The sequence below is a fragment of the Corynebacterium sp. H113 genome (assembly GCF_037572315.1).
In the GTDB taxonomy this organism is placed as follows: domain Bacteria; phylum Actinomycetota; class Actinomycetes; order Mycobacteriales; family Mycobacteriaceae; genus Corynebacterium.
Genome location: NZ_JBBHKZ010000004.1, coordinates 173,015 through 230,685, shown reverse-complemented (window position 1 = coordinate 230,685; position 57,671 = coordinate 173,015). Strand labels below are relative to the sequence as shown.

The window sequence follows — 57,671 nt, the reverse complement described above, 5'->3', positions numbered from 1 at the left end:
ATTCGGCACCAATGACTTCACACCGTTCAGAACTAGCTCGTCGCCATCGCGACGTGCGTTGGTCTCGGGCTTGAGCGCGTCAAACAGTGGTCGAGGCTCCGCAATACATACGGCAGCGGCCGGAACGTCCTCACCAGCAAACGCTGGTAGGTACGTTTCCTGTTGCGCAGCAGAACCATGCGCAGTCAGAGTCGCTGCAACACCAGCAGGTGCAAGCGCTGCGACTGCCAGCCCCATGTCACCGTATGCCAATGCCTCTGCGACCAACGCGTTCGTCGTCGTGTCCTCGCCGGTGGCAATACCTTCAAATGCTTCGGGCACATTGATCATAGTGACGCCCAGCTGCGAGGCTTCGTCGACAAGCCCTTCCGGAGGAAGCGCATCTTTGTCTGCTTGAGCAGCGGCGGCACGAAGGCGCGACTCCGCGAACTCCTTGACCGTCTCGACGATCATTTGCTGATCATCGGTCGGAGTGAGATCGAAAAGCTTCTTTGGCTTAGTCGACGCCGAGTCCTTTTCTGTGGCGCTGTCGGCGACCTGATCGTCAGCAGCTGCAGCAGCTTGGGCATCCTTTGCTGGACGCTGTGGTGCACCAGCTCCGGTCGCCTTCTTGAACTGACGATTCGCAGCGCCGAGCGTCTTAAACCCAGACTTTGTGGACTGGTAGACAACCCGATCAATTTTCGGCTGCAGGTCATACTTCTGTGCAAATTGAGAGCCGGTAATGGAGGTAATAAACCTCATCGCAGCACCAACGGCATCACGGCTCGGACGGTTACGTCCTACGGTCGAATCCTCACGATTCGAGGGGTCACGGCGATTCTTCTTCTCGCTCATGCGACACGGCCTTTCGAGTCGAAACTGTTACACGGATAACAATATATCAATCGAGTGATTGTCATCACTAGTTTTGCGAAAAGCGTTTAATGTTCTTGTGTCGAGCCGGCTGTGTCGTTTCCTCGGCCTAAGAAATGCGTCGCTGAACTGAGAAGTTCCTATCTTGTACCGTCCCCAACAATGGCTCCGGTTCAAGGCCCCATACTGCCCATCTCGCCCTGGATGCCCATTCCAATGCTTGCTCATTCATGATTCGGTGGAAATTCACCTGGTATCCACCGCTATACACGTGAACCAATGTGTATCCACCTGGATAAGCCTTGGCTGCGGGCGTTTCCACGAAGGTGACATCTGACGCCACCCGCCCGGAAGTTCTTTTCGCACGGTGTGTATGCCCAGCTGCTACCAGAAATACGCCAGGTGCTTGCGCAATAGCACGCTGAAGACGAGCGGAATCGTGCAAGTTCAGAGTGAATGACGGACCCGCAACATTACTAAATGCAGCTTCTTCCGAAACTGGATGATGAGCCATGATGAAGGTTGGGCGAAGCGGATCTGCCATTAGCTCAGCTTCAACTGCATCCAACTGCTCTGCACTGATTTCACCGCCTGATTCGTCCAGTTTCGTGGAATCAATGCCGATAACACGAATCTCTCCTACCTGAGTTACCCAATGTTCCTGCCGCTTCACAAGAAGACTGCCAAAAGGATCCCTGTGGTTTTCTGTTCCCTCCAGCACTGGGAATTCCTCATACCCAGCCTGTGGATCAGCTTCAGGAGTATGCGGCCTGTCATGGTTACCACGAGTGACAAACCAGTCGTGCCCCCACTCTCCCACCGAGTTCATAATTTCGATGAACTTCCGAACTTCGTGAGGTCGAGCTTCAGACGTCGCATCTCCGTTGACGAACACAGGCCCTAATCCCCGTGACTTAATCTCTTGAAGAGCACTGGCCAGCATCAACTCGGGATACGGCGCTCGACCAGCTTCTTGCTCAATGGGCGGGGGGAAATTGTTCACAATGATGCCGTGTCGGCCTTCGCCGATGTGCGTGTCATTCAACAGAACAACTGTGCCCAAATGCTGCCCTACTGGAGCTGGCAGAGTCGTTACCGTTCCAGTCTGTTCGGGCGATTGCGGCGCATTCGTAGTTATTAAACCTGGTCGAGCGACCACACCACCCGAACGGCATTCGAACCGATATGTCGTCTCTGGCTCCAGGCCGTCAACTGTGACGATGTGGAAATTCCGTGGCTCGTTATCCTTATGCACCACTGGCAAATCAGAGGCGGGAAGTCCCACGGGACCAAAAGCCACTTCGGTATCCGCAGGTGCGAGCGGAGCTACTGTGCCCCACGCTGGATGCGGCCCATCGTAGGTAGCCCAGCACAAAACGACGGACGTTGCAGTCACCGTCACCACTTCGAGGTCAGTAACCACAAGACCATGCTTCAAGCCAGTAAAAGGAAAAGGGACTTGCTGGCCAACCGACGGGTCAGAGGGAATGCTCGACGGCGCTGCATGAGCCCTCATCGACGACATCCCACCAAGCCCCACATAGCCTAGGAGCCCCAGCCCGCCAAGGAGTGCCGTTCGGCGTCCTACCCGTCGCTGACCGAAAACTTGTAGTTGGTTCTGGTGAGAAGTGTCATCTGTTGCCGTCATAAGCACTCAGGGTAGGACCCTCACCAGCACGAAGTGTTAACTCTATTCAGACAACTGATGAACCGAGGGCTAACCCTCGACGACCTGGAATTAGGCCTCTGGTTTCACGATTGGGAACAGCACGGTTTCTCGGATACCGAGACCAGTCAATGCCATCAATAGACGGTCAATGCCCATGCCGACACCAGTCGTTGGTGGCATACCCTGCTCCATTGCGCGCAAGAAGTCCTCGTCCAAAACCATGGCCTCATCATCGCCACCAGCTGCCAGGCGAGCCTGGTCAACGAAACGCTCACGCTGAATGACAGGGTCAACCAACTCGGAGTAGCCGGTCGCCAGCTCGAAGCCACGCACGTAGAGGTCCCACTTCTCGGTGACACCTGGCTTGGCACGGTGCTGGCGGGTAAGTGGTGACGTTTCGACTGGGAAGTCACGCACGAAGATTGGGCCATCCAGCTGATCCTCGCATAGGACCTCCCAGATTTCCTCCACCAGCTTGCCGTGGCCCCAACCACCCTTGGCTGGCACATCCAGACCAATAACATCGGCAAGAGCCTTCAGCTCGTCCACCGTGGAATCGATTGTGACCTCAGGCTGGCCGGGGAACTTGCGCTGCAGAGCTTCGTTCAGAGACGGGTACATCTCGATCTGCTTCCAATCACCGCCGAAGTCGTACTCCGACCCGTCGGCAAGCGTGATCTTCGTGTCGCCGAATACAGCAACGCAGATCTCCTGGATAACCTCGCGGACCGTACGCGCGGAGTCATCGTAGGTGCCATATGCCTGGTAGTACTCGAGCATCGCGAATTCTGGGCTATGCGACGAGTCGATGCCCTCGTTACGGAAGTTGCGGTTAATTTCGAAGACTCGCTCCATGCCACCGACAACGCAACGCTTCAGGTAGAGCTCAGGCGCGATACGCAGGTACAAATCCAAGTCGAGCGCGTTCGAATGCGTCACGAATGGGCGGGCTGCGGCACCACCATGAAGCGTCTGCAGCATTGGGGTCTCGACCTCAAGGAAGCCACGACGTTCGAGTGCATGGCGCAGCTCGCGAATCACCTTGATGCGGGTGACAGCATTGTTACGAGCTTCTTCGCGAAGAATCAGATCGGTGTAGCGGTGACGAACACGCATATCTTCGCTGAGATCAGCGAATGCAACCGGCAATGGGCGCAGTGCCTTGGCTGCCATAGTCCACTCGGTAGCCATGACCGACAGCTCACCTCGGCGGGAGCAAATGACGCGACCAGTGATGATGACAAAGTCGCCCAAGTCCACGTCGGACTTCCATGCAGCCAGGCGCTCTTCGCCGACCTCAGCCAGCGACAACATAGCCTGCAGCTGCGTGCCGTCACCTTCCTGCAGAGCAGCGAAGCACAGCTTGCCGGTGTTACGAACAAACATGACGCGGCCAACAATTGTGACGACATCCTGGGTTTCCTCGCCAGCTTCGAGGTGACCCCACTCTTCACGAACATCCTTCAAAGAATGCGTGCGAGGGACCTCTACTGGGTACGCCTGCGTACCTTCCGCCAACAGGCGCTCGCGCTTCTCTCGGCGGATGCGCAGCTGCTCTGGCAAGTCATCGGAATTCGAGTTCGTTGGATTCTTCGCGTCAGTCACGCACATTAGGTTAGCCGATAGCGCGGACTTGTCCTGAACTACTCTCCCGCTTGCCGCCACCCTCGCCGAATATCGTCCACGATTACGGGATGTTCCAGCGTCGATGGCTCCATTTCTCGGCGCGCAACATCACCACCAAACGCAGTCGCAGCCTCCGCTGTTTCAGCGTTGAAATACTTCAATTCCGGTGCGCCCTCAAATAGCTCCACCGTCGGTTGCTTTTCGACGGCTCCCACCCCAAAGCCCCAGTCCCCGAACGTGGGCACATGGACGTGATAAGGCGTTGTCTGCCATCCCGCTGATTCCATGGTGTTGATGGTCCGCCAATATGCATCTGGCGTGGAAAACGGCGATCCCGACTGCACCACGAGTCGCGCTTCTGGCGCTGCCACCCGACGAATCAGCCCGTAGAATTCCTCCGAATATAAACGTCCCAGAACTGCAGTATCTGGGTCTGGAAGATCCGCATAAATGGCATCGAACCCACCCTGCGGAATATCTGCGTCCGTGGCATCACGCAACCAGGCGAAAGCATCTGTCGTGATCACATCGACGCGGGGGTTATCCAAACTGCCGGCGTTGTCGTCGTGAAGTGTGGTTCGAGCAAGTTCAATGACGACGGGATCGAGTTCGATTTGCACGATCTTTTCAATATTCGGCATCCGCAACAGCTCACGCGCGGCCAGCCCATCACCGCCGCCCAGGATCAGTGCGGTACGAGTGTGTTCGGTGACCGCGGGATAGACGAGCGACTCGGTGTAGCGATATTCGTCGCGCGTGGAATACTGCAGGCCACCATCGAGGAAGAGTCGGCGATCTTTGCCAAGCTGCGTGACGACGATGTCCTGATACTCAGAATGCTCTGCATGGATAATGGGATGTGCGTACAACGCTTGTCGGGCTGTGGTTTCGATTCCTCGTGCACCGATGAGAAGCGCGATCAGTGCGAGAGCAGAGGCCACAAGTCCGGTCAGAGCGATGATGAGCGCACGCTTGCTCAGTAACGTGCGCAACACTAGAAGTGCAATGATCGTCGCCGCTGTGATGTTGATGAGCCCCGCGGCTGCCGTTGCCTTCAGCATGCCGAAGTTGGGCAGCAGAATGAACGGCCATGCTAATCCGCCAACGAGTGCGCCCAGGTAGTCAGCGGCATTCAGGTTAGCGATGACTTTGCCTGAGTCCTCCGCCGTGGCTCTTTTACCGTGTTGCAACAAGGTCAGCAACAAGGGCACTTCGGCACCGACGAGACCGCCAATCAACAAGGTTGCGACGACGAGCGCAGCCAACGAGTCTCCAGTGACAGCGAAAGCCAAGTACAAAGCTGTCGCGGAGAAACCACCAATGAGGCCGAGAGCAGTTTCGATTCCGAGAAACGACGTGGCAGCGCGGGCAACCAGTGGCTTTGCAGCAATAGCGCCAAGGCCGAGAGCTGCCACGTAACCGGCGACGATCAGCGAAGTTGCGACGACGTCGCCCCGCCCAAGAGAAGCAGACAGCGCCAGAAGTGCCAGTTCATACACCAAACCGCAGGCTGCACACGCAGCAACTGAGGCCAGCAGAAGTGCTCGCCACCAGGTGCTATTGACGGTAAAGCGTGCGATCACGACAGTGCGACGGCGTTAATCAGACCAATAACCACAAACGTGACACCAGCGAGTACTGCGCGAGGCTTCACCTTGGCGTCCATGACCACGTCACGGAACCGTCCAGGAATGGACACCTCTAAACCGACCAGAGCGAGCGCCTGGAATACGACGCCGAGGAGGCCATACAACAGCGTCTCGACGATACCGAGACGTAGATTATCGTCCGAGGAAAGAATCACTGACACGATAATCGCGGCCAAGGCAATCTGTTGGGCAGCAGCAAGAATGGCTGCACCACCACGGTTCTCAATAAACACGAGGTCGCGTAGTTTGCCCGGAGTCAGAAGATCTAACACAACAAAGCCGATGAAAAGCACGACAACGCCAGCGACGAAATAGGCGATTGACGAGATAATTCCGTTGTAAATTACGTCCATTACGCTTAGCTCCAAAGTGTCTGTTCGTTGTTGGCTGACTGAGAATCTAGAGAATGAATCGTCTGCACGGTGCGTACACAGCGCATTTCGGTCGGGCATCGGTGCGCGGTCACTTCGTACCTCCCGACGACCCTGCGCTGCCGCCTGAACCACCCGATGGTGACGACGGCGAGAAGCCCGGTCCGAGATAAACGAAGCCACCGCTGGAGTAGCGACCGGATTTCTTCTCCAACTCAATCCGACATGGCGGACCTGTCACGACGTACATCGAGTCGCCCTTACGCAAGTACGCATTTCCGCTGTCTTCCGCATAAGCATTCGGGTTCAGCTGATCCCGCAGCTTGCGACCAACTTCAATTGGGTCTTGGTCACCGCATGTCCAGGTACGCTCTGCATACGTCGAGCTCGACGATGTCTGTTGGTACTGCTTATCAATCTGGTCCACCGACGAAGTCCTGCCCAAAAATCCCACGATGATAATCAGAACGCCCACGAACATCAGGCCGAAGCCCCATCTATCACTGTTTCTCATCGCTTTTCCTCATCGTGGTCATGGTTCTGCACACAATTGCGCTGCCGGACGGGTGCAATCCACTCGGTTTCAGTCTCCACTACTTCCCCACCACCTGAACCATCCGGGTACAAGTGCCAGGTTCGCCAGCGGAATCCACTCTCCTCGGTCCAGCCGTGCACCGCTGTCAGCGCGTCAGCAGCACCCGGAAACTCAGCGATCAAACTTCCGTTGCTGCCCTCAAGTTCGCGCACCTGCTTTACGACGGCACCAAACCCATCGGAGCTTAACTGTCGCACCGAAATGTTGTTTCCAGGAACGCGTGCCTCGGCCAGGGGGACTCCATCGACGGCAGTGCACGATAGCTCTTCGACAAATTCCGGGCGGTCTCGTTCGCCGATGAAGGCGACGTGTGACGATCCCAAAATGCCCAAGGTCAAAGCCTGGCCAGCGCCCGTGGACGCTGATTCCACTGTTATCGATTCCAGCATTTCTGGCACCTCGCCATTCATGGCGAGGCTTAGCTGAGCAGCTGATACGTCGGCAAATGCGACGTCGAGAAGCACCGTTGCCTCTTTACGTTCAGACATCGACTTACTGCGGACCACCGGCAGGAGGGGTGCCGTTGTTCTTAGGTGCAGGGAAGATATTCAACTCACCCGGAAGGACGCGTTCACCGAGTGAAGCCTCCCACTGTCCGGAGCCGTTAGTCCACCGCTCCAAACCGAGTAGGCGACCATCGCGAGATTCGTAGTCGATGTACTCCATCGTTCCCTCGGGAGGCAGGCCAGTTGTTCCCGTAGCGGTATACTTCGCACGACCACGATCGTCCTCGTAGTACTCCACGCCATCAATAACGATCGGATTCACTGGATCAAATGCACCTGGCAGTCGACACCACCACGTCAATTCCACCGCACCTTCATCCTCTTCAACTCCGAACCAGGCGCCGTCACGGCCACCGTCGAGAAGGTGCTCCCACCAACGGAAAGGGCCTTCGGTGTAAGCAAGCGTGCCGCGAACCACGTGATCGGTACCCGCGCGACCAATAATTGCACCTGCACCTAGCGACGTAGGACCGTAGATGCGGTACTCATCTGTCATCAGTGGATCAACGAAATGATGCGCGTTACCTGCAGCGTCACGCTCCTTCTTCTCCTGCAACCGCGGAAGAACGACAAGCATAATGCCGGCGATAACGACCAAGACACCAATTACGACAACGAAAGCCATACGGAAAACTCTTCCATGAAAAATGAAAATTAACTAGTTGAAAAAGAAAACTCGTTGGCCACCTTTTGCAGGGGCCAACGAGTTCACATCACGTGCGTGACACTATGTGCCAGCGTGTCGTATCAGGAGTGAGCTAAACGCCGATCTTCTCGCCACCGCTGCGGACAACCTGCACCACAGATGGGCGAGGCTGAGCGTCGCCGCCATCTGGCCAGTTCGAGGAAGGATCCTTCGTGGTCGCTTCGTCCGACTCACCTGGGTGCTGGACATTGACCATCACGCGCTTGCCTTCGACGATTGGACCACAGGTTTCAGCGCCAGCTGGAACGGTGAGGAAGCACTTCACTTCACCGCGACGCTCGCCCTCAACAGCAACTGCGTACAGGCCGTCATTGGAATCCAGCGCATTGCCGTCCGTGGAGATCCACAGGTTGCCGTACTCGTCGAACGCCAGGTTGTCTGGGCACGAGATTGGCGAGACGCTCTCCTTGTCGAAGCCGCCAAAGTAGGAGTACGCCTCCTTCGGATCGCCACACACGAGCAGCAGGTTCCACTTGCCCTTGGTACCAGCGTGGTCGTCTTCCATTTCCAGAACAAGACCGTTCTTGTTCTCGGTCACTGGCGCAACCTCGGTTGGGCCCTCGTATGGGCGACCTGCTCCGTCAGTTTCCTTGTCAACCTTGTTGTCCTGGACCTTGCCGTCGCCGGCGCCAGCCTTGCCACGGTACTTGTTGTTGGTCAGCGCAGCGTAGACCTTGCCGGTCTTTGGCGATGCCTCGACATCCTCTGGGCGGTCCATGCGGGTTGCTTCGACCTTGTCCGCTGCCAGGCGGGTGTAGACACACACCTCAGCTGCGTCCATGCCGTCCACGTGCGACTCATGCTTACCGTCAGCCTTTGCGGTCATCAGAGGAATCCACTCGATGGTGCCGTCGAATGCACCGTCTTCTGGCAGTTCACCGGAACCGTCGATCTTGTCCTTCGGGGAGTTACCCTCGAACTTCGCGACGTACAGGGTGCCCTCAGAGAGAATGCCCATGTTGTGCTTCTTGTCGCCCTCCTTCATCTTGCGGGAGGAGACGAACTTGTAGATGTACTCGAAGCGCTCGTCATCGCCGGAGTAGCACACGACCGTGCCATCGTCGGTGATGTAGATCTGGCCCGCTTCGTGCTTGTAGCGACCAACTGCGGAGTGCTTCACAGGAACAGATGCTGGATCATCTGGGTCGATCTCGACGAGCCAGTAGAAGCGGTTTGGCTCGTTGACTTCCTTCGATACGTCGAAACGATCGTGGAACTTCTCCCAGCCACGGTCCGAGGTTTCATTCTTCAGCGAGTAGCGAGCAAGCTTCTTCTTCGCTTCCTCGTCCTTGAGCTTGTCGACGCCGCCGAAGTACTGGTCAACGTTTTCTTCACCGGACAAGAACGTGCCCCATGGGGTGACGCCACCGGAGCAGTTGTTGAAGGTGCCCTCGATCTTGGTGCCTTCTGGGTCAGCCGTGGTCTTCAGCAGGTCGTGGCCAGCAGCCGGGCCGTCGATGGTGAACTCGGTGAAACCGGTGATGCGACGGTTGTGCTTGTCCGACAGGATTGGCTTCAGGAAGCCCTTGTCGTCTTCCTCAACAGCTAGCACCGTGTGGCCGTGAGCAGCGATACCAATGTTGACCTGCTCTTCGGTGGTCTTTTCGACGTCCCAGTCGTGGAACATCATTGGCTCGGTGGTGTACTCATGCGAGCAGACGTACAGGAGCGTGCCGTCCTCGCCTTCCATGACACCAGCGAAGTCGTTGTTGAAACCGAACTGGACCTTCTGGTCCTCTGCGGTCTGCTTGTCGAAGTTGAACTCCGGGCCACCCTCGTGGATTGGGTCGCCCCAACGGATCATGATGTTCTGCTCGTAGCCATCTGGAATGACCACTGCATCATCGGTGTTTGGCTCGACCGGGGTGAAACGCATGCCCTCCAGTGCCTCACCCTCGGCCTTCTTCGCCTCGGTCTCGCCACCTGCAGCCTTCGTGGAGGATTCAGTTGCACCCGCGGTGTCGTCCTTCGAGCAAGCAGCCAGAAGCGAAGCGCCACCGAAAGCAACGGTTGCAGCACCAGTTACCTTCAGTGCAGAACGACGGCTGAATGTGCGGTTGTCCAGCGCCTGCTTGGCAACGTCGCCAAAGTAGGCGTGGTTCGAATGCTCATTCGGAGCATCGTCATTACATGCGTTACCGCATTTGTAGGTACAGGTCAGGGAGCTACGGGACGTTGCAAAAGGGTTCTTCAGCAAATTCTTGCCGTTAAGTGCCACGGGGTCACCTCTATGAGAGTAAGGATGTACCCGCGCTACTCATCAAAAGTCAGGCGAGCGCGGGCACGGGGGCTGTTTTATTCCTTAAAAACTTTAAAGAACATAAGTAACCCCGACCTTGCGGTCTCATGGCCGATGAGTGACCCCTGACTGATGACTCAGTAACCCCTCACTTAACAGCAGGTTAATATCGCTGAGTTGATGCGCTATTTCCGCCAATTAGCTTAACGACGAACTCGTAGTTAAGCGTTGTCTGTGGTGCGCGGATCCCACAGCCCGGAGCCTTCAGGAACCTCGGCTGGGTCTTCGCCTTCTTCAAGAATCTTGTTGTTCTCGTCGACGAAGATCACGTGTGGCTTGCGGGTACGAGCCTCTTCCTCATCCATCATGCCGTAGCCAATGATGATGACCAGGTCACCTGGGGAAATCAACCGTGCTGCAGCACCGTTGATAGAAATAATTCCGGAGCCACGCTCCCCTGTGATGCAGTAAGTGGTGAGGCGATTGCCGTTGTTGATATCGACGATATCGACGGCTTCGCCCTCCAACAGATCTGCAGCTTCCATCAAATCTGCATCAATGGTGCAAGAACCGACATAGTGCAGGTCGGCCTGCGTCACCGTTGCCCGGTGGATCTTGGACTTTAACATAGTGCGAAACATTGGCGAACCTCCCTGGTTAGTCGTTGTTGGTGGTGCCGAAGCCGGCATCACCGAGTTGTGTACGTGCAGCTTCATCAGCTTCACGCTTCGCGCGGACTTCGCGAACACGTTCTTGCAGAGCACGTAGCTCAGCCATTTCAGCGTCCGTCAGTGGCGCATCGTTCACGCCTGCTGCATGCAGTGCAGCTTGAGCAATTTCACGTTCTTCACGATCGCGCATGGATTCTTCATCGTCAATGCCGAGGATCACACCGACGTTGTCAATCAAGCGAGTAGTGCCCACACGAGCTGCCACCAGCAGACGAGCCTCCATTGGCTCATCCTTGCCTGCAGTGTCCATGTTGAGCTTGCCAAGAGAGCCGTCGCGAAGTTCCAGGTAGTCGACATCAACTTCTGGACGTTCCGCCAACACCAGCTTCGCCGTCTCAAGTACAGCGCGTGGGCCACGTGAGCCCATATGTGCGCCGGCGATGAGCGCAGCGGACAACGTCACTGCCAATTCGCGTTCATCGTTGCTGAGGTAGCGATTACGAGAGCTCATTGCCAGACCGTCCGCTTCACGAATAACCGGTACACCATGCAGCTGCACCGGCATGTTCAAATCCGTGACCATCTGCTGCATAAGCGCGAGCTGCTGGTAATCCTTTTCGCCGAACACAGCATCCGTGCAATTGGTGATGTTGAACAGCTTGTTCACCACCGTCAGCGCACCCGCGAAATGACCTGGGCGAGTCGCACCTTCCAGCTCGTTGGCAAGTGGTCCCGGAACAACCGTGGTGCGGAAACCATTCGGGTACATTTCCGATGCGTTCGGAGCAAAAACAAGCTCAGCTCCGACGGTCTTCAGCTTCTCGACGTCCGCGTCAAGGGTACGAGGGTACGCATCGAAATCTTCGCCCTCGCCAAACTGCAGCGGGTTGACGAAGATCGACACGACTACCACTGCACGTGGCAGCGACTTGGCGGCACGCACCAATTCCAGGTGCCCTTCATGCAATGCACCCATGGTTGGGACAAGCACAACCGGGCGCCCGGTCTTACGCAGCGCACGGGTTACCTGCGCAATGTCTGAGATCTTAGTGTGGACAGTCGTTTCGCCGGCAGTGTAACCGCTCACGATTCCTCCGAGAGGTTTTCCAAAAGAATGGGTCACATAGACCCTAGTCGGACAGGCGTTTCAGAACCTCAGTCGCCCCACGCAACTCGGCAATCCTACGAGCCATCGTGCGATACGGCGCAACTGCCCCAGGCAGTTCGGCACTGATTACTCCCAGATGCTTATCGACGGTCCCTACGTCGTCACGCACCACCGGACCCGTTAGGCCTCGGGATCCCCAGCGGAGCGTGTTCTGCAAGGATGCATTCAGCAAAGTCTCTAGCAAAGCTGCGGCTTGTTGTCTGTGAGTGTCGCTAGTGTAGTCGCCAGCACCGCCAGTCTCCAAAGCGGTCGCCAGGAGCTCTACCGCATCAGTCACAATTGCGCCCAGGTGATTCGACCCGTGCGCCATGGCTGCGTGATACAACGTCCGGTTCTTTTCCGGCACGACGACGACCCGGCCATGGATTTCCCCGATAAGAAGCTCAGCAACAGTCTTCGACAGCTCGTCGCCGACGGTCACTCCCCATGGGCAACCATTCAGGCGGTGGGCGTCGTCGGAAAGCCCCGCAAATGTCATTGCCGGATGAGCCGCAATGGTGAGTGCTCCTGTCAGCGCGATGGGATCCAGGACTGCCCTACCCAACGAACCCGCCGTGTGCAGAACGATTCGACCGGGTCCAACAACTGGTGCGATGTCAGCAACCACCTCAGGGATCGCAGGATCTGGTACCGCGATAATGATGAGTTCAGATGCTCTCGCGACTTCACGGGCTGACATTGCCTGAGCATTCGGTAGTCGAGCTGCGAGGCGTGCCTGCGAACCAGCCGATCGGGCAACAGCCGCCACCACGGTATGGCCAGCAAGTTCAAATGCCTCACCGAGAGCAGTACCAACGGCACCCGCAGAGATAACTCCGACGGTCAAACGCGGGGAACGCTGGGTAGCGGTGGGGGCTGGCGCGGACTCCGCAGGCGTGGACGGAGTTGATTCTTGTGGAGACGTGGTCACAATGTTTCATCTTCATGGAAGAGTCGCGCTCGGACAAGTAGCTATCTACAGACATGAAGAAAGTCCCCGGCACGTTACCGGGGACTTCATCAACGCATTCGCTTAGCGAAAGTAGGTAGTTTTAGCTGCTCTACTTTTCGTTTCCTTCACGCATTTGGGCGAGCAACTCTGCAACAGTCAGGCCACCCTGACGGTCTTCCGCACGACGACGGCCGTGACGCGAACGGGAAGCAACCTCCGGCGCGTCCTCATCGGTGGTGTCTGCATCGGCTGCGTCCGATGCATCGTCAGCGACGTCAGCACCTGCAGCATCTTCCGAGGTTGCATCGTCTTCTGCGATGTCGTCGATTTCATCTGCAGCAGCCTCGGTGCTGGCTGCCTCAGACTTCTCTGCCTCGGAGCTATCAAAAGCATCGTCGCTCATGGAAGCCTCGTCTGCAGCAGCATCATCCGCTGGCTTTGCCCAGTGCGAGTGCACATTCTGAGCAGGAACAGCCTCGTCTGGAACAACACCAAGGACCCGAGTTGCATCCTCTGCGTCACCAGCAGCACCGTTATCAACAACAGGTACCTCAACTGGCTCCTGTGCGGGCTCATCATCGTAGCCAGCGTCAATTCCGGTATCGACAGCCTCAGCATCGTAATCGGTGTCGTCGGCACTATCGATACCATCGGCCGACAGCGGACCACCATGGTTGGTGTGCGTGCCCACAACGCCACTTGCCGTCATCTCAGCACGATGAGTCAATGCGCGTGGTGCTGGGCGATCGTGCGCCAACGGATCCTTGAGCGGCGATGCCGACTGCGGACCATCCAACTCGCGGAGTCGCTCCGCGCGGGCACGGAGGGCCACTCGTTCGTCGTCAAAGCCGTCGCCCAAAAGCTCAGACAGCTGCTCGCGCAGTGCCACAATCTCGGCGCGCAGCTCCGAAATGGTGTTGTCGTTCTGAGTCTCCAGCGAATCGAGGTAATTCTGCTCCAGGATCAGTTCCTGCTCGCGGTGGGTAGCCAGTTCACGGTCGAGCTCCAGCTGGTGACGCTCTTCGATGTCCTTCATACGGGTGCGCTGTTCCTGCACCTGACGACGGTAACGAGTAACCAACACTGCGCCAATGACTGCGGCCCAGAGCGCTGCCAAGACGCCAATTTTCATCCACGCCGTCGAGGATGAGAACAACATAATCACGCTTGCCAGTACTGCGAGACCGATAAACACCAGCATCAAGATCATGGCGATCTTGTCTGGGGTGTCTTCGTCGTTGTCAGCAGAAGAAGTGTCACCGTTGGTGCCTTCTCCCACGGCGACCTCGCCTGCTGATGCGTGGTCTGGCATTGCGCCATTAGCTGCGTCAGCCTGTGCACCTGGCATATCTGCAGAGCCTGGCTGGCCCGTTATGCCGAGATCTTCTGGCTGCGCCGCCCATTCGTCGCGCGCAGGAGTATCGCCCGTCGGCGCTCCATACGCGTTCTGATTCTCATCCGGATGCGTCATGTCCCCCACCCTACCGATGGTGGCAGTGTTTCCCCTCCTGGCGGGGCGGTGTTTTCGTCATCTGGTGGAAGTTGACACTCCTTTTCCAACCAAATACCCGCGGCAGCAAGCAAAATCCCCGAAATTGCGCCCACCACGCACACAGGTGCGTCCTCAGATGCTGCTACGAGTTCACCCATTCGTGGCAGCGCCCACAGAGCAGCCCCCGCATACAATCCGGTCAAGACTGCACCAAGCCATGCCGATGCTGTGCCTACCACAAGCCAGCGAGCCAACACGATCGGTTGGACTTGGCTTCGGTCTTGTCCCACTTTGGACTCGTCCTTCAAAACGCCACGCACCCAGATCGCGGCGCTGGCGCACACGCCCGTGAGCAACCATGGGAACAACAGATCCCACCACGATCGCGGGCCAAGAGAGCCGAAGAATCTGTACATCACGAGGTACGCAGCCACCACGCATACCGCCGCGACTACACCTAGTGAAGTCAGCGATGTTGGTTTCATTGTTCATCACCGCCCGCATTTAACTTTCGCACCGCAGCAACCTCAGCTGGGTCTAGCTTTGCGACGAGATCCCGGACCGCAACACCGCGCAAAGTTGCCTTTTCGTCAGCGTCCAACCACGGCACGAGCACAAATGCGCGTTCATGGGCCCACGGGTGTGGGAGGGTCAGCGTCGGATCGTCGGAAAGTAATTCTTCACCGGAATCATCGACTACTTGGACGATGTCTACATCAAGAGTGCGTGGTCCCCAGCGCACCTCACGCACTCGACCAGCTTCATTTTCGAGAGCTTGACCGGCGCGGAGAAGCTCCATTGGGCTGCGATCAGTGCGAAGGATGATGGCGGCATTGAGGAAGTCACCTTGTTCAACGCCACCCCACGGTGGTGTGGCATAGACAGCCGAGGTGGCGACGATGTCATCCGAGAATGCGTCGACTACTGAGGCGAGCGCGGCTTGCGCATCGCCGAGGTTCGCTCCAATGGATAAAACAGCGCGAATCATGCGCGCCCCCGTCGTGATCGTCGAGCTGTTACGGCAGCGTCTGAGAAGGTCAACGGGATCGGTGCGTTTGGCTTATGAATGGTCACTTCAACCGCATGAATCAGCGGCGTTCGCTTCTGCTCCGATGCAGCGGCATCATCAGCAGCAAGCAAGGCTTCAGCGATCTCGGATGCCACGGTCTCGATTAGATCGCGTGGCTCACCAGTAATGATATCGTGCGCTGTCTGCGCTACAGCTCCGTAGTCGACGGTATGCGCGAGATCATCGGTTTCGGCAGCGAGTGTGAAGTCAGTCCAGATGGTGACATCGCAGATGAATTGCTGGCCGTCGCGCTTCTCATGGTCGAAAACGCCGTGGTAGCCAGTAGCTGCCAAGCCTTCCAATCGAATCCGATCAGCCATGCGTTGGCTCCTCGCCATCCGGTGCTGCTTGGTTGCCATCTTCCGGCTGTGCCTGCTGCATCGCTTGGTTGCCGCCACCTGTTGGATAATCGCCGTCGGCGGTAGCGCCTGACAACGCACGACCAGCGGTCCACGCTGCTGCCACATCGACCGCTGCCCGGCTCGGCGCTACATCGTGCACACGTACCGCCCACGCCCCCGCTGCTGCTGACAGTGCGGAAATGGCCGCCGTCGCATTGTCTGCCTCCTGTGGGGCAACTGCCTCCCCACCTCTGACCGTTGCCACAAAACGCTTCCGACTCGCCCCAACCAAAACTGGATACCCCAGTTCCACGAACTCAGGCAAGGCTTTTAACAATGCCCAATTGTCATCTGCATTCTTGGCGAAACCCAAACCCACATCGAGGATGATGTTTCGTTCGTCGATACCTGCGTCAACTGCGTCGTCGACAAGCGAGAGCAAGTGGTCGCGGACATCCACGACGATATCGTCGCTGACTTCAGCTCGACCTGATGCAGAACCAAAGCGGTCAGTCTTCCAATGCATGAGCGAAACAGGGATATCACCGGCTGCACACACTCGAAGCATGTCTGGGTCAGCTAGCCCACCCGAAACATCATTGATAAGCGCTGCACCCGCCTCAATCGATGCCTCTGCCACTGACGCGCGCATGGTGTCGACGCTGACGAGAATTCCAGCTGCCGCCAATTCCTTGACGACGGGCACCACCCGAGCAAGCTCCTGCTCCGCAGGTACGCGGATTGCTCCCGGACGGGTAGATTCGCCACCGATATCGATAATGTCGGCGCCAGCAGCAATGAGATCGTGAGCATGCGCCACCGCGGCATCAGGGTTAACCCAACGACCACCGTCGGAGAAACTATCTTCGGTGACGTTGACGATGCCCATGACTTTGCATCGATGATTGCTCGCTGGCTCAGCCATACTCTCGACCTGTCTACTTTCCGGTAATTAGTGACATTGCTTCAGCGCGGGATCGCGCGTCGCTCTTGAAGCCACCGCGCACAGCCGAGGTGACGGTCGTGGCACCTGGTTTACGGATTCCGCGCATCGCCATGCACAGGTGCTCACATTCGATCACCACAATCGCGGACTGTGGTTGTAGCTTATCGACGAGCGCATCAGCGACCTGCGACGTCAAACGCTCCTGTACCTGTGGACGCTTCGCATACAGGTCAACTAGGCGTGCCAACTTGGAGAGTCCAGTGACTCGCCCTTCATCGCCGGGAATGTACCCGATATGTGCCTTGCCGAAGAACGGCACGAGGTGATGCTCGCAGGTCGAGTAGATCGGAATGTCCTTGACCAGAACTAGTTCCTGGTGATCTTCAGCGAACGTCTTCGCGAGCACGTCTGTGGGATCAGTAAACAGGCCCGCGAAGATCTCTTGGTAAGCGCGGGCAACTCGAGCTGGAGTTTCAACCAAGCCTTCGCGGTCTGGGTCTTCACCGACAGCAATGAGCAACTCGCGCACTGCGGCTTCAGCGCGAGCTTGATCAAAATTGCTGTCCATTTAGTTCTCCTGCTCAGGATTTTCAGTTGGATTAGCCGATGGCTTCTCCGCTTGCTTGTTCTCAGGCTGTTCGTGATCTGGCAAACGGAAGCCTCGAGGCTGGAACGTCGTTGGCTGCTCGTCGTGAGACTGCCCACGTTGAGGAGCCTGTTGCGCAGGCGGGGTACCCCACGACTGTGCCGGGTAGTTTGCAGTACCTGGATGGCTAGAACCTTCTGGACGAGCGTGACGTCCACGGAAGCGTCGCTTTGGCGTTTCCTTCGGTTCTGGCTGACTGGTGTCGCCTGGCTGCGGCGCATAAGGGTGTTGCTGCTGAGGCTGCGGTTGTGGATCCCGCTGAGGCAGTGGAGCCCCTTGTGGCTGTGGCTGCTTCTGTCCACCTTGCGCTGGTGGCCAACCTGGAACAGTCCAACCCTGAGGGGGTGGAGTTCCACCGTAGACAGGCCCTTGACTGGTCTGTGACCCGCCAATTACGTTCTGCCCTGCTGAGTTACCTACAGGAACTGCATTGCCTGGTGTTTGCGTGCCTTCACCATTGGAATTGCCATTATTCGCGTCGCCGTTGTCTGCGCCTTCCTCCTGCTTTGGACGAACTGGCGCGAAAATGTTGACACGTCGCGGTGGCTCTTCGCCACGCTCGATAGCAAGCTCCACCGGAGTCTTCACAGGCTCGCGACCATCAGCAGGATGCGCTGGATCCTGGTCAAAGAAATTCAGGCGCGGACGAGTCTGCACATCAGTGAAAAGTGCCTCCAAGTCTGGGCGACGAAGAGTTTCCTTTTCCAGCAGTTTCTCAGCCAGCTTGTCTAAGACATCACGATTCTCGCGCAGAATTTCGTACGCCTCGTCGTGAGCCTTGCTAATCAAGCTACGAACCTGCTCATCGATAATCGACGCGACCTTCGGTGAGTAGTCGAGCATTCCCCCAGTGCTGCCACGTCCGGCAAAAGGATCTCCTTGCTCTTCGCCGTACTTCACCGGCCCCAGCTCTGGAGACATGCCGTACTCGGTCACCATTGCACGGGCGATCTTCGTTGCTTGTTCGATGTCGGCCGAAGCGCCGGTCGTCGGCAAGCCGAAAACCAATTCTTCAGCAGCACGGCCGCCCATAGCGAAGACCAAGCGAGCGAATAGCTCTGGCAAGTTGTACATGCCCTTGTCGTCTTCTGGGACAGTCATTGCGTGACCACCGGTGCGACCACGCGCCAAGATGGTGACCTTGTACACGCGCTCGATATCCTTCAATGCCCACGCCGCGAGTGTGTGTCCACCCTCGTGGTAGGCAGTGACCTTCTTCTCCTGTTCAGAGATGACCTTGGAGGTACGACGAGGACCGCCGATTACGCGGTCAACGGCTTCTTCAAGTGCGTCCGCGGTGATGATGTCGCCATTCACGCGGGCAGTCAGCAGCGCAGCTTCGTTCAAGACGTTTGCCAAATCAGCGCCGGACATACCTGCCGTGCGCTTCGCCAGCGACGACAAGTCAGCGTCTGGACCAAGTGGCTTATTTTTCGCGTGCACCTTCAAGATGGCCTCGCGACCCTTCATATCTGGTGCGCCTACTGGAATCTGGCGGTCAAAACGACCTGGACGCAACAGCGCCGGATCCAGAATGTCGGGACGGTTTGTCGCGGCCATGATGATGACGCCCTGTCGATCACCGAAGCCATCCATCTCGACGAGCAGCTGATTCAGCGTCTGTTCACGTTCATCATGACCGCCGCCCATGCCGGCACCACGCTGGCGACCAACCGCATCGATTTCATCAATAAAGATGATGCAGGGGCTGTTTTCCTTAGCCTGATTGAACAGGTCACGAACACGCGACGCACCAACACCAACAAACATTTCGACGAAGTCCGAGCCGGAAATGGTGTAGAACGGCACGCCTGCCTCACCCGCGACAGCACGCGCAAGAAGCGTCTTACCGGTACCAGGAGGGCCGTACAAAAGTACGCCACGCGGAATCTTCGCGCCCAACTGTTCATAGCGGGCTGGGTGCTGCAGGAAATCACGAATCTCGTCGAGCTCCTGAACAGCTTCATCTGCACCCGCGACATCGTCGAAAGTGTTCGTCGGAGCTTCCTTGTTCAGCAGCTTCGCCTTGGAACCACCAAAGCCGAACATGCCACCCTTGCCACCTTGCATGCGGCTAAACAGCCACATGATGAGGAAGAAGAAAATGACCATCGGTAACAAGAACCCAAGAGTCGACATCAGGAAAGATTCCTGCGTGACCTTCGTGGTGTACTTGTCCACACCCTTCGCAACAGTGACTTGGTCAAAAACTTGATCAGCTGCACGAGCCGGGTACTGGGCCATCACCTTGGTGACGTCCTTCTTCCCCTCGTACTCAATGCCCTTCTTCAGTTCGAGACGCAGGCGCTGTTCACGGTCATCGATCTGCGCTTCCTTGACGTTTTCCTTGTCAAGCTGCGTCAGAGCTACCGATGTTTCGACTTCGCGGTACGTCCGCGAGTCGTCGGTAAGCGTGGTTACCGCGAAGAGAATGAGAAGGATGACACCGGTAATACCGGCGATCCGGAACACCTTATTCTTGTCCATTGGTGGGTTAATCGCTGTCGCTTTCTAGGGGGTGTGAACGCTACTTCTGGTACACGCGAGGATGCAGGGTGCCAACGTATGGCAAGTCGCGGTAGCGCTCGGCGTAGTCGAGCCCGTAACCAATCACGAACTCGTTTGGAATATCGAAACCGATATCTGCAATATCAATCTTCGCCCGCAGTGCATCTGGCTTACGCAGCAACGTCACAACTTCGAGGGTGCGTGGGTTGCGGTTACGCAGGTTCTTCAACAGCCACGATAGGGTCAGACCGGAGTCAATGATGTCTTCGAGAATGACAACGTCCCGACCTTCAATGTCACGGTCGAGGTCCTTCAAAATACGAACGACACCGGACGACGACGTCGAATTGCCGTAGCTGGACACCGCCATGAACTCCATCTGCGTTGGCAGCTTCAGCTCACGTGCGAAGTCCGTCATGAAAAAGACGGCACCTTTCAGCACACCAATAAGGATCAGATCCTGGTCGATGTCCTTGTACTGTTCGTTGACGCGAGCAGCCATTTCCGCGATACGCGAATGAAGCTCGTCCTCACCAATGAGGATGGCTTCTACATCGTCCCCATATGGGTTATCGGGAACGTTGAAGTCCTTTACGTCATGCATAGGGTTGTCCTTTCCGACGGAGCAGTCGGTCGAAGCATAGCTAGAGCAACGGATTATCCAGTTAAATCCACAACACTGCCAGGGTGCCACCTTTTCTCGCCACGACCAACCTGGGGTTTTTCCGGTACTGAAGCTCCGTTGCCGAAGTCCCCACCGAAACCGCATCAGAAGAAGACGAAAAATGTGACCGCTGAGGCACTGCCACTGGTCCCTGCCCATGATAATTGGTTGCCATCGCGTCGATGTCACAAAGCTGCGACTGACCCAACTCTCCTACGTCAGGATGCTCGCGTATCCACTGCTGATACATCCGCAATCGCACCGCTCGTGGCTGCTTTACGACGGCGCCCACCACCAACTCACTTCCCTGTCCCTCAGAATCCGTGGCAGGGGTGGTTGCATCGGGCAGAGCCCGGCGCGCAAAGTCGTCAAGAGCAGCATTGTCGTCACGAACTGTGTCCGCTGTATGCGCGAGATTTTCTGCTACTCCCGGCCCCAAGAGCTCTTCGTACACAGGCAATAGTGAGTGCCGGACTCGTACTCGAGCGTAGGAATCATCGTGATTGTGCGGGTCGTGCCACGGCACCACCCCTAGTTCCGCACAGGTGGCCAGAGTCTGGGTACGTCGTAAAGCAAGCAGGGGACGGTGGACGGTGACTCCGTTTTCCCACCTCATGATGGGCCGGATGCCACTGAGAGCTGCAGGACCCCCGCCTCGTGCAAGGCGCAGCAACATGGTCTCGGCCTGGTCGTCGAGAGTATGCGCCAACAGAAGTGGCCGGCGGAGGTTGGTGGCCACTGCGTGCAACGCTTCGTGGCGGGCAATGCGTGCGGCAGCCTCAGGCCCCGCTCCATCCTCGGCAACAGCGACTCGGACAATGCGCGTCGACGCACCCCACAATTGGGCTTGCTCAGCGGCAGTGTGGGCAACACCAGCTGAACCGGACTGCAGCCCGTGATCGATGATGACGGCGTGCACAGGGGCGTACTGGGAATTATCTGTATCGTCAGCGCTCCGCAACTCAGCACAACAGGCAGCCACTAGGGCTAACGAATCAGCTCCACCGGACAGACCAACGACGATGCCCCCATGCTCCGTGTACGCCTGCTGCACGGTAGACGCCACAGCATGACGCACCTGTGTAAAAGCCGGCGAACGACGAGGCCAAAACGGCTTCGACCGCTCCCACCCAGCCCGAGGATCAGTACTCACACTGTTAGAGATTACTGATCACGGAAGCTGGCGAGGAATGGTGCTGCCCTGAGCAATCTGCTTCATCGCGGCCAGCACCACATGTTCCTGGTTCTGACGGCCAATCACCTGAACAGGCAAACCTGTTATCGGCTCGACGACGATACCTGCAGGCATCTCCAGGTAATTCCACGTCGAAACAAACGGGCTAAAACGCATGTTAGATGCCATGTTCGCAAGCCACGGACGCTTGTGCCACGAACCAGCCTTGGGTGGTTCAGCAGCAAACGCTGGAGTGATAATGACGCCGTCGGCCGGCAAAAATTCTTCAACTTTGGCTCGCGCCCGAGCGACCTGCTTTTCTGAAATCGACCGGCGCAGCACATTGCCGAGGCCTGCATGAACTCGGTTACGCCACTCCACCTTTTCCTTTGGCATTCCCTGCTTCAGTTCTTCTTCCAACGAATCAGCAACGCCTGCAGTCCACCGGGCCAACATCGGCACTGGATTCAATGGATACGGAACCTTTGCATCCTTACCGGAATGGACGGTCACGCCCGCATCGGCAAATATCTTCGCAGCTGTTTCTGCTGCATATTTCCAGCGCTTGTCTACCGGAATCCCAGTCACTGGTGACGCCGTGTCGACGAACACTTCACGTGTCGCTGGCGCATCGTGGCCGACGGCGTCGATCTTGTCATCCGTCAATGTCTTCGTGATGAGAATGAGGTCATCGACATCCAGCGTCAGCACACCTTGAACTGCCATGCCGAACCAGTTATTCCCACCAACGTTGCCCGCAATAACTCCTGGAGTGGTCTTGAGAGTGGACAAATTACACGCAGCCGCCGGGATGCGAAGCGAACCCATACCATCATTTCCCTGCGCAAACGGCACCATACCGGCAGCTACGGCAGCCGAGGAACCACCCGACGAGCCTCCTGGAGTGCGTCCTGGACGAACAGGATTCCGCACAATATGTCCTGGTTCGTCTGTCACTCCCCACGTGCAGAACTGCGGGTTGATCGTCGACCCCACAGCGATAGCCCCCGCAGCTTCCAATTTCTGCACGATCGAATTCGACCGCGGGGTGTTTTCCTTCACCGCGAACGGCACACCAGCAAGAGGCAACTCAGACAAATTGTCGCGGTTAGCTAAAGCCTCTGCGGTAGCGAGCGCATCGTCTGCCCACACTTCTCGGAACGCGCCAATCTCACCGTCTTTATCAGCAATCGCGGCCAGCGATTCCTGCACAGTATCAACCGGAGATTTTTCTCCTGCGTGCACTGAAGCAGCAATGGCACGTACGGTCGGATACTTTTTCAATTCGTCTGCAGTAAAGACTGTCTGGGACAATTCAGTAGAAACTTCGCGGTTGCCGGTCATATCTAAACCATGACACGATCCGACCCTATTCATGGGCGATTTCCGAAAGTGATATGTGAAGCACTACTTGATCTGCTTGAGCTTGCCGACGATCTCGTCTGCAGCAGCTCGCGCCTCCAGTAGCTGTGCTTCATTCGAAAGCATGACGAAGGTCAGCACTTCCCCACCATCGGTGACGACATATCCCGCCAGTGCAGAGACTCCGTCGAGAGTGCCCGTCTTTGCACGAGCGAAACCAGCGCCTGGGTTGCCATTGCCGTAGCGGTCTTCCAGCGTTCCAGACACCGCAGCTACCGGAAGGGAATCGAGCAGTGGCCGCAGTTTCACTGTGTCCAGCCCGCCTGGTAACTGCGAGAGATCGATTGCTTCGCCATCTTCATTCGTTGGCAATGGCCGTGCAGCAGCATTCAACACGGCCACCAGCTGACGAGGAGTGAGCTGGTTATCCGTGCTCAAACCACTGGAATCGCTAATGACGGCAGCACCTGGACCGGCAGGCTGATCAGCCTTCGTTCCGCCGTCGCTGTTTTCGACACCGAGGTTATGCTCTGCAAGGGTGTCTCGCACTGCCTTCGCACTGCCAGCAAATGTTGGTGGCAAACCACGTGCGATAGCCAGCTCTCGCGCCAGCGACTCTGCCAACACGTTGTCGGAGTGCACCATCATTTGTCGCACTCGCGTTTCAAGCGGTGCCGACGTCACTTCGGCAACCACTGTCGGCTCGCCTGCAGGCTTGTCCTTCATAACCTCCGCAGTCGACGCACCAATCAGCTTGGCCAATGTCTGGCCTGCAACTTCGGCAGGCTTATCCGTCCTCTGCGAATTATTGTCCGTCGGATCTTTCCGACCTGCATCGATCTGAATCGACTCGATTGGCGACACATAACCGTCGCTAAGCCCGGCTTTATCCCACTTCTCATGGAAGGTTTCTCCGAACAAGGACGTATCGACGATCACCTTTGCTGGGGTACTTCCCTGTGCCTTCTTAACTTTCTCTGCAAGATCTGTGAGTGATGCGGCATCGTCATAGAAACCAGCACCCGACTCGCTCAAAGTGGGGTCGCCGGCACCTACCAAATACAAGTCTGCGGAGTCGCCGTAGCGAACGACTTTGGTGGTCAGCTTTTTGTTGTGGTCAAGGTGCAACAATACTGCGGCTGCCGTCAGAATCTTCATCGAGGAGGCCGGGGTCGCAAGCTCTCGCGACTTCGACTCCCACAGCTCGCCACCGGTAGCACCATTAAAAACGGCAGCATGCAATGTGCCTAGCGCCTTATTCTTCCCAGCTTCATCCATGATGGGGGCGACGAGCGGCCGCAAAGCGTCGTCACGAAGCATAGGCTCCTCCCCCGGAGTGCCAACTGGAGCGAGCGGAGCAGCCGCAGGAGCGACCACAGGAGCTGGCTCTACAGTCAACGTGCGCGAGTTGTACACGAAGGCAAAAGCAATGACCACACCAACAACTACGCAAAACGCAATTGCTGAAGCAATCCAAGCAGCAGTACGACTCACAGGGGAATCCCTTTCCAAAAAGAACGCGCCATCCACGATTAAGATTAAGTCAGTCTACGATGGGCTACATGTCGTTGGGGCTACTGTAGAGCGGTTTGCCCAACCCCTTCGCACTACTGACAGTTTGATACGAACTATTTAAGGAGCCACAGCCGTGAGCATTGAGGTCACCATTGAGATTCCAAAGGGACAGCGCAACAAGTACGAAGTAGACCACGAAACTGGCAAGGTCTACCTCGACCGCTACCTCTTTACCCCGATGGCATACCCAGCAGACTATGGCTTCATCGATGAAACTCTGGGCGAAGATGGCGACCCATTGGATGCTCTCGTAGTTCTGCCAGAGCCAGTGTTCCCAGGTGTCATCGTCAAGGCTCGCCCAGTTGGCGTATTCAAGATGACTGACGAGGCTGGTGGCGACGACAAGTTGCTGTGCGTACTCGATGATGTTCGCTTTGACCAGTACCAGGACATCGAGGACATTTCTCAGTTCACGCGCGACGAGATCGAGCACTTCTTCGTTCACTACAAGGATCTGGAGCCAGGCAAGGAAGTTTCCGGCTCGGGCTGGGGCAACAAGGCTGAGGCAGAAAAGATTCTGGCTGAGGCTATCGAACGCCACAAGAACTAAGTAAGCGGAAGTACAATCTTCGCTCATGGAATACGTGAATCCAAAGGATGTCCCTGAAGACGCACAGCTGATCGACCTTCGATCCCAGATGGAGTGGGATGATGGTCATGCAACCATTGCCACACACATGCCAATGGAAGAGATTCCGTCCCGGTACGTTGAACTTGATTTGGATCAGGATATTTATCTGATCTGCCGTTCGGCCGGACGCTCTGTTCAGGTTGCCAGCTGGCTGGAACGCAATGGCATTGATTCCATTGTTGTTCGTGGCGGAATGATTGACTGGGAGTTCGATGCTCTTCCAATGACCAAGGGCGAATAGCTTTTCTTCCACAGTGTGGCTCTGTTCTTGACCTACTAACGGGAAAGAGCACTGCATGGCCGGGGTGTATACCCCGGCTTTTGTCGTATCTGCCTCTCCGATTCCCCTCCGATGCGCTCCACCCAACCCTCATTGTGACCAATATTTCTTGCAGAATTCCTGGAAACAACGATGGATAGTTGGGCGTTTCCAATTATCCCATTGCAGGTTTGTTAGCTACGATGGGGGCATGCCAACAAATAACGCTGTCCGCATGCCTCGCGTGGTCCAACGCTCCGCATCGTGGGCACTGACCCAGTTAGAAACTGCTGTTCGCCAGCAAGTGGATGCTGCACTCGCTCGCACGACTGATTCCTTCGGTGGACTGTCGCTTCGCGGATATTGGCTGCTCGAAGCAATTTCCGGTAACTCGTTCTCGCAACGAGAGTTGTGTGACCTTCTGGGAATCGACCGCTCTGACATGGTGCGTTTGATCGACACCCTGGAGGAAGCAAACCTGGTCGAGCGCACTCGCGACATGAAGGACCGTCGCCGTCAATTGATCATGATCACGGAGACGGGTAATTCGCTGCGTCAAAACCTGCGTCGCAATATCCGTCGTGCAGAAGGAAATGCTGTCGCCGCAATGGACGACGCCGTACTCGAAGCTGTTGCCGATCTCTTAGAAGAACAGGTCGACGACGAACCAGAGGACGCACCAGAAACTGCAGCTGAAAAAGACGATGCGCCTGCGGAAAATGCCGAGGTGCAGCCTGCAAGCCAGGCCGACTCCGAGCAAGACGAAAAGCAAGACGAAAAGCAGGACGATAAGAAGTCCAAAAAGAAGAAAAAGAAGAAGAAAAAGAAGGGTGGCAAATAGTGGCGAAGGACTCGTCCGTGCCATTACATGGCGCGATTCCCACTCAGTACTTGCGCGGCGATCAGCACCCGCCGTTGCGCACTCTGATTGATGTTCTTCGTCGCACTGCGGAGGAACATCCGCATGCGGAAGCTATCGACGATGGCGAGGCTGTCGTCACCTATGCAGACTTACTGCAGGAAATCGACGAAACGGCTGTATGGCTGGCGTCGCAAGGCATTGGCCGTGGCGATCGTGTTGGCGTTCGCATGCCGTCGGGCAACCGCGAACTGTACATTGCAATTTTGGCTATTCTCACTGCTGGAGCTGCATATGTTCCGGTCGATGCCGACGATCCTGATGAGCGCGCCGAAATGGTATTCGGCGAAGCTGACATTGCAGGATGGTTCGACGCGCAGGGTCTGCATCTCACCGCCCGCGGTAAAGCAGCTGCAGAATCTAAGACTGCAGACGAGAAAACACACGCCGCTACCCCGACGCCTGACGACGACGCCTGGATCATTTTCACCTCTGGTTCCACAGGCAAGCCGAAGGGCGTTGCGGTCACGCACGGTTCGGCAGCAGCATTCGTTGATGCTGAGGCGCGACTCTTCTGCGCCAACCACCCTGAAGGCCCCCTCGGACCTGAGGACCGTGTCCTTGCAGGTCTATCCGTCGCCTTCGATGCGTCGTGCGAAGAAATGTGGCTAGCCTGGCGCAACGGTGCGTGTTTGGTTCCTGCGCCTCGTTCTCTGGTGCGTTCCGGTGTGGACCTCGGCCCATGGCTGATTTCCCGTGGCATTACGGTTGTCTCGACTGTGCCAACTCTTGCAGGCTTGTGGCCTGCGGAAGCACTCGACAGCGTTCGCTTGCTCATCGTGGGTGGCGAAGCCTGCCCGCAGGAGCTCGTCGATAGGCTCTCTACCGATGACCGCGAGATGTGGAACACCTACGGCCCCACCGAGGCGACAGTAGTTGCATCGGCAACACAGCTGTTCCCAGGCAAGCCTGTCAGTATCGGCTTGCCTCTCGACGGTTGGGATCTCACCGTCATCGACGAATCGGGCAATCCCGTCGAATACAGCCAGCAAGGTGAGCTAGTCATTGGTGGCGTTGGTCTGGCCCGATACTTGGACCCCGCCAAGGATGCCGAAAAGTATGCACCTCTCGACTCTGTCGGCTGGGAGCGCGCCTACCGCACCGGCGACCACGTGGTCTTGGAACCCGAAGGTCTGATGTTCACCGGTCGTGTTGACGATCAGGTGAAAATCGGGGGCCGTCGTATCGAGCTTGGCGAAGTCGAGGCTCACCTTGCCGCACTTCCCGGAGCAACCCAAGCCACAGTCGTTGTGCAAAAGACCGGCGGTGGCGACTCCGTTTTGGTTGGTTACGTCGGCGCTGGTGGCGATGCCTCTGCCATGGATCATGCCGACTGCATGACCCAGCTTCGCGAGGCCATGCCAGCTGCGATGGTTCCTCGCTTGCACATCATGGATGAGCTGCCAGTTCGTACCTCCGGCAAGGTCGACAAGGCAGCCCTCCCATGGCCGCTTCCTGCCGATCCTTCCTCCCCGTCTGACGAAGACCTCACTCCCGCCGAAGCATGGCTCTCGGAGATTTGGTCCGACGTGTTGTCAGTCGCCTCCCCTGGTGCAAGTGCTGACTTCTTCGCCCTCGGCGGTACGTCCTTGGCCGCTGCGACGGTCGTCGCAAAGATCCGTGAAGTTGCACCACAGGTTGCAGTGAAGGATCTCTACGATCACCCACGCCTCGGTCGGCTTGCGGAGGAGCTTGTCACCCGCGGGCTTGTCGACGAAGCCACCCTTGCAGGTGGTGAAGTCAAGGAAAGCGATAACGCCCCGACACCACGGCCCGTAGCGCGCAGCACCCGGTTTAAACAGGTAGCCATGATGGTCCCACTTCAGTGGGCGCGTGGCGCGCGGTGGGTTGCGTGGTTGGCGATCGTCAACGCCGTGTTGTCTGCTGCCGGCTGGGAAGCAGCACTACAGATTCCATTGTGGTTCGTAGTTCTGCTGGCCGTGTTGTTCTTGACTCCTCTTGGAGTCATGCCGGTCAACGCGCTGACAACCCGCGTGCTAACCCGCAAGATCGAGCCCGGCGACTATCCTCGCGGTGGCTCCGTCCATCTACGCCTATGGGCAGCCGAACGGCTGGCCGAAAGCTCTGGAGTTCGCTCGGTTTCCGGCGCACCTTTCGTGCTGTGGTACGCCCGCATGCTAGGCGCGAAGATTGGCAAGGGTGTGAATCTGCATTCGTTGCCACCGGTCACGGGGCTCGTCCAATTGGATGACTACTGTTCCGTCGAACCAGAAGTCGATCTGTCCGGTTACTGGGTAGATGGCGAAACTGTCCACGTCGGTCGCATCCATGTAGGCGAAGAAGCCCGCATTGGTGCCCGCTCCACGTTGATGCCCGGTACCCGCGTGGGCAAGCTTGCTCACGTCGAAGCGGGATCGACCGTCACCGGAGACAAGAAGGTCAAGAATGGTGCACGCTGGTCAGGTTCACCTGCCAAGAAGGTAGGCCGACCAAAGCGCCGCTTCCCTGAGCAGGTTCCGCCACGTCGCACGGGCTGGGTATTCGTCTACGCACTGACTGCGTTGATTTTGGCGCTGGTGCCTATGGCATCGCTTGCCGTTGCGGCGACAGTCATTGGCTTTGGCACGTTTGCAATGACGGAGACGTCGTCAAGCAATGCACTGGGGCTGCTCGGTTGGGCACTCGCGTGGACTCCGCTGGCAGCACTGGCGGCATTTGCAACGTACGCGCTGCTGACGCTGCTGTTTGTGCGATTGTTCTCGATCGGATTGAAGCCAGGTGTTCATGCTGTACGTTCACGTATTGGCTGGCAGGCATGGGCAACGATCCGACTCATGGATGCTGCACGCGTCGATCTGTTCCCGCTCTACGCATCAATGTTGACCCCAGCTTGGCTTCGTCTGCTCGGCGCGAAAATCGGTCATGATGCCGAAATTTCCACGGCGATTGCCATTCCATCACTCATGGATGTTCGCGAGGAGAGCTTCCTTGCCGACGACACGATGGTCGCCAACTACGAACTGGGTAGTGGTTGGATGCTGCTTGGCGAATCGCGCATCGGCAAGCGCGCATTCCTGGGCAACTCTGGAATTACCGCACCTGGCCGCAAGCTGGCGAAGAACTCTCTGGTGGCAGTTCTGTCTTCGACTCCTAAGAAAACCAAGAATGGTTCTAACTGGTGGGGTTCCCCGCCAGAGCGGTTGCGCCGAGTCACCGACGTCGATACCGATACCTCAGCGAAGACGTACCGCCCAACTTTCGGGCTGAAGTTTATGCGCGGAGTCGTCGAGACGCTTCGATTGCTTGCACCGATGGTCTCGCTGGCGCTGGCGGTGTTGACGCTGGCGGGATTGCAAGTAATTGCTTCCTTCATTGCAGTCGAATTTGGCCGTATCCCAGAGGGTGGCAACGGGCTGATGCCGGATGGATTCTCCAGCATTTTGGGACTCATCGTGGCGCTGGTGTTGTCGCCACTGGTGCTGCTGATCGCAGGGTTTGTTGGTCTGATCATCACAGTGGTGATGAAGTGGCTGTGCGTCGGCAAGCACCGCAAGGGCGATCATCCACTGTGGAGCAAGTTCGTATGGCTCAACGAACTACAAGATGCGTTCGTCGAATCCGTTGCTGCTCCGTGGTACCTGAACCCCGCCATGGCGACGGGCGGAATCAACCGCGCCATGCGTTGGTTGGGCGCAAAGATTGGCCGTGGCGTATGGCTGGAGTCCTACTGGCTGCCGGAAACTGATCTTGTTCAGATCGGTGAAGGTGCGACTGTGGGTCGTGGTTGTGTGGTTCAGACTCACTTGTTCCAAGACCGTGTGATGACCCTGGATACCGTCGTGCTCGAACGTGGCGCGGTCCTTGGACCACATTCGGTGGTGTTGCCAGCAGCGAAGTTGGGCGTTGGCACCCGCGTTGCGCCTGGTTCATTAGTTATGCGAGGCGATCACGTGCCACGTCGCACTACGTGGCGAGGCAATCCGATTGAGCCGGTTATGTAATGGTGACCGCACCGTAGCCGCTGACCAGTGTTGACAAGATACAAGCAGGCCCCGACCTTACGGTCGGGGCCTGCTTTCGGTGATAGAGCCTCCGCTGTTGATTGAGCCTGCTCTAACCTGCCCGTGTTTGGCCTTTTGTGGCTACGTATGCGACGAACGCGCACGCACTTACAGAGCGAAAACACCCTTAGCCATAGCGTGCAGATTGTCCACGACTTCGTCCTTGCTTTCCGGCGACTGGCCGATAAGCTCGCTGCCGCGCGCGATGGCGGCGTCGATAAGCGAAAACGCAATGGCCGAACCACCGATCAGACGCTGGCGCGCTGGTTCAATTGCGTCGTGTGCTTCTTGCACCCGCGGATCCGCGAACGCCTGCGGGAAGTTCCCAGCGGCGATCATCAGCGGGCCGTGCGAACCGTGGAGGAATAGATCCAGTGTCACATCAACGTAGGTGATCACCGACGGCCGCGTGGGGGCGGAGTTTTTCGCTAACGCGTCTTCCAACTCTTCCAACCACTGCGGAATGACCTTGAGCAGCAGCTGAATAAGAAGATCCTCTTTCGAGGTGATGTAGGCATAGACGCTGGGGCGAGCCAGCCCCACCTCCGCGGCAACCTCGGATACCGATGGCACCGTTCCACCAGAAGCAACTATCAAACGTTCTGCTGCATCGAGCACAGCTTTATGCTGCACAGCTCGATGCTGCGAAACAGTCGGCTCAGTGATCTTCGGCATGTTCCGAGAGCCTACCATCCGTCATTTCATAGACGCGGTCACAGTGCTCCAGCACCTCAACATCGTGTGTGACCATAACTCCGGCCACACCCAATTCGTGGCATTCCTGTGCCAGGAGTTTCACGATTTCATGCGAACGATTGCGGTCCAACGCTGCCGTTGGTTCGTCGACCAGCAGCAAATCTGGGCCTGACGCCAGAGCGCGAGCAATGCCCACACGCTGACGCTCGCCACCCGAGAGCTGTCCCGGACGGTAGCTGGCGCGGTGGGCCATGCCGACGGCCTCGAGCAGTTCTTCATTACTGCGACGGCCACGCTTGCCCTGAATCCGGGCTGCTAGTTCGAGCTGCTCGATAGTCTTTAGCGACGAAGGAAGATTGCTGGTGGACTGGAACACGAAGCCGATGTGATTGCGGCGAATTTTGGCCAAGCTGGCATCGTCCAAGTTCGTAATATCCTGGCCAGCTACTTCCACCACGCCACTATCCGGGCTGGTCAACGCACCAGCCACAGCTAGCAACGTAGACTTTCCGGAGCCTGATGGTCCAACGACGGCAACGAACTCGCCTGCATTGACAGTCAGGCTCACGCCATCAAGCGCGTGCACGACGCTGTCGCCATCGCCATACGAAATGCTGACATCACGCAGATTCAGCGCTGGAGTGCTGGTTGCGGTGGTGTTGGAGCCGGCAGCAGCGGCATTGTTATCGATAGTGCTCATCGGTTCTCTCCCAGCGCGTTGAGCGGATCAGTTCTGGTGACGCGGAAGACGGCAACTAGTGCACCAATCAAACCGGCGATGAATAGCGTGATGGCACCGGTGACCACTGGCCATAGTTCCATCAGATACGGCATCGGGGACTGTTCGAGGCCGAAGCCCATTGCGGTTGCGACTGCAACTCCGAGGAAGATGGACACAACCAGGATGACAATGGCTTGCCCCAGCGAGTCCTTCATCAAGAATCCACGAGTCGCACCCATCGCGCGCATCACCGCAATATCACCGGCTCGCTGAATGGTCCACACTAGGAAGAAAGCACCCGTGACCAGGGCAGCAATAATGTATAGGAACCACTGGATCATCGTCAGCGTCAGCGTTTCCGCCGAGTAACCTGGAGAAGAATTGAACGACTCCTTCAGCGTCCGCACATCCAAACCGGAGTTCTCAGACAGAGCTTCCACTTCTGGCTTATCGACGGTCCTCGCCACCACAACCGAAGCCACATCATAGGCCTCTGGTCGTGCGGCTTCACCGTTGCGCGCACCAGCGTGAACTTCCTGCCATACGTCCATTGGGGTGTAGGCCAAGCCGACGTGACCGAAAGTGCGCTGTTCATCAGTGAAACCGGTGACCGTGAACTCGGTGTTCAAGCGCTCTAGCGTGATGGTGTCGCCGACCTTCATGCCGTCATCTTCAAAGCTGTTGGAGAGGATGACTTCATGCGGAGTCGAGGTTGCTTCGTCAGCTTTTCGGCTTTCCGGTGCCGCCATCTCGGGCAGACCCTCGGGTGCCAAGAATGAATCTGGCAGCACACCGATCAGAGTGAGGTCAACGGGGACACCATCCTGGTTTTTGGCATTTGCAATGGTCAGACCAAGTGGCGCTGCTTCAGAAACTGCACCATCAGCAGCGAGAGCATCCGCATCAGCCAGGTTGATCTGGGACCTGGTGAACGCCGAATCGGTCTGGGTTCCTTCTTCAAAGGCGACCACGTCGGCATCAAAGGCCTTCAGACCAGAGACACCATCATTGACCAAACCCGAGGTCAGGCCAGAAATAATAACAATCAGAATCGACATCAGTCCGAGCACGAGGCCCATGAGCAGAAATCGACTACGCGCGAAGAGCATTTCGCGCCACGCTAAATACATGATTTTCCTTCGGTTTAGCGAGAGTTAACAACAGTACGTCGTTATCTTAACAACGCTATGTTGATAACATGTAATCTCGCTTCGACCAGGAAAAACGGGTAGTTTCTGCCAGGGGTTGCACCTAATGGGACGTGCCAGCCGGAGTTGCACTTGCCGTGCACGACAAACACCAGCAGCCCCAAAAACAGAAGAAAACCCGAGCCCCACCTGGGGTTCGGGTTCATTTCTGCACGAGACACTAGCGCCACGTTTGCAGCCAGCCAATCTCAGCTAGCCACACGTAGCCAGCAAAAGCCTAGTCACCAATCTGGTCGCGGCCACGCTTCACAATCAATGGGTCAGGCTCGCCCACAACTTCGTGATCCTTCTCCGTGTATTCGAACTTCGACAGAACGTAACGCATCGCGTTCAGACGCGCACGCTTCTTGTCGTTCGACTTAATGGTGATCCACGGAGATTCGTCCGTATCGGTGTAACGGAACTGCTCTTCCTTAGCGCGGGTGTAGTCGTCCCAACGATCCAGGGAGGCAAGGTCCATTGGCGACAACTTCCACTGGCGAACTGGGTCAACCTGGCGGATTGCGAAGCGGGTGCGCTGTTCCTTCTGGGTAACAGAGAACCACAGCTTGGTCAGAGAGATACCGGAGCCAAGCAGCATGTTCTCCAGCATTGGCACCTCACGCAAGAACTCCGCGTGCTGAGATTCAGTACAGAAACCCATGACGCGCTCTACACCCGAGCGGTTGTACCAAGAACGGTCGAAGAAGACGATTTCGCCACCGCATGGGAAGTGCTCAATGTATCGCTGGAAGTACCACGACTTCGACTCACGTGGAGATGGCTTCTCCAACGCAACGACACGGGCACCACGAGGATTGAGGTGTTCGTTGAAGCGCTTGATCGTGCCGCCCTTACCAGCAGCATCACGGCCTTCGAAAATAATGATGTGCTTCTGACCTGTTTCCTTGGTCCAGTTCTGCCATTTCAGAAGCTCGATCTGCAGCTTACGCTTGGTCTTTTCGTATTCCTTGCGCGTCATGCGCTCTTCATACGGGTAGTCTTCGCGCCACGTGGTTACTGGTTGCCCATCTGGAGTGACCAGCACTGGATCATCATCGTCAGAGTCATCGACGACGTAACCTTCGGTCTTCGCCAAATCGACGATGTGGAAGTCCTCTTCATTCTTGTCAGCCATACCACTATCGTACCCGGATTCTTCCCCGCGATTGACCCCAGAACTGAGGAACTCCACTTTCGATACATGTCACATTTTTGGTTGGGGTGCCCTTAGCCTATCCACTTGACGACGATCCCCTCCCCACATCACTGCTACCCGATGTGAAAATGGGCAGACAATACAAGAAGCGTCGTGTTCCGAAGAACACGACGCTTCTCAATCACGCTTCTGACGTGGAGAAACTATTCTGGTTTCACCTAGTCAGCAGGGTCGGTGGTTAGAAACCGCCCATGCCGCCCATGTCATCTGCACCTGGCATTGCTGGTGCTGCAGGTTCTGGCTTATCTGCAACAACTGCCTCGGTGGTGAGGAACAGTGCAGCGATGGACGCTGCGTTCTGCAGTGCAGAGCGGGTGACCTTCACTGGGTCGTTGATTCCTGCAGCCATCAGGTCAACGTACTCACCGGTAGCAGCGTTGAGGCCCTCGCCCAGCGGCAAGCCTGCAACCTTTTCTGCGACAACGCCGGCTTCGAGGCCAGCATTCAGAGCGATCTGCTTCAGTGGCGCACCAAGTGCGGTACGGACGATACGGACACCGGTGGCTTCGTCGCCTTCCAGGCCGAGTTCGTCGTCAAGTACGTGTGCAACCTGGAGCAGTGCGGAACCACCACCTGCAACGATGCCCTCTTCAACAGCGGCCTTTGCGTTGCGGACAGCGTCCTCAATGCGGTGCTTACGCTCCTTCAGCTCAACCTCGGTAGCAGCGCCGGACTTGATAACTGCAACGCCGCCAGCCAGCTTAGCCAGGCGCTCCTGCAGCTTCTCCTTGTCGTAGTCAGAGTCGGAGTTCTCGATCTCTGCACGGATCTGGTTGACGCGGCCTTCGATAGCAGCCTGGTCGCCAGCACCCTCAACGATGGTGGTCTCGTCCTTGGTCACAACAACCTTGCGAGCGCGACCGAGCAGTGGCAGGTCTGCGGTTTCGAGGGACAGGCCAACTTCCTCGGAAATGACCTGGCCATCGGTCAGGATAGCCATGTCCTGCAGCATTGCCTTGCGGCGGTCACCGAAGCCTGGAGCCTTCACAGCAACAGACTTGAAGGTGCCACGGATCTTGTTGACGACCAGGGTCGACAGAGCCTCGCCCTCAACGTCTTCAGCGATGATGAGCAGTGGCTTGCCGGACTGCATGACCTTCTCCAGCAGTGGGAGCAGATCCTTGATGTTGGAGATCTTTGCGGAAACCAGGAGGATGTATGGGTCCTCCAGGACAGCTTCCTGGCGCTCCATGTCGGTTGCGAAGTAACCGGAGATGTAGCCCTTGTCGAAGCGCATACCCTCGGTCAGCTCCAGGTCGAGGCCGAAGGTGTTGGCCTCTTCAACGGTGATGACGCCTTCCTTGCCAACCTTGTCCATAGCGGTTGCAATCAGCTCACCAATTTCTGGATCGCCAGCAGAGATACCAGCGGTAGCAGCGATCTGCTCCTTGGTCTCAACATCCTTAGCGGATTCCAGCAGCTTGTCAGTAACAGCAGTAACTGCCTTTTCGATGCCACGCTTGATACCCATTGGGTTCGAGCCAGCAGCAACGTTACGCAGACCCTCGGAAACGAGTGCCTGTGCCAGGACGGTAGCGGTGGTGGTGCCGTCACCAGCGACGTCGTCAGTCTTCTTAGCGACTTCCTTGACCAGCTCTGCGCCGATCTTTTCGTAAGGGTCTTCCAGCTCAATCTCACGAGCGATGGAAACACCGTCATTAGTAATAAGCGGTGCGCCCCACTTACGCTCGAGGACAACATTGCGACCCTTTGGTCCCAGCGTTACCTTAACGGCATCGGCCAGGGTGTTCAGACCCTTTTCGAGACCGCGACGGGCCTCCTCGTCGAAAGCAATGATCTTTGCCATGAGGCTTACGATCCTCCGTAAAGTTGACGACACTTACATGGAGTCAGTCAGGCGCCCGCGACGGCATCGATACGAGGAAGTGTCACCCCGCATCTCACCCAACTAACCGTGTTCAGTTCGTTTATTTTTAGCACTCAGATAACCGAAGTGCTAAGTCATGTTTTTAGCACTCGACCGCTATGAGTGCAAGCTTTCCGCCAATCCGAGGCTCCGTTTACACTGGCTGCATGAGCGACACTATTAATAATGAATTGACCACGCGCCTTCGCAACCACATCACTGCGCAGCGTGACACCATTAAGCAGCAGCTCACCGAGCTGGTCGCATTTCCTTCCGTACATGGGACCGAGGAAACAGCCCAGGCATGCCGTGACGCTGCGACTGCGACCGTCGCAATGTTTGCGGATGCCGGTGTTGAGCTCACACAGCACAACACCATCGACGGTTCGATCGCGCTATCTGGGACTCTGCCTGGTTCGTTGCCTGAGTCTGACCCGAATGCGAAGACTGTCCTTCTCTATTCGCATTACGACGTTCAGCCGGCCGGCGACATCGCCGCATGGACCGACGACCCATGGACTCTCACTGAGCGCGATGGACGCTGGTATGGCCGTGGCACGGCCGACTGCAAGGGCAATGTCGTAATGCACTTGGCCGCGTTGCGCGCGCTGCGGGAAGTCAATGCAAACCAGCCGATGCCAACCATCAAAATCATCGTCGAAGGGTCCGAGGAACGCGGTTCTGCAGGCCTGAACAACCTGATCGCTACCCAGCCGGACCTTTTCCAGGCAGACGTCATTCTTATTGCAGATGTCGGCAATGCCGAAGTTGGCCAGCCAACCCTGGTCACAACACTTCGCGGCACCGCAGATATCGATGTCCGCGTGGATGCCCTGAAACAGCCTGTCCACTCCGGCATGTTCGGCGGCGCAGCTCCTGATGCCCTGGCTGCACTCATCCGCGTTCTCGATAGCCTTCGTGACGAGACCGGCGCCACCAGCATCGACGGCCTCGACTGCGCTCAGAAATGGGACGGCCTCGAGTACGATGCCGACACGTTCCGTTCCGACGCAGGAGTCCTTGATGGCGTCAGCTTGACGACGGACGGAACAAGCAACACCGTCTCCGATCTCACGTGGGCCCGCCCTGCTGTGATCGTCACTGGTATCGACTGCCCACCGGCCACCAACGCAGTCAACGCGATTCCAGCGAGTGCTACGGCACATATCAACTTCCGCATCCCCTCCGGCGTTGACCCACAGCAGGCACAAGATGCCCTGGTAGCGCACATCGAGGCGCATGCGCCGTGGAACGTCAAGCTCACGATCACTCGCGACGAGCTTGCGTACCCGTTCGGTACAGACACTGACGGCGACGTCGTAAAGCAAGTATCAGCAGCACTGGAAGCGGCGTACGGGAAGCCGACCGCCAATATGGGTGAGGGTGCGTCGATTCCGCTGTGTGCAACGCTGCTGGAAGCAGTGCCGAATGCAGACATCGCGCTGTTTGGCGTTGAGGAGCCACAATGTGCAATTCATTCGGCTGACGAGTCGGTTGATCCACACGAAATTCGGGATATCGCCATTGCGGAGGCAATCTTTCTTGGGAATTTTGTGAAAACTGTGACCCCCGCATAACTGCACGATAAACAGCTATTTCTTCATTACTGATGGCACTACATAATTCTCCGACATGCACCAATCGTGGGAGAATGAGTTGCGTCACAGCTTTAAGATGCACTATTCTCGCCTGCATGCAGAAGAACATTCTTTCCCGAGTAGCCACGGCTATTCGAGTAGCCAAGGCTACGAACCCCGGTGGAGGCCACGACTAACCCCTCCGCACGGGGTCTCTGGCCGCACCTGAAGCCAAAACCGGTTGGTCCACTCACATCTTGAAACTCTTCTTATTCAATGAAGGACCGAAACAGAATGTTCTCCACCACTATGCGCACTCCTAAGAACACGTCCACTTCTATGATGTTCACCGAGCCTCAGGTTCCTGAAGGCAAGGAGTCCAGCACCAGCCGCACGTTCGCTGAAGATCCATTCCGCGCTCGATTTGGACACCGCCTGCCACGTGGACTTCGCCAGGAAGCACGCGGTATGGATTGGCGCACGTTCATGAACACGTACTCCCCAAGCCATGGCCAGCTGGGAATCCAGTCATTCGACGTGGAGAAGGGTCGCGCTGGTCGCTCGACGTACTTCGCAGAACTCATCACCGGTCGTGGCACCGACTCTGAGCGTGTTCAGTCGATGGAACTCGAAGCAATGGGACCTGTCTCCGCTACCACCAACATGCTGGCAGACGCTGGCTACCGGGTCGAGATCGTTGAGTTCCACCAGTTCGAGATCTTCGAAGCAACCGCAACCTTTATCTACGCTGCTTTCAACAACCACAGTGTGTGGACGATGGGCTTCGGTCAGACTCCGGAAGATTCCATCATGACGGCTATGGTCTGCGCAGCTAACCGCCTGCACAGCTAAGGCCTGGGGCGGTGTTACTCCGGCCTAGTCCATCGGGACGGGCTGGTTTTCTTTCATCGCTTTCCACCAGGTCTTCGCTTCTGGTGCAACGACAAGGTTGACACCATCCGGTGCCCACACTGTCGGTGTTGTGGCCATATTTAGTTTGCCGGTTCGAATCGTGGCCAAAACCTGCGCTGCGTTACCCATCGACCGCATTCCAGAATCCACAGTTAAATGCTGACCCAGCTTTCGCGATAGCAGAAGTAGGTTGGCAGACTGGCGCGGGTCACTGTTTTCCGACAGCTTCGTCGACACTGCCTTAAGTAGTTTGTGCTGGCGTTCAATTCGCGACAGATCCGATCCATCATCAACGCCTTTTCTCGCGCGGGAATACTCTAACGCCGCGTCCCCATCAACCACGTGACACCCAGCCTCAACTTGTTCGAGCTCAGCAGCCTGGTCGGTTGAAACGCACAGCTCAACCCCGCCGATCCCATCCACGATTTCCTTTACCGCAAATGCATCCATGACTGCGGAACCATCGACATCAATGCCAGTGAGCTTTGCGACGGTCTTCTCCGCGCACTCAATTCCGTAAGGTGATGCAACATCCGCATCGTCGCCTCGTGAACCATATGCGTAGGCTGCGTTGATCTTTGCTTTCGAAGGCTTCGTGGTTGTCCCATCTGCGGTTTCACAGGCCGGGATACTCACCATCAAGTCACGTGGTAGCGACACCATATCGATTGCCTGCCCCACTCGGATGTTGACGAGGATCATGGAGTCTGTGCGTCCGCCGTCTGCTGTGTCACTTTCTGCTGCCGATTCCATAACATCAGCGTTTTCCCCTGCCCTGGTATCACGAACCATGAGGAGGAAAGTGTTGTCACCGTCTTCAATGCTGGATTTTCCACCTTCCGACGACCCGTATGTCTGCACACCGTTGTACAGCCACAGCAAGAATCCGCCTGCCACTAGTGCAAACACGACGAGGACGATGACAAACGCAAGAATTGTGCGTTTGAGAACTCTGGACATGAGGCGGCAGCTTTCGGTCATTAAGAGAAGAACGGCAAGCGATTAGTTTAATCGCTTGCCGTTCTTTTCGTCGGTTACATTATTCGATTACGGTTGTGGCTCCACCGCACTTGGCATTTCCGTTTCGCGGAGCTTTGCCTTTTCCTCTTCGCGCTTCTTCAAGCACTCTTCCTTGGCTTCGCCCTCCAATGGCTTCCCATCTTCGTCGAGCTCACACTTCTCTTGTGGAGTTTCGGTCTCTTCAGGAGCCGTGGTTTCAGAAGGTTCACTTGGTGCTGGCGTCGTTGTTGACTCGCCCGGGTCGAGGATCGGGCGATCAGCGACAGGTGGCGAGCTAGGCGCTGGCTCCGCTGTGGATGGCGGAGGAGGTGGCACGTCGGCTGGGGCAGGCGCAGGAGCCGGCGGAGGAACTTCACCCGGCGCAGGAGCTGGAGCGGGTGCAGGTTCGCCACCAGGTGCTGGTGGTGGCACTTCACCTGAAGCTGGCGCATGTGGTGGCACAGCACCTGGGATAGCTGACTCCGGGCGTGGTGCCACTGCTGATTGACCTGGCGCTGGAGTGTTCACTGGCAGGGTTCGAGTAACACCAGCACTATTCATTGTTGCCTGAGCAGACAGATTGCGAAGCTTCGCTAGCAGCCCTTCTGCTCGATTTGGGACACCTGCTGGCTGAGCTGGCAGACCAGATGCTGCAACCGGAACCGCAGTATGTGGATTACCGTCGAGCCCAGCAGCGATGAAAGTGTCGCGCGACTTCTCGCTCCCGTTCTGCGCAACCGCCTCTTCTTCACCAGTGACAGCGGCCAAAGAAATTGGGGAATTATCGATTCCCGTCAGCGAAAACATACCCAGTACTGCAAAAATTGCAGTAACCGGCGCGACCATCATCCACTGGCGCATATTGTGATCTTCAAATGCGGAAACCTTAGGGCTGGCGCCGCTATTCGCACGTGTCCACATAGCGGAGTACTCCGAGCGCTGCTCATCAGTCCAGAAAACCTCGACCTGATTGCGCTGCTTCTCGTCGCTGTCCCACTCGTTGAGAGCCTTGAAGAACTCATCTTCGTCGAACGACACCACGTCATCGTCACATTCGTCCGCACTCACGAGAGCAACCGAATCACTCTCCGGTGTGCGCAAAGCCTGAATCTGCTGCCAGAACCACAGTCCCGTTGGGATCGCCAAAGCAGTGCCCAACAATGCAGCAGGAAGCCAGATATCGCTACCATAATTGAGCAGCATCCAAATCAGGGCTACATAACTGGCGATCATCACCACTGCAACGAGTCCAGTAATAACAACCTTTCGTGAAAGCTTCACACCTCCACGATTTTGTACAGATTCCTGCACGTTTGCCAGCACGCCTAACGTGCGACCTTTCAGATCTGCCACGGCAGCTCCTTTGTAAGAAAACCCGAGCCGTTAAACCGAAATATGCCGAGCGAATTGTGGTGATTTTCGCTGTTAGCAGTCTTTCGTTTTACACCTTGGTGGCTTCCTTACACTTTCCCTCACACATTCTCCGCGGGATTTTGCGCAATTGACCACCAATTATCTAGTACATCGTGTTCAAGCCTATCTTCGTTACATCGTGACTTCTAGGCAACGCAGCGTATCTCCCATAGTGGCCAGCCCCCTACAGGGGGTCATACGGTACACCTCTCGTCTGTGCCTCCGTTTCAGAGCATTTTCGTCACTTTTTCTCTTTATTCATTTCCTAAAGCTCCGATTCTTCAGACCAAAACGTCCCTGCTAGTTCACAAAATATTCACCTACTATCGGCGAGACAGAGCGAATTCCTGGCTCACCTTCAAGAATGGTCGGAAGAAAATCACCTGAAAGATAGTGGTCATGACCACAACTCGGCATTACGGACATGTCTCCACATTTGTCTGCGCCTGTAGATAACCCCAGATTGGGTTGCGCCGAGTAGTTCACCTTATTCATTATGGAGTTGTGACTTTCATCCTTTGCATCCTTTCCGCTACCGCGATGGTTGCACCATGGATAATTCGTCGATTTGGTACACGTGGCTTCCACGTACTCGCTCTTCCTCTTGCTGGCGGTGCTGTGTGGACCGGAACTCAACTTGCGACGCACGTCTCGCATTCCAACGCTTCTCCACGAGTTGAACATTTCGAGTGGATCCCCGCGATCCACCTCAATGCAACGTTGAGACTGGGGTCTTTGGAATCGCTGTTCGGAACGCTTGTCCTCACAATTGGCGTCCTTGTTCTGGTGTACTGCGCCGGCTATTTCCCCAATCCTCCCTACGGTAAACGCCGTCGCGTAAGCACTTTCGCCGCCCAAATGGTTGCATTTGCCGCGGCCATGTATGGCCTTGTTGTCAGCGACAACATGTTGCTCATGTACATCTTCTGGGAGATCACCTCGGTACTGTCGTTCCTTTTGGTTGGGTACTACGCAGAACGTGCTTCGTCGCGACGAGCAGCTGGACAAGCTCTCCTGGTAACGACGCTGGGGGGCCTGGTAATGCTCGTTGGCATCGTCTTGATGGGCATTACGACTGGATTCTGGACGTTTTCCGAGCTCACGGCCATGGGCGCACTGAAGATGAGCCAACTGGGCACTCCAGCGATTTCTGTAGCAGTTGTACTTCTGATCCTGGGCGCACTGACGAAATCGGCAATCGCGCCATTCCACTTCTGGCTGCCTGGCGCGATGGCAGCGCCGACCCCGGTATCAGCGTTCTTGCATTCCGCTGCAATGGTGAAGGCGGGCATCTTCCTTATCGCACGGTTGTCCCCAACCTTCAGCCCCACCCCGACCTGGCATTTCGCGATTATCCCGCTTGGTCTGGTCACGATGGTGATGGCTGGCTGGATGGCGCTGCGTCAGAAAGACCTCAAGCTCATCTTGGCCTACGGCACGGTGTCGCAGTTGGGCTTCATTATGACGATCACATCGATCGGCACCCGCGCAGCCATTCTCGCCGCTCTGGCCCTGACGCTTGGTCATGCCATGTTCAAAGCAACCCTGTTCATGGTTGTCGGCGCTATCGACCACACGACGGGCACCCGTGATGTCCGCAAGCTGTCGGGCCTTGGCCGTGCTCAACCACAGCTGATTATTATCGCTGGTCTGGCTGTTTGCTCGATGGCTGGAGTGCCGCCTTTCTTTGGATTCGTCGCAAAGGAAGCCGCGCTCGATGCAGCTTTATCTGCCGAAGTGCTAACGGGTATGCCCAGCGTTTTCACTACCGCTGGTGTGGTGATCGGGTCGATCCTCACGGTGGCGTACTCGCTGTACTTCATGAACGGTGCATTTAGTACTAAGCCATCGACACACCCGACGGGCGGTGGCCGTTCAGAGGCTGTTCAGAAAATGTCGGCGCCGGGTGGCGAAATGCTTGGACCTGCTTGGCTGCTGGCCATCGCTGGTTTGGGTACAGGCCTTGCTCCACAGCTTTACGACGCCGTCATCAGCCCATATCTGCACGAATCATTCATTGAATCCGAACATGCCACACACCTTGCCTTGTGGCATGGCATCACGATGCCGTTGGTGCTGACCGTGGCAATTCTTAGTCTCGGTGGCATCATGCACTGGCAACGCAAGCTCGTGCGTCAACTCAACTTTGAGCAGCCCGCTTTGGGCGATGCGGACTCTGCATATGATGCGATTCTGGATGGCGCTCGAAAGCTGTCGTTGCGCGTTACCGCTGCCACCCAGCGTGGTTCTCTGCCGTTTACCGAAGCCACCATTTTGACGGTGCTCATTTTCGTGCCAATTTCCGCGCTACTGCTGGGTGAACGCAACAATCTAGAGATGGTGCTGTGGGACTCTGCGCCTCAGGGCGCTGCGGCCTTCATCATCGTGATTGCTGCGTTGGCTACAACGCGGATGAGGAATAGGTTGTCGGGCGTCATCATGGTCGGTGTCACCGGCTACGGTTTGGCGCTTCTCTTCGGACTGTATGGTGCCCCGGACTTGGCTTTGACGCAGCTACTCATCGAAACCATTGTCATGGTGGTCTTTGTCCTCGTTTTGCGCACCCTGCCCACGAAGACGTCGGACCAGCCAACCGGCTTGGAACGCCATCGAGCATGGTTGGCGATTGCCGTGGGCTTGGCCGTCGCAACGCTGGGGGCATTTGCCATGGCAGCGCGTAGTAGCGCCCCTATCTCGGAGCGTATTCCGGAGCTCGCATTAGACATTGGCCACGGCGCGAATGCAGTGAATGTGTTGCTCGTGGACATTCGTGCGTGGGATACCTTCGGCGAAATTTCAGTACTGGTGATTGTGGCGGTGGGTATTGCGTCGCTGGTGTTCCGTACGCATACGGTTCATAATCCGTCTCGCGCTGCGACGCAGAAAGCTCGTCGTGCACGCAGTCCTCGGTGGCTGACCACATCAGATACTGCGATGGGTAAGCACGGGCGCCCGATGATGGTGGTTGTTATTACGCGACTGCTGTTCCCATCCATGCTGGTGCTTGCCGCATATCTATTCTTTGCTGGTCATAACGCCCCTGGCGGTGGCTTTGCCGGCGGTTTGGTAGCAGGCCTGGCGATTACCTTGAGATACCTCGCTGGCGGACGTTTCGAGCTCCTGGAAACCGTACCAATCAGCACCGATAAGATCCTTGGATCTGGCCTGATCCTTGCTGCACTATCCGCGCTGTGGCCAATGGCTTTCCAACGGCCACCATTATCCAGTGAGTATGCCTCGCTTCAAGTACCGCTTCTCGGGAAGATAAACCTGGTGTCACCGCTTCTATTCGACCTCGGTGTTTTCCTCGTGGTCATTGGCACCGTGACCTACATCTTGCGCAGTTTGGGCGGGCGAATCGACGTCGAAACTGAGCAGCGTGCCGAGCGTGCTCGTTCCCGTCGTGTCACATTGACAAAGCTGGGCCGCACCCGACCTATTCGTTCCAAGGCTGGACGTGTGGCCATGCCAAAGCTCGAACCAACCTCGGACAATAGGCCAACAGCAGACGATAAGAAGGAGGCGACGAAGCAGTGATCATCAACTTCGTTCTACTGGCGACTGTCGCCATCCTGGTAGCAACTGGTGTGTACCTGTTCCTCGATCGTGCGCTCACCAAAATGCTGATGGGACTGTTGCTCATGGGCAATGGCATCAACCTGTTGATTCTCATTGGCGGTGGCGCACCTGGTGCTCCTCCTATTTGGGGCCGAGGTTCTACACAGGCCGAAACGACAGCAGATCCGCTACCTCAGGCGTTCATTTTGACAGCCATCGTGATCATGATGGGTATGACTGCGTTCCTGCTGGCTCTTGCGTATCGCCAGCATCGTTACCGCATCAGCGATAACGTCCAGGATGACTTTGAGGACCAGTCCGTGGCACGTCGCAGTCTCGACGATCCATCAGCTGCGCCGGATCACGATCGTTCCGATGACCCAATGACCGGACGCCACACTGAAGCGGGCGACCAGTTCGGCCCCATGAGCTTCGAGAAGCCTGTGGAGGAAGGTGAGAGTCATGACGACTGAGCAGCTCATCCTCCTTCTCATCCCACTGCCTATCATCATTCCGGCAGCGACCGCTGCGATTGCCCTGTTGTTGTCCAGGCATCCACGTATGCAACAGCTGCTCAGCCTGGCGGCGTTGCTAGTGCTCGTCGTACTGTCATTGCTGCTGGTCTACTTGATTCACGACAACGGTATTCATACGTTGCAAACTGGAGGCTGGGACGCGCCGATTGGCATCACTCTGGTCGCTGATGGTCTGTCGACAGTGATGGTGGCCGTTTCACAACTTGTGCTCTTCGCGGTCCACTGGTTCGGCATCGGGCAGGGTATTCGCGACGGTGATGACGACGACCCGATTTCCGTGTTCATCCCCTCCTACATGTTGTTGAACATGGGCGTTTCCATGGCGTTCCTCGCTGGAGACTTGTTCAACATGTACGTCGGTTTTGAGGTGCTGCTCGTCGCGTCGTACGTGCTGCTCACACTCGGCGCCTCTGCAGCGCGAATCCGTGCCGGAGTGTCGTATGTGATGGTAAATATGCTGTCATCAATGGTGTTCCTGCTCGCCATTGGCTTGGTGTACGCGGCGGTTGGCACAGTGAACTTTGCGCATATTTCACTGCGTATGGAAGAGATTCCATCCGGCACCCGCACCGCAATCTTTGCAACGCTTCTCGTCGCTTTCGCAGTGAAAGCCGCAGTGTTCCCGATGTATTCGTGGCTACCGGACTCCTACCCCACTGCGCCATCCATGGTCACCGCAGTGTTCGCAGGTTTGCTCACCAAAGTTGGTGTGTACGCCATTATCCGTGCCCGTTCCATTATGTTCCCAGACGGCCGTTTAGACAGCGTGCTAATGTGGGCGGGCCTTGCGACGATGCTGCTGGGCATCCTCGGTGCCATGGCTCAGAACGACATCAAACGATTGTTGTCATTCACCCTCGTGTCGCACATTGGCTACATGATTTTCGGCATTGCGCTGGGCAACGAGCTGGGCCTTACTGGTGCCATCTTCTACATCGTTCACCACATTTTGGTGCAAACGGCATTGTTCCTTGTGGTGGGACTCATTGAACGACAGGCGGGGTCGTCGTCGCTACGCAGGCTCGGTGGGCTGGCAAAAGCATCGCCTTTGCTTGCGCTGTTGTACCTGGTTCCAGCTCTCAATCTGGGTGGCATCCCGCCGTTTTCGGGCTTCATCGGCAAGGTCATGCTAATCCAAGCTGGTGCGCAAGTAGGCAGCACAACCGCATGGATTGTGGTGGCTGGCGCAATCGTGACCTCGCTTTTGACGCTGTACACGATGGTAATCGTCTGGTCGAAGGCGTTCTGGCGCGACCGGTCGGATGCTCCAGACGGCGACACTGTATTGGCGCGCCCAGCGACCCTGCGCGAGCGCACCGAAACGGTATCGCTGGAAGAACGTGAAGATGTTGGCCGGATGCCAATCGGCATGGTGGCTCCCACCATGTTCTTGGTTGTCGCTTCGGTTGCGGTGTCGGTCGTTGCTGGCCCACTGTCGGGGATCGCGGAGCGAGCTGCAGCAAACGTGTCGGATGTGCAGCACTACCGTGAAGCAGTTCTCGGTGTAGAAGGCGCTGCTGCTCCGGACAGCACCTTAGAAGACGCTGGCCGTGATCTGCAACCGTGGTCCGATTCTCATGAGAATGTTCGTGACACCGCTGTTTCGGAAGGGGGCTCCAATGGCCGATAGTCCTCACTCTTCTTCACAGAAACCAACCATGCAGTCGGCAGATGTGACGGCACCACCTAGCCGAAGACGTCCCAATCACCGCTTGGGATCACTCTTGAGGCCTCGGCGTAGAGCTGCACGTCCCTCGTTGGTGATGTTCACGTGGGTCATCATCATGTGGGTTCTGCTGTGGGGCGAATCGTCGTGGGGCAACATCGCTGGTGGTATCGCTGTTGCACTGCTGATCTCGATTCTGATGCCAATGCCACGTGTTCCAGTCAGCAATATCAGGTTGAACTGGCCGGCCATGATCCGCTTGTTTGCATCGTGGTTCATTGATTTCATCAAAGCCTCGTTTGCGGTGGCATGGATTGCATTGCGCCGTTCCGACCCGCCACCGGGCGCGATCATCATCGTCCCAATGCGTACCCGGGATGACCTGACACTGGCTTCTGCGATCGCTTTAATCAATTTGCAGCCTGGTGGCCTGGTCATTGATAAGAGTCGCGCTCATCGCACAGTGACGATGCACATCCTGGATGGCTCGTCGACGGCGAAGATCGATGACACCATTGCACAGTTGACTCGTATGGAACGTCGCGTCATCCGTGCCTTTGAAAACCGAGACGTTGAGGATGAGGAGTAGGACCTATGAACCCCGAGGTTTTTCATTTGCTGCTCGCGGTCGCTGCGGTCATCTATTTCATCGCAGCCATGGTCGCCCTCGGACGATTGTTGGCCGGGCCTAACTCGCTTGACCGACTCGTTAGTCTCGAGTCCATGATCAACATGATGCAGGGCATGCTGTGCGCCTACATCGTGTGGACCTTTGACACCTCTGTCGTTTATGCGATGCTGGTCATCGCATTATTGGGATTCATTTCGTCGCTGTCGGTGGCAAGCTTTCGGCTTCCCGACGACAAGAAGTCCGCAAAGAAGGAAGTGAGCCAGCAATGATCCTCGCCCTTGATATTGTGGCCATTACGCTCATCCTCGTTGGTGCGTTGTTCTGTCTCGCTGCGGCATTCGGTCTAGCGCGGTTCCGCGATACGGTCAGCCGAATGCACGCGTCGTCGAAGCCTCAAACACTGGGGCTGTTGCTGGCGATGCTCGGCACATTTCTACACGTCGTTGTCCATAGTGAAGGTGGCGCAACGGTGTACGGCGACCTCGGCCTGCTGCTTCTTATCGCAGCGTTTGCGGTCGTGACGTCACCAGTGATCGGTAATCGCCTCAGCCATGTGTCTCTACAGGAAGGGCTCATCGACCGCGAGCACCTCTCACGTGACGATCTCGCTGATAAGTAAAAACTAGAAACCACTACTCGGCGAGCGGGCGACCAGCCTTCATTTCCCGAACAGATAGATCCACAGCTGCTGTCCACGGGGAATGCCCCAACTTCTCCTCATGGACACGCACCTCATCTTCGGTCACCAGCGACGGTAGCGCCCCTGCAGCCTGAGCAGCGCGACGCTGACGCTCATACCCAGCGCCTTCAGAAATGATGTCGTTCACACGCATCAGCTCAACAGTGCATCCAAGCTTTTCTGCAGTGGGCTCCAGTACTGTGAGCCAATCTGCGAGATCTTCTTTCACCCATCTCTCATCAGTGTCACGATTAACAATGATCAGCGCATCCATGCCGTATCGCGCCGCACGCCACTTGTTCTCTTCGGTGTGCCACGGCTGGATCGTCGGCAAGCTCTCCCCCGCATCAAGCAGTGCATCGTAGTGCACGACCAACGAATGAATAAGCGCTGCGATGGCGGACAACTCATGCGTATTCGACGCTGCGTCGGCGATACGGATCTCGATGGTCCCGTACTTTGCGACGGGTCGAATATCGATGTGCATCGACTTCGTGTGGTTAATCACGCCGGAAAGGGTCTGGTCGTGCATGTACGAAGTCCATTCATCCCACGAATGCACGTCCGGTGGTAGCCCCGCCGTTGGCAACTGTTGGTACAGCAACGAGCGATTTGAGGCATACCCCATGTCCTCGCCATTCCATGCTGGCGAGGAGCTGGAGATAGCGAGAATGTGTGGCAGGTTGGTCAACAATGCCTGGATGATTGGCCACACACGATCTGCGCTGCGGACCCCTACGTGAACGTGAATGCCCCAAATGAGCATTTGACGCCCCCACCACTGGGTGCGATTGATGATTTCACCGTACGCAGACTTCGTACTCACGGTCTGAGCAGTGCCACGCGCGAAAGGGTGCGAGCCAGACGACCAGACATCAACACCGAGTTCGTCGGCTGCGTCCATCACAAGCTCAAGCTGGCCGGACAAATCTGCCACGGCGGAAGGCACAGTGTGGTGGATTCCGGTTACCAGCTCCACCGTATTGGCGAGAAACTCTCGTTGGATGGTGTGCCCAGGCTTTGCAGCATCGATGATTTCGAGTGCATCGGATGCACGCGCGGTGGTATCGCGGGTATCGCGATCTACGAACGCAATCTCCCATTCGATACCTAGCGTGTGTTCGGGCGAACCAACGAAATCCTCGACCATGTCTTTATTTTCCCACACTAAATAGCGCTTCCGATAACCTTTCGCGCGCTAGTGTTTCAGCTGTGGGCACGTGGCCTAGTTAGAGCTGGTAGACGTGCTGGTGGTTGCGCTTGTCGACGGAGCGGTCCACGACACAGCCTTCGCACAGGCAACAATCTTGTCTTCTTCGTCAATGAGGGTAACCGTGGTGAAAGAATCCGCGTCGATCTTTGCTGGAGTGCTCCACACATCTGCAGAGCCCTTGTCCTTCACGTGGATCTCACCAATGACGCCGAGACCTTCATCACTCTTGGTTCCTGCGCCACCACAACCGGACGCACCGCGTGCTACGACCTTGTACGTGCCTTTGGCGAGCTCGGTGTACTGACCCTGCTCTTCCGCGATGCCGTACCAGTCGTCGTCGCTCAACACGACGACGTGGCTGAGCACTGTCGTTGATCCGTCATCCTCAGTGCGAATGAAGTTGTAGCCACCTTCCCGCTCTGACTCTTCTTTCGACATTTCCGGAGCATCTGGATTCGTGCTGACAGCTGCAGACTCGCTCGTCGCAACCGGAGCTTCTTTCGACTCCGCAGGATCCTGTGCCCCGCACGCTGCGAGTGTCAACGACGCGAAGATAAGGGCAGTCAGTGCCGAAGCCGACTGGGTCGAGCGACGCTTCATGGGGTGCAGTTCCTCCTGGCTACAGCAGCTATTACTCAAAACTCTGCACGGAAAAGTGCAGAAAAAGGGCCTAGCTCACAGGACGGAATCCCACAAGCTAAGCCTCACATCGAGATCCGGACGTAACTTTACAACGCATCTTCAGTTACCACGACCAGTACCCCGCCCGGAGTACCGTCGAGGCCTGCGCCGCGCTCTGCAACTTCCCAACCGTTTTCTTCAGCAATGGTCTCAGCGACCCGCTTCTCGACGTCGTTGCCCGCCGTGTAGTGCACCGTGGTCTTCTCCCAAATGCCGTTGGCTTCTGGGAGATTGCCGGACTCGACACGCTTCCAACCGCCGTCGCTAAGCTTCTCTGCCTGCTCTTCAGCGAGGCCAATTCGCATCGAGTTGTTCAGGACCGTGACAGGCACGTTTCGGTCAACTGCGCCTTCCTCAGCCGTTCCGTTAGCTTCACCGTTGCTACCTTCGCTACCTGGCGTGGCGTCATTACCGGGGTTCGCTGCATCCTTGGTGACTGCAGCCGGATTACCCGGCTGGCCGGCAGGGTTCTGTGCAGCACCATTGTTCGGCGCTCCGGCATTGTCCGCACCTACAGCTGGTGCCTGGCCACTGTCACCAGGTGCGTTCTGCACATCGTTGGCAGCGACAGCATCCGAGTTAACATTCGTGGTGCCGTCGTTAGAGTCGTTGGTGGCGAATGCATAGATGCCATAACCGACTAAGCACACGCCAATGAAGATGAGCACCAATGCGAGGTTTCGCAGTGGCAGACCTGCCCCCGTCGACGAAGGGGTGGCCGCTCCAGCACCGGCAGCAGTCGCACCCGTGGCGCTCGCACCTGCTGGGGCTGCGGTCGAGGCACCCGATGGTGCAGCTGCTGCAGCTTGCGACGGGGCTGGTTCTTCGACGAAATCATCGTCGTAAGCCTCGTTCGGTTCCATGCGGTGACGACCAGGTCGAGGATGGCGTGGTGGGAAGTTTTGCTCAGACACGCCCCACATCCTACTCAGCCCATAGCCTAACTGTGAAGTAAAGGTTTAGATATCGTCTGACGTACTGGATGTCATATCGTCTGGGTCGCCATCCCGTAGTCGCCGCAAGTGATGTACGACGACTGGATTCTCAGCCGCTGCGCGTGGTGAATCAAGCAAATAGTTGAGTCGCTGATGGTAGCGAACCGGATCCATCTCGAACTCGCGCCGGATTGCCTCCTCACGGAGACCCGCAACCCGCGCACCACGGCGAACCGACTGCGACCAGCGCTTCTCGAAAATCAACATTCTGCGGCCAAGCTCCGCATCAATGCCATGGCCGAAACCCACATCAGCTTCAGGTGTCACTTCCTGAGCTTTCTCCTGTGCGGTCTCGTCAGCCGACGGTTCGCTATCTGCCATGCTCCACACTGTAATAGGCACCAAGGCGAGCAGTACGATGTGTCTATGACCATCATGCCAATCGTCGTTTGTGGCGATCCCGTCCTGCATAACCCAACCGAACCTGTCACCGAGCCAGTGTCCGAGTTGGCAACTTTGATTGCAGACATGTTCGAAACGATGGAGGTTGCCAACGGCGTCGGGTTGGCCGCCAATCAGGTCGGCGTCAACAAGCGACTGTTCGTCTACAACTGCCCTGATGACGACGGGGTATGGCACAAAGGCTGCGTCATCAATCCGGTTCTCGAAACGACCGAGATCCCGAAGACCATGCCCCAGGACGATGGCTCCGACGAAGAGGGCTGCCTGTCAGTTCCAGGCCTCAGCTTTCCGACGAACCGCGCCGACTGGGCAGCAGTCACCGGACTCGATGAAAACGGCAACGACATTCGTGTCGAAGGCACCGGCTTCTTTGCCCGCTGCTTGCAGCACGAGGTAGGACACCTCGATGGCTTCCTCTACACCGACGTTCTCACTGGTCGGTGGAAGCGCATGGCGAAGAAGGAAATCCGCCGTGCCGGCTGGACTGAGCCTGGGATTACTTGGCTACCTGGCGAAGACGAAGACCCATTCGGCCACGAATCTATCGACGCGGACGCTAATGAATGACCACTCTCCAGCGCACAACGCTGACCCTTTAGCTCATCTCCCCATTAATCGCTGGGGTGTGGGAACGGTAGCCGTCGGCAAGCGTGTCATCGTGCGGCGCGAGCTCACTGCAAAAGAAGCGGCACAGTCGGGCAAAAAGGTCACGGATGTGATCGGCTACGTCGTGAGTTTGGATCCGTTTGTCGTGCGTCCACAGCAGGCACCAGGAAAACGCGCACCCGAAGATGCGCCCGCGATCGACTTTTCTCCGTATTCGCTGGTGACGGTGAAGGCGTTGCCAGAACGAACGGTTCGCAATGCAGATATTCGTGCTGTTGAGCTTGCTACTGCAAAGGCATTCCCCGGTACCGAGCACAAGTGGGTTGGCGACTGGCTGTTGCGTGCCGGCGATGGCATCACCGAGCGATCCAATTCGGCGTTGCCCGTTGGGCCCGGCGCGGGCACACAACCAGTACCTCTGCAGGACATTCGAGACTTCTATGCACGTCACCAGTTGCCGGTGCGTATCGCCGTGCCCGATCGGATCTGTAAACCCGCGCAAGCCCTGGTGCAATCGCCCGGCTGGTCGTTGGGGCCCGAAATTATCGTGATGACAAGGGAGCTAGGCAACCTCCCCGCCATCCAAACCGTCGACGGTATCACCGCTGAAGTACTGTCGCAGCCCGATGCCGAGTGGCTAAATTTGTATCACTTCCGAGGTAAGCAATTGCCCCACGGCGCGTTGGAACTCCTGCGCAAAGAAATCGATGGACGCATGTGCTTCGGCCAGCTCGTCCTCACTACTGACGGCGAGCGACGCACTGTCGCTATTACTCGCGGTACCTTGACCGAATCTGACGACGGTCGCACGTGGCTGGGTTTCTCCGCAGTAGAGGTAGCGCCAGATCTGCGCCGTCGTGGTTTAGGGACGTTGCTTGGCTTACATATGATGCAGTGGGGTGCAGAGTCAGGAGCGGATAGCGCGTACTTGCAGGTAGTAGACGGTAACGATGCTGGAGTTGCGCTGTATCGCAGTTTGGGGTTCGCCGAGCATCATCGTCACCGCTATGCGCTGTGGGAAGGCTAATCGCTCACCTTCGGTCCTTCTTGTCCTTCTTTTCCGTTACTCGAGTACCGATGGCCCGTTCGTGTCCACCTTGACCCAGCGGATCTGCACCCGCGGAAAACGCCATCCACACCAGCATGCCGAAGCTAACTAACCAACCCACAAACGGAATCATCGACGGCAAGATCCACACATTGCGCTTCAGCCCATCGCTGCCTGACACAGGAATGTAGTTGCGACCTGTCATGGACAGACCGAGCATGTGCTTGCCGGGCGAGCCTTCAAAAATTGCATCGCCAGCAGCGCGGTAACCATAGAACCCGAGTGGACCTGCCAAGAGCATGGTCAGCACTGCAGTATCAAACGCTTGATAGCCACCGAAAATATTGACACCCATGAGAACTAGCGCCATGAGAATGCAGTACACAACCGAGTCCGCAAACAAGGCAGCCGCACGTTTCGGCAACGGAGCATTCACCGCTTCGGGGTCATAGCCCTGAGCTTGCGCAGCCGCGATAGTCCTTGGGGTAATGCGGGGATTAGCTGGCACTGTTGGGTAGCCAACGTAGGTTGCAGGTGGTTGCATGGCGGGATTCATTGCTGGTGTCATGCCTGGCGCCATCTCGGGAGTCAACCCTGGATGCACAACTGGAGCCATGCCGGGCTGCACGGGCATTCCCGGCACCTGGGGTTGCTGCACCCCAAAAGGGTTTACCGCGTACGGGTCAGCTGCAAACGGATCCCGATCCCGCTGATGTTGTCCCTTATCCACTGCCATGACTCCTTATAAATTCCCTTCTTCCCCACTTGCTCTGTAAATAGAACGTGCCACCCCTCAACTTTGTTCCAGTAGGTACCGTGGAGAGCATGCGAATCTGTGTGTGGAACGTTAATTCCGCTCGAACGCGGGTGACTCGAATGGCCGAGGTCCTGCAGCGCCACGAGATTGACGTGATGGCTGTTCAGGAAACGAAGTGTAAGGACAACCAGTTCCCAACAGAGGTTTTCACTGACTTGGGTTACGAAGTCGCTCACCACGGACTGAACCAATGGAACGGCGTCGCCATCCTTTCCCGCGTGGGCATCGACGATGTCACAGTCGGCTTCCCCGATCAGCCTGGCTTCCATAAAGACCCTGCAGAAGAGCAGGCTCTCGAAGCCCGCCATATCGCTGCTACCTGTGGTGGAGTTCGTGTGCACAGTGTTTACGTGCCCAATGGTCGAGAGATCGATGATCCACATTTCACCTACAAGCTTGACTTCTTGGCGCGTCTCCGCGCTGCGTGTATCGCTTCGCTTGACGACGACCCGTCACTAAAGGCAATGGTCGGAGGCGATTTTAATATCGCTCCGTTGGACGAAGATGTCTGGGACATGGCTGCGTTTGAGGGGAAAACCCATGTCACCCCAGCTGAGCGAGCTGCATTCCAGTCCTTGCAAGATACCGGTTTCAAAGATGTGACTCGCCAGTTCACCGAAGGCGAATGGACGTACTGGGACTATCAAAAGCTTCGATTCCAGAAACGCCAGGGCATGCGTATCGATTTCCAGCTTGCTTCCCCTGCCCTCGCGGAAACTACAACAGGTGCTTTCATTGACCGAGAAGAGCGCAAAGGTAAGGGCGCCTCGGATCATGCGCCCGTCATCGTGGACTACTCATTAAATTAGAAAGCATTTCTAACACAAAATTTTTTTGAAATTATCCTCACTTTCCTACTTTTGTAGCGCTTCCGGAATATATGGTTAGAAACACAGTTAGCGACATAATTAATGGGGAAGGTTCACCATGACTTCGATTCATGAAGACAGCTTTGCTGCCTCGGAACCGGGCTTCACGCCTTCACACGACTCTGAGATCGATCCGAATATGCGCCTGGATATTCAAAAGATCGCAGTTGGTCTGTATGACTTTCTGGCGTCTACTCGTCGTCTAGGCGAGCGCCCGAACCAGGTCATGGATATTTCCCAGTCTGAGATGGAAGTTTTGCACTTCATTGCGACGCACCCTGGGTGTGGCGTGTCCGATATTGCTCGACTTCGCTTCTTGCGTCCGTCGAACGTCTCGGCGACCGTACGACGGCTACTGGACAATAACCTGATCAAGCGGGAAAACAATCCACGGGACCGCCGAGCCCAGGATCTATTTGTATCCAAGGAAGGTGCTCAACTGCTGAGCCAGTTGACTGACCATTGGGGTGACATCGTTGGGCGCATTATTCGCACCATGGAGCCACAAGATGTCAAGGCGCTCATTAAAGCAATGCCAGCCATGCTGAAGCTCGCAGAACACTCCGAATCGTTTGTCGAGGAACATCAGCGTCGACAGGATCCGTTCTAACCGGATCTGTCTCCCTTTGCGTTAAGTCATCTACGCTGGCGGACATGGATATGAATCTCAAGAAGGCAGAAGACGTACAGACTGCGCCACTCGTGGCAGTCGGGTTGATTGGTGGCTGGTTGACGGCTCGCGAAACGGGCATCCGCCCACTTGGCGGAGTCATTCTCGGCGCAGCAGGCGCCTATGCTGCACGAACTTGGGCAGCGAAGACCGGTGCAGCTGGCGCAACCGCTCTCACCGCCGCCTACCTCGGCGCATTTGGCCTTTCTCACCCACTCGCGAAGAAGATCGGCGCATGGCCTGCGGTACTCGCAGTCACTGCGGCATCTGCTGGCGCGGCGGCCATCGCGGACGCGAAGTAGTCTCCTGACACACGACTGGCAGTAAGAGACTGACGGCAAAAGTCGTCGCGTATACCCAGAGAAATTCAGTTAAGCCTTGCAGCAAGCAGCTGCAGGGCTATTTCTTTTACTCGTGGCCAGCTATCAGCAAAAGCAGGGAGAAGGTTTAGCGACGCCACGTCGTCAAGCGGAACCCACCGAAGCTCTAGTGATTCTGCATTCGCGGTGGTTTCCAACTCGTGATCAGCAACAGCGAAAACCGTGTGGTAGCACCAATCCCCCGCGAGCTCGGGGCGCTCAGGGTCGGCGGGGTATGGCCCGGCGGTGACGTGAGATTCGAGGATGGTCACCTGGTGTGGCTGGATCCCCGTTTCTTCTTCGGATTCACGCAAAGCAGCAATCGCAGGAGTCTCATGCGAATCACGAGCACCACCAGGCACACCCCAAGTGAGGGGGCATGAAGTCCATTCGGCACGGTATTGCATGAGCACTTTTATATCGGCTGGGGAGTCCGATTCAGCCACCAAGAGCAGTAATCCTGCAGCGCCAAAACGCCCCCAACAGCGCGTACCGTTGGGGCCAGCGGACCAACCATTGCCATCATGAAGCATGTCCCTAGAGTACGTGAGACGAGGAATTCATCTCAGTTGTGTTTTCCCTCACAGGTAAACACGGCTAGTATTTGCGCTAGGCAACGTACACCTCTGCGTCGTCAGAAAAACACTGTTTATCCGCCGATATTCGTCCCAGGAGGCGAGATGCATGGCTGAGTCTGCACCAGCAGCTGAGGCTAAGCGCCCACGCCGTCCTCGGCGGACGCGGTTCGGTAGTCGACGAGCACAAGGCGGCATTTCACTTGCCGAACTGGGAGACAAAAACGGCAAGGCGGACAAAGAGAATGTCCGTGGCACAGAATCCGGTGTAACTGGCTCTACTGCCGGGAATCTCGCACTGGAATCCGTAGATTCTGAACAACGAGTCGATGATCTTGAGCTGACGGAATCGTCGACAGGTATTTCGAAGCTGTTTGGAGAAAAGCTCACCCCGTCGGTGGAGTATTTGCAGCGGACTGGCTCATTCATTCTGACGTCCCCGGGACGGCTGACTTTCACTGCAGTGTTTCTCATCGTTGCGATCCTGGCGGCTGGTTTGTCCATGTCGGCAACGACAGACACCCGTCAGCAGCAGCTCGCCAATATGTCACAAGCTTCCGAACCGATGGCGCATGCGTCGCAGAACCTATACGCAGCTCTGACCATTGCAGATGCTTCGGCAAATACCGCCTTTTCGCGTGGCAATTTAGATGAAGGCAGTGATTTGCGCACTCGGTATGACAATGCGATCGCGCAAGCATCCCTTGCTGCTACCCGTGCTGCCGCAGGTGTCGACAACGTACAAAGCTCAGAGATGAAGCATATTGTCGAGGTGCAACGTTTGCTGCCTGTGTATGTGGGATTGGTGGAATCGGCGCGCGCGAATGCTCGCCAGACGCACCCAGTGGGCGTTTCCTACCTTGCTTCCGCTTCTGGGCTCATGACCTCCCAGATCTTGCCCGCGGCATCGAAACTGTATGAAGAAACCAGTCGATCAACGAACCATGATCGTGAAGTTCTCACCGCGCCTCCACTGGTTCCGTTGTCTGGCATTTTGGCTGCCATCGTGTTCTTGCTGCTTGTGCAGTGGAACCTCACTCGTCGCACTGGCCGGCTGATCAACGCTGGCTTGCTGGCCGCCACCACGCTGATGGTTATCGCCTTCGTCGCAGTGTCGGTGTCTACGGTGACGACCTGGCAAAACGAACGCCTCTACGGCAATAAGACATCACCAGTTCAGC

53 protein-coding genes and 1 pseudogene (2 of these 54 running past the window's edge) are annotated in these 57,671 nt (G+C 56.8%); 18 read left to right on the top strand and 36 right to left on the bottom strand.

The window, feature by feature from the left end; genetic code table 11:
* The 23 genes and pseudogenes from WG938_RS09335 to dacB all read right to left on the bottom strand — a co-directional run.
* Positions 1-837 carry the 5' portion of an acyl-CoA dehydrogenase family protein gene (locus tag WG938_RS09335; protein WP_339979918.1) on the bottom strand. It extends 624 nt beyond the left edge of the window, so 837 of the gene's 1,461 nt are visible here — the first part of the coding sequence; the start codon lies at positions 835-837; its stop codon lies beyond the left edge, outside the window.
* A 127-nt stretch (positions 838-964) separates the two neighbouring features.
* Entirely contained in the window at positions 965-2,503 is a 1,539-nt protein-coding gene (locus tag WG938_RS09330) for a metallophosphoesterase family protein (RefSeq protein WP_339979917.1), read from the bottom strand.
* A 90-nt stretch (positions 2,504-2,593) separates the two neighbouring features.
* A complete protein-coding gene (gene lysS, locus WG938_RS09325; RefSeq protein ID WP_445292915.1) occupies positions 2,594-4,135 on the bottom strand; it encodes a lysine--tRNA ligase in 1,542 nt (513 codons plus the stop codon).
* Between the two features lie 32 nt (positions 4,136-4,167).
* The gene (locus tag WG938_RS09320; RefSeq protein ID WP_339979914.1) at positions 4,168-5,733 is read right to left on the bottom strand and encodes a polyamine aminopropyltransferase; all 1,566 of its coding nucleotides are present in this window, start codon (positions 5,731-5,733) and stop codon (positions 4,168-4,170) included.
* Complete coding sequence (locus WG938_RS09315) at positions 5,730-6,152, bottom strand: DUF350 domain-containing protein (RefSeq protein WP_339979912.1); 423 nt, start codon at positions 6,150-6,152, stop codon at positions 5,730-5,732. Before WG938_RS09315 ends, WG938_RS09320 begins: the two co-directional genes overlap by 4 nt.
* Before the next feature lie 109 nt (positions 6,153-6,261).
* Positions 6,262-6,684: a DUF4247 domain-containing protein gene (locus tag WG938_RS09310; protein WP_339979911.1), complete on the bottom strand. Its 423-nt coding sequence runs from the start codon at positions 6,682-6,684 to the stop codon at positions 6,262-6,264.
* Entirely contained in the window at positions 6,681-7,253 is a 573-nt protein-coding gene (locus WG938_RS09305; protein ID WP_339979909.1) for a DUF2617 family protein, read from the bottom strand. Before WG938_RS09305 ends, WG938_RS09310 begins: the two co-directional genes overlap by 4 nt.
* A gap of 4 nt (positions 7,254-7,257) precedes the next feature.
* Entirely contained in the window at positions 7,258-7,896 is a 639-nt protein-coding gene (locus WG938_RS09300; protein WP_339979907.1) for a DUF4178 domain-containing protein, read from the bottom strand.
* Between the two features lie 133 nt (positions 7,897-8,029).
* A complete protein-coding gene (locus WG938_RS09295) occupies positions 8,030-10,195 on the bottom strand; it encodes a PhoX family protein (protein WP_339979906.1) in 2,166 nt (721 codons plus the stop codon).
* Between the two features lie 242 nt (positions 10,196-10,437).
* Positions 10,438-10,857, bottom strand: coding sequence for an aspartate 1-decarboxylase (gene panD / locus WG938_RS09290; RefSeq protein ID WP_339979905.1), 420 nt, complete (start codon positions 10,855-10,857; stop codon positions 10,438-10,440).
* Between the two features lie 235 nt (positions 10,858-11,092).
* A pseudogene (panC, locus tag WG938_RS09285) lies at positions 11,093-11,977 on the bottom strand (pantoate--beta-alanine ligase); the annotation flags it as partial.
* A 40-nt stretch (positions 11,978-12,017) separates the two neighbouring features.
* Positions 12,018-12,965 carry a Rossmann-like and DUF2520 domain-containing protein gene (locus WG938_RS09280; RefSeq protein ID WP_339979903.1) on the bottom strand — a complete coding sequence of 316 codons (948 nt, stop codon included), beginning with the start codon at positions 12,963-12,965 and terminating at the stop codon, positions 12,018-12,020.
* A 130-nt stretch (positions 12,966-13,095) separates the two neighbouring features.
* Positions 13,096-14,457, bottom strand: coding sequence for a DUF6779 domain-containing protein (locus WG938_RS09275; protein ID WP_339979902.1), 1,362 nt, complete (start codon positions 14,455-14,457; stop codon positions 13,096-13,098).
* The gene (locus WG938_RS09270; protein WP_339979901.1) at positions 14,454-14,963 is read right to left on the bottom strand and encodes a DUF3180 domain-containing protein; all 510 of its coding nucleotides are present in this window, start codon (positions 14,961-14,963) and stop codon (positions 14,454-14,456) included. The genes WG938_RS09275 and WG938_RS09270 overlap by 4 nt, the downstream gene beginning before the upstream one ends.
* Positions 14,960-15,463, bottom strand: coding sequence for a 2-amino-4-hydroxy-6-hydroxymethyldihydropteridine diphosphokinase (gene folK, locus WG938_RS09265; protein WP_339980048.1), 504 nt, complete (start codon positions 15,461-15,463; stop codon positions 14,960-14,962). The genes WG938_RS09270 and folK overlap by 4 nt, the downstream gene beginning before the upstream one ends.
* The gene (folB, locus tag WG938_RS09260) at positions 15,463-15,867 is read right to left on the bottom strand and encodes a dihydroneopterin aldolase (RefSeq protein WP_339979899.1); all 405 of its coding nucleotides are present in this window, start codon (positions 15,865-15,867) and stop codon (positions 15,463-15,465) included. Before folB ends, folK begins: the two co-directional genes overlap by 1 nt.
* Positions 15,860-16,813, bottom strand: a complete 954-nt coding sequence (gene folP / locus WG938_RS09255; protein WP_339979898.1) for a dihydropteroate synthase — start codon at positions 16,811-16,813, stop codon at positions 15,860-15,862. The genes folB and folP overlap by 8 nt, the downstream gene beginning before the upstream one ends.
* A 13-nt stretch (positions 16,814-16,826) precedes the next feature.
* The gene (folE, locus tag WG938_RS09250) at positions 16,827-17,402 is read right to left on the bottom strand and encodes a GTP cyclohydrolase I FolE (RefSeq protein ID WP_339979896.1); all 576 of its coding nucleotides are present in this window, start codon (positions 17,400-17,402) and stop codon (positions 16,827-16,829) included.
* Complete coding sequence (gene ftsH / locus WG938_RS09245) at positions 17,403-19,967, bottom strand: ATP-dependent zinc metalloprotease FtsH (RefSeq protein WP_339979895.1); 2,565 nt, start codon at positions 19,965-19,967, stop codon at positions 17,403-17,405.
* Positions 19,968-20,007: 40 nt separating this feature from the next.
* On the bottom strand, positions 20,008-20,592 hold the full coding sequence (hpt, locus tag WG938_RS09240) for a hypoxanthine phosphoribosyltransferase (protein ID WP_339979894.1): 585 nt from the start codon (positions 20,590-20,592) through the stop codon (positions 20,008-20,010).
* A gap of 61 nt (positions 20,593-20,653) precedes the next feature.
* Positions 20,654-21,805: a tRNA lysidine(34) synthetase TilS gene (gene tilS / locus WG938_RS09235; protein WP_339979893.1), complete on the bottom strand. Its 1,152-nt coding sequence runs from the start codon at positions 21,803-21,805 to the stop codon at positions 20,654-20,656.
* Between the two features lie 18 nt (positions 21,806-21,823).
* Entirely contained in the window at positions 21,824-23,170 is a 1,347-nt protein-coding gene (locus WG938_RS09230; protein WP_339979892.1) for an amidase, read from the bottom strand.
* Between the two features lie 63 nt (positions 23,171-23,233).
* A complete protein-coding gene (dacB, locus tag WG938_RS09225) occupies positions 23,234-24,682 on the bottom strand; it encodes a D-alanyl-D-alanine carboxypeptidase/D-alanyl-D-alanine endopeptidase (RefSeq protein ID WP_339979891.1) in 1,449 nt (482 codons plus the stop codon).
* Between the two features lie 154 nt (positions 24,683-24,836).
* Here dacB and WG938_RS09220 point away from each other — a divergent pair, with 154 nt between their 5' ends.
* The 4 genes from WG938_RS09220 (at position 24,837) to WG938_RS09205 (ending at position 30,534) form a co-directional block, all read left to right on the top strand.
* Entirely contained in the window at positions 24,837-25,313 is a 477-nt protein-coding gene (locus WG938_RS09220; RefSeq protein ID WP_339979890.1) for an inorganic diphosphatase, read from the top strand.
* Positions 25,314-25,338: 25 nt separating this feature from the next.
* Positions 25,339-25,635 (top strand): rhodanese-like domain-containing protein, encoded by a 297-nt coding sequence (locus WG938_RS09215; RefSeq protein WP_339979889.1) that lies wholly within the window; start codon positions 25,339-25,341, stop codon positions 25,633-25,635.
* 229 nt (positions 25,636-25,864) lie between these two features.
* Positions 25,865-26,494: a MarR family winged helix-turn-helix transcriptional regulator gene (locus tag WG938_RS09210; RefSeq protein WP_339979888.1), complete on the top strand. Its 630-nt coding sequence runs from the start codon at positions 25,865-25,867 to the stop codon at positions 26,492-26,494.
* A complete protein-coding gene (locus tag WG938_RS09205) occupies positions 26,494-30,534 on the top strand; it encodes a Pls/PosA family non-ribosomal peptide synthetase (protein ID WP_339979887.1) in 4,041 nt (1,346 codons plus the stop codon). Before WG938_RS09210 ends, WG938_RS09205 begins: the two co-directional genes overlap by 1 nt.
* A 168-nt stretch (positions 30,535-30,702) precedes the next feature.
* On the opposite strand, the gene WG938_RS09200 is transcribed toward WG938_RS09205, so the two are convergent.
* The 5 genes from WG938_RS09200 to groL form a co-directional block, all read right to left on the bottom strand.
* A complete protein-coding gene (locus tag WG938_RS09200; protein ID WP_339979886.1) occupies positions 30,703-31,269 on the bottom strand; it encodes a TetR/AcrR family transcriptional regulator in 567 nt (188 codons plus the stop codon).
* Positions 31,253-31,990, bottom strand: a complete 738-nt coding sequence (locus WG938_RS09195; RefSeq protein WP_339979885.1) for an ABC transporter ATP-binding protein — start codon at positions 31,988-31,990, stop codon at positions 31,253-31,255. Before WG938_RS09195 ends, WG938_RS09200 begins: the two co-directional genes overlap by 17 nt.
* Positions 31,987-33,141, bottom strand: a complete 1,155-nt coding sequence (locus tag WG938_RS09190; protein ID WP_339979884.1) for an ABC transporter permease — start codon at positions 33,139-33,141, stop codon at positions 31,987-31,989. The genes WG938_RS09195 and WG938_RS09190 overlap by 4 nt, the downstream gene beginning before the upstream one ends.
* Before the next feature lie 295 nt (positions 33,142-33,436).
* Entirely contained in the window at positions 33,437-34,336 is a 900-nt protein-coding gene (gene ppk2 / locus WG938_RS09185; RefSeq protein ID WP_339979883.1) for a polyphosphate kinase 2, read from the bottom strand.
* A 259-nt stretch (positions 34,337-34,595) separates the two neighbouring features.
* The gene (gene groL / locus WG938_RS09180; RefSeq protein ID WP_339979882.1) at positions 34,596-36,224 is read right to left on the bottom strand and encodes a chaperonin GroEL; all 1,629 of its coding nucleotides are present in this window, start codon (positions 36,222-36,224) and stop codon (positions 34,596-34,598) included.
* 227 nt (positions 36,225-36,451) lie between these two features.
* On the opposite strand from groL, the gene WG938_RS09175 reads away from it, so the two are divergent.
* Complete coding sequence (locus WG938_RS09175; RefSeq protein ID WP_339979880.1) at positions 36,452-37,861, top strand: dipeptidase; 1,410 nt, start codon at positions 36,452-36,454, stop codon at positions 37,859-37,861.
* Positions 37,862-38,155: 294 nt separating this feature from the next.
* The gene (locus WG938_RS09170) at positions 38,156-38,713 is read left to right on the top strand and encodes an acetyl-CoA acetyltransferase (RefSeq protein ID WP_339979879.1); all 558 of its coding nucleotides are present in this window, start codon (positions 38,156-38,158) and stop codon (positions 38,711-38,713) included.
* A 24-nt stretch (positions 38,714-38,737) separates the two neighbouring features.
* Here the strand turns inward: WG938_RS09170 and WG938_RS09165 are convergent, their stop codons facing one another.
* A complete protein-coding gene (locus WG938_RS09165) occupies positions 38,738-39,733 on the bottom strand; it encodes an LCP family protein (RefSeq protein ID WP_339979878.1) in 996 nt (331 codons plus the stop codon).
* An 87-nt stretch (positions 39,734-39,820) separates the two neighbouring features.
* Positions 39,821-41,125 carry a hypothetical protein gene (locus WG938_RS09160; RefSeq protein ID WP_339979877.1) on the bottom strand — a complete coding sequence of 435 codons (1,305 nt, stop codon included), beginning with the start codon at positions 41,123-41,125 and terminating at the stop codon, positions 39,821-39,823.
* Positions 41,126-41,689: 564 nt separating this feature from the next.
* Here WG938_RS09160 and WG938_RS09155 point away from each other — a divergent pair.
* Genes WG938_RS09155 through WG938_RS09130 form a run of 6 tightly spaced genes read left to right on the top strand, consistent with a single transcriptional unit; the run spans position 41,690 to position 48,195 of the window.
* Complete coding sequence (locus tag WG938_RS09155) at positions 41,690-44,722, top strand: Na+/H+ antiporter subunit A (RefSeq protein ID WP_339979876.1); 3,033 nt, start codon at positions 41,690-41,692, stop codon at positions 44,720-44,722.
* Entirely contained in the window at positions 44,719-45,216 is a 498-nt protein-coding gene (locus WG938_RS09150) for a Na(+)/H(+) antiporter subunit C (protein WP_339979875.1), read from the top strand. Before WG938_RS09155 ends, WG938_RS09150 begins: the two co-directional genes overlap by 4 nt.
* On the top strand, positions 45,206-46,909 hold the full coding sequence (locus WG938_RS09145) for a Na+/H+ antiporter subunit D (protein WP_339979874.1): 1,704 nt from the start codon (positions 45,206-45,208) through the stop codon (positions 46,907-46,909). The genes WG938_RS09150 and WG938_RS09145 overlap by 11 nt, the downstream gene beginning before the upstream one ends.
* Positions 46,857-47,534 (top strand): Na+/H+ antiporter subunit E, encoded by a 678-nt coding sequence (locus tag WG938_RS09140; protein WP_339979873.1) that lies wholly within the window; start codon positions 46,857-46,859, stop codon positions 47,532-47,534. The genes WG938_RS09145 and WG938_RS09140 overlap by 53 nt, the downstream gene beginning before the upstream one ends.
* 5 nt (positions 47,535-47,539) lie before the next feature.
* Complete coding sequence (locus WG938_RS09135; protein ID WP_339979872.1) at positions 47,540-47,845, top strand: monovalent cation/H+ antiporter complex subunit F; 306 nt, start codon at positions 47,540-47,542, stop codon at positions 47,843-47,845.
* Positions 47,842-48,195 carry a monovalent cation/H(+) antiporter subunit G gene (locus WG938_RS09130; protein ID WP_339979871.1) on the top strand — a complete coding sequence of 118 codons (354 nt, stop codon included), beginning with the start codon at positions 47,842-47,844 and terminating at the stop codon, positions 48,193-48,195. The genes WG938_RS09135 and WG938_RS09130 overlap by 4 nt, the downstream gene beginning before the upstream one ends.
* A 13-nt stretch (positions 48,196-48,208) precedes the next feature.
* On the opposite strand, the gene WG938_RS09125 is transcribed toward WG938_RS09130, so the two are convergent.
* From WG938_RS09125 to WG938_RS09110, 4 genes are all read right to left on the bottom strand, one after another.
* On the bottom strand, positions 48,209-49,405 hold the full coding sequence (locus tag WG938_RS09125) for a glutamate--cysteine ligase (protein ID WP_339979869.1): 1,197 nt from the start codon (positions 49,403-49,405) through the stop codon (positions 48,209-48,211).
* Positions 49,406-49,480: 75 nt separating this feature from the next.
* A complete protein-coding gene (locus WG938_RS09120) occupies positions 49,481-50,068 on the bottom strand; it encodes a hypothetical protein (RefSeq protein WP_339979867.1) in 588 nt (195 codons plus the stop codon).
* Between the two features lie 128 nt (positions 50,069-50,196).
* Entirely contained in the window at positions 50,197-51,063 is an 867-nt protein-coding gene (locus WG938_RS09115; protein WP_339979865.1) for a LytR C-terminal domain-containing protein, read from the bottom strand.
* Positions 51,064-51,108: 45 nt separating this feature from the next.
* Positions 51,109-51,465 carry a DUF3263 domain-containing protein gene (locus tag WG938_RS09110; RefSeq protein ID WP_339979863.1) on the bottom strand — a complete coding sequence of 119 codons (357 nt, stop codon included), beginning with the start codon at positions 51,463-51,465 and terminating at the stop codon, positions 51,109-51,111.
* Positions 51,466-51,510: 45 nt separating this feature from the next.
* Here WG938_RS09110 and WG938_RS09105 point away from each other — a divergent pair, with 45 nt between their 5' ends.
* Together WG938_RS09105 and WG938_RS09100 are read left to right on the top strand one after the other, a co-directional pair.
* The gene (locus WG938_RS09105) at positions 51,511-52,113 is read left to right on the top strand and encodes a peptide deformylase (RefSeq protein WP_339979862.1); all 603 of its coding nucleotides are present in this window, start codon (positions 51,511-51,513) and stop codon (positions 52,111-52,113) included.
* Complete coding sequence (locus WG938_RS09100) at positions 52,106-53,179, top strand: N-acetylglutamate synthase, CG3035 family (RefSeq protein WP_339979861.1); 1,074 nt, start codon at positions 52,106-52,108, stop codon at positions 53,177-53,179. The genes WG938_RS09105 and WG938_RS09100 overlap by 8 nt, the downstream gene beginning before the upstream one ends.
* A 4-nt stretch (positions 53,180-53,183) precedes the next feature.
* On the opposite strand, the gene WG938_RS09095 is transcribed toward WG938_RS09100, so the two are convergent.
* The gene (locus WG938_RS09095; RefSeq protein WP_339979859.1) at positions 53,184-53,936 is read right to left on the bottom strand and encodes an RDD family protein; all 753 of its coding nucleotides are present in this window, start codon (positions 53,934-53,936) and stop codon (positions 53,184-53,186) included.
* Positions 53,937-54,025: 89 nt separating this feature from the next.
* On the opposite strand from WG938_RS09095, the gene WG938_RS09090 reads away from it, so the two are divergent.
* The 3 genes from WG938_RS09090 to WG938_RS09080 all read left to right on the top strand — a co-directional run bounded on the left by WG938_RS09090 (position 54,026) and on the right by WG938_RS09080 (position 55,858).
* Entirely contained in the window at positions 54,026-54,826 is an 801-nt protein-coding gene (locus WG938_RS09090; RefSeq protein ID WP_339979857.1) for an exodeoxyribonuclease III, read from the top strand.
* A gap of 118 nt (positions 54,827-54,944) precedes the next feature.
* Positions 54,945-55,496 (top strand): MarR family winged helix-turn-helix transcriptional regulator, encoded by a 552-nt coding sequence (locus tag WG938_RS09085; RefSeq protein ID WP_339979856.1) that lies wholly within the window; start codon positions 54,945-54,947, stop codon positions 55,494-55,496.
* 44 nt (positions 55,497-55,540) lie between these two features.
* Complete coding sequence (locus tag WG938_RS09080) at positions 55,541-55,858, top strand: hypothetical protein (RefSeq protein ID WP_339979855.1); 318 nt, start codon at positions 55,541-55,543, stop codon at positions 55,856-55,858.
* A gap of 65 nt (positions 55,859-55,923) precedes the next feature.
* On the opposite strand, the gene WG938_RS09075 is transcribed toward WG938_RS09080, so the two are convergent.
* Entirely contained in the window at positions 55,924-56,448 is a 525-nt protein-coding gene (locus WG938_RS09075; protein ID WP_339979854.1) for an NUDIX hydrolase, read from the bottom strand.
* Between the two features lie 151 nt (positions 56,449-56,599).
* Here WG938_RS09075 and WG938_RS09070 point away from each other — a divergent pair, with 151 nt between their 5' ends.
* Positions 56,600-57,671, top strand: partial view of a hypothetical protein gene (locus WG938_RS09070; RefSeq protein WP_339979853.1) — the 5' portion only. Its footprint extends 503 nt past the window's final position; 1,072 of the gene's 1,575 nt are visible here — the first part of the coding sequence; it begins with the start codon at positions 56,600-56,602; its stop codon lies beyond the right edge, outside the window.

Coding starts and splice junctions, on each gene's coding strand:
- WG938_RS09330 (WP_339979917.1), bottom strand. CDS start 2,503: ATGACGGCAACAGATGACACTTCTCACCAGAACCAACTACAAGTTTTC.
- lysS (WP_445292915.1), bottom strand. CDS start 4,135: ATGTGCGTGACTGACGCGAAGAATCCAACGAACTCGAATTCCGATGAC.
- WG938_RS09315 (WP_339979912.1), bottom strand. CDS start 6,152: ATGGACGTAATTTACAACGGAATTATCTCGTCAATCGCCTATTTCGTC.
- WG938_RS09310 (WP_339979911.1), bottom strand. CDS start 6,684: ATGAGAAACAGTGATAGATGGGGCTTCGGCCTGATGTTCGTGGGCGTT.
- WG938_RS09305 (WP_339979909.1), bottom strand. CDS start 7,253: ATGTCTGAACGTAAAGAGGCAACGGTGCTTCTCGACGTCGCATTTGCC.
- WG938_RS09300 (WP_339979907.1), bottom strand. CDS start 7,896: ATGGCTTTCGTTGTCGTAATTGGTGTCTTGGTCGTTATCGCCGGCATT.
- panD (WP_339979905.1), bottom strand. CDS start 10,857: ATGTTTCGCACTATGTTAAAGTCCAAGATCCACCGGGCAACGGTGACG.
- WG938_RS09275 (WP_339979902.1), bottom strand. CDS start 14,457: ATGACGCATCCGGATGAGAATCAGAACGCGTATGGAGCGCCGACGGGC.
- WG938_RS09270 (WP_339979901.1), bottom strand. CDS start 14,963: ATGAAACCAACATCGCTGACTTCACTAGGTGTAGTCGCGGCGGTATGC.
- folB (WP_339979899.1), bottom strand. CDS start 15,867: ATGGCTGATCGGATTCGATTGGAAGGCTTGGCAGCTACTGGCTACCAC.
- folP (WP_339979898.1), bottom strand. CDS start 16,813: ATGGCTGAGCCAGCGAGCAATCATCGATGCAAAGTCATGGGCATCGTC.
- folE (WP_339979896.1), bottom strand. CDS start 17,402: ATGGACAGCAATTTTGATCAAGCTCGCGCTGAAGCCGCAGTGCGCGAG.
- ftsH (WP_339979895.1), bottom strand. CDS start 19,967: ATGGACAAGAATAAGGTGTTCCGGATCGCCGGTATTACCGGTGTCATC.
- hpt (WP_339979894.1), bottom strand. CDS start 20,592: ATGCATGACGTAAAGGACTTCAACGTTCCCGATAACCCATATGGGGAC.
- WG938_RS09230 (WP_339979892.1), bottom strand. CDS start 23,170: ATGACCGGCAACCGCGAAGTTTCTACTGAATTGTCCCAGACAGTCTTT.
- WG938_RS09215 (WP_339979889.1), top strand. CDS start 25,339: ATGGAATACGTGAATCCAAAGGATGTCCCTGAAGACGCACAGCTGATC.
- WG938_RS09210 (WP_339979888.1), top strand. CDS start 25,865: ATGCCAACAAATAACGCTGTCCGCATGCCTCGCGTGGTCCAACGCTCC.
- WG938_RS09200 (WP_339979886.1), bottom strand. CDS start 31,269: ATGCCGAAGATCACTGAGCCGACTGTTTCGCAGCATCGAGCTGTGCAG.
- WG938_RS09195 (WP_339979885.1), bottom strand. CDS start 31,990: ATGAGCACTATCGATAACAATGCCGCTGCTGCCGGCTCCAACACCACC.
- WG938_RS09190 (WP_339979884.1), bottom strand. CDS start 33,141: ATGTATTTAGCGTGGCGCGAAATGCTCTTCGCGCGTAGTCGATTTCTG.
- ppk2 (WP_339979883.1), bottom strand. CDS start 34,336: ATGGCTGACAAGAATGAAGAGGACTTCCACATCGTCGATTTGGCGAAG.
- groL (WP_339979882.1), bottom strand. CDS start 36,224: ATGGCAAAGATCATTGCTTTCGACGAGGAGGCCCGTCGCGGTCTCGAA.
- WG938_RS09175 (WP_339979880.1), top strand. CDS start 36,452: ATGAGCGACACTATTAATAATGAATTGACCACGCGCCTTCGCAACCAC.
- WG938_RS09170 (WP_339979879.1), top strand. CDS start 38,156: ATGTTCTCCACCACTATGCGCACTCCTAAGAACACGTCCACTTCTATG.
- WG938_RS09165 (WP_339979878.1), bottom strand. CDS start 39,733: ATGTCCAGAGTTCTCAAACGCACAATTCTTGCGTTTGTCATCGTCCTC.
- WG938_RS09145 (WP_339979874.1), top strand. CDS start 45,206: ATGACGACTGAGCAGCTCATCCTCCTTCTCATCCCACTGCCTATCATC.
- WG938_RS09140 (WP_339979873.1), top strand. CDS start 46,857: ATGAGAATGTTCGTGACACCGCTGTTTCGGAAGGGGGCTCCAATGGCC.
- WG938_RS09135 (WP_339979872.1), top strand. CDS start 47,540: ATGAACCCCGAGGTTTTTCATTTGCTGCTCGCGGTCGCTGCGGTCATC.
- WG938_RS09130 (WP_339979871.1), top strand. CDS start 47,842: ATGATCCTCGCCCTTGATATTGTGGCCATTACGCTCATCCTCGTTGGT.
- WG938_RS09125 (WP_339979869.1), bottom strand. CDS start 49,405: ATGGTCGAGGATTTCGTTGGTTCGCCCGAACACACGCTAGGTATCGAA.
- WG938_RS09120 (WP_339979867.1), bottom strand. CDS start 50,068: ATGAAGCGTCGCTCGACCCAGTCGGCTTCGGCACTGACTGCCCTTATC.
- WG938_RS09110 (WP_339979863.1), bottom strand. CDS start 51,465: ATGGCAGATAGCGAACCGTCGGCTGACGAGACCGCACAGGAGAAAGCT.
- WG938_RS09105 (WP_339979862.1), top strand. CDS start 51,511: ATGACCATCATGCCAATCGTCGTTTGTGGCGATCCCGTCCTGCATAAC.
- WG938_RS09100 (WP_339979861.1), top strand. CDS start 52,106: ATGAATGACCACTCTCCAGCGCACAACGCTGACCCTTTAGCTCATCTC.
- WG938_RS09095 (WP_339979859.1), bottom strand. CDS start 53,936: ATGGCAGTGGATAAGGGACAACATCAGCGGGATCGGGATCCGTTTGCA.
- WG938_RS09090 (WP_339979857.1), top strand. CDS start 54,026: ATGCGAATCTGTGTGTGGAACGTTAATTCCGCTCGAACGCGGGTGACT.
- WG938_RS09085 (WP_339979856.1), top strand. CDS start 54,945: ATGACTTCGATTCATGAAGACAGCTTTGCTGCCTCGGAACCGGGCTTC.
- WG938_RS09080 (WP_339979855.1), top strand. CDS start 55,541: ATGGATATGAATCTCAAGAAGGCAGAAGACGTACAGACTGCGCCACTC.
- WG938_RS09075 (WP_339979854.1), bottom strand. CDS start 56,448: ATGCTTCATGATGGCAATGGTTGGTCCGCTGGCCCCAACGGTACGCGC.